The sequence below is a fragment of the Collinsella aerofaciens genome (assembly GCF_002736145.1).
Taxonomy (GTDB): Bacteria; Actinomycetota; Coriobacteriia; order Coriobacteriales; family Coriobacteriaceae; genus Collinsella; species Collinsella aerofaciens_A.
In genome coordinates, this window is the sequence record NZ_CP024160.1 from 287,505 (window position 1) to 345,175 (window position 57,671).

The window sequence follows — 57,671 nt, forward strand, 5'->3', positions numbered from 1 at the left end:
GTGTCTGCGCCCTGCGCTATGATGGAGGCTATGGATACTCAGACCCCAACATATTCCGATGACGAGCTGACCACAGCGCTTGCCGAGCACCTGGCGTCGCTCGATCGCGACGACAGCTATCGCGTGGAGCGTGTACTTAAGCGCTCGTCCGTTGAAACAACCGAGCTCGTGTACTTTGAAGGAACCGGCGGTGGTTCGCTCGGCCCCTTTGTCCGTAAACGCATCGATGCTTCGGCTCAAATCGGCGGGGCATACGAGCGTCTGTTTGCCGCCCAGCGGACAGGCAGGCGTTTTGAGCACCTGCCCAGAATCGTCGATTGTCGTCGTGTGGGCGACGAGCTCAACGTGGTTATGGAATACATCGAAGGGGAGACGCTCGGGGCGCTGGTGGACCGTCTGGGAGCCACCCCCGATTATGCGCACGAAATGTATCCTGCCCTATGCGATGCCGTGGGCGAGCTCCACGCCGGTTTTGCAATGGCGGGGGAGACGTCGGCGCCGGTGATCCATCGCGACCTCAAGCCGTCGAATATCATCGTGACGGGTGCCAACTATACGTCTGATGACGGCCTGACGTTTTCGTCGCTGGTGATTATCGACTTGGGGATTGCGCGCGTATGGCGCGATGGCGCCGATGCCGACACCGTCAAGTTTGGCACGCGACCCTATGCGCCGCCCGAGCAGTATGGGTTTGGGCAGACGAGTGTGCGCAGCGACGTCTACGCACTTGGCGCCCTGTTGTTCTTCTGCTTGACGGGAGTCGACCCTAAACCAGGGCTCGACATGCGCGAGCAATGCGAGGCGCGTGGCATTCCCACTCCACTTGCCGATGCCGTCTGCATGTCGATGGCGCTCGACCCGGCCAAGCGTTTTGCGAGTGCGGAGGCATTGGGACGGGCGACGCGCGCGGCATTCGATCTGAGCCGCCCCGTGCGGCCTCCTGCGCCTGCGCCTGTCCGTACTCCGGCCTCGGAGACGGTGTTGACGCCCCAAGGGCTCAAGAACCCCGCAGGGCATCCTAGGCCTGCCGCCTCCGCTGCATGCGGTCTGCTCTCTCGCGTTCCGGAGTCTCTGGGGCGCATTTGGAATACGCTCGTCTGCTTCTCGCTACTTGTGTTCTTTGCCGGAAGTCACTTTGCCGTCTTTCACCCCACGGGAGCAAACCAAAGCTACCCGACGTGGCTTCTTATAATCGAGTATTTTTTCTTTGTCGATGGCCTTATGGCGCTTATGCATTTTGCGCTGCTCGATAAGCGCCGTCTTCGTCGGCGATTCGCACTGCTCGACAGCTATCGCGGCAAGAAACTCGCGAAACTCTGGCTCAAGGCATTGGGTGTGCTGCTCCTATGCATGATCGTCATAGTCGCGGTTGCCAATGCGACCGGCGTCGTCGATACCTCCGCTACCTAAAAGAAAAGGGCCCCATTGGGGCCCTTTGCAGTTGCACCTAGATGCGGTTCATCTGAGCGGCGACTTTGTTGTACCAGTCCTGCCACGTGGGCGGGCAGTACTTTTTGGCCGCTGCCGGGGTAAGGGTGGAGCCGTAGTTGGCGCCCAGATAGGCAACGTGAGCGGAGATGCCCTCGCTCCAGCTGCCAAAGCTGCGCCAACCGCCGCCACGGGCACTCCAGCCCCAGGCGTTGTAAGAATTGGCGCAATAAGCACCCTTGGTGCTCTCGATGCAGGCGATGGCGGGGGACCAACGGGGGTCGACACCGGTATTCCAAGCGGCGACGGCAAAGTTATAGCCCTGGCCTGCCATGGGGGAGCCGGCGAGATAATTGTCGATGCGGCTCGTCCACTCATTAATGAACGAATCGTAATCGGAGCTACCGGTATTGGCGTTGTTCACCGTGGTGTCGATGGTGGTGTTGGTGTTGGTGGCCTGGCTGCTGGAATTGCTGCCGCTTACGCCCTCGCCCGAGAGCTTCTCGGCGGCAGCGGCCTTATCGGCCTCAAGCTTGGCAAGCTCGGCGGCATTTTCCTGCTCGGCTTTTGCCTGTGCCTCGCTGCGGAGCTGCTGGGCCTGAGCCAACGCATCCTCGGCGTTTTTCTGCTCTGCCTCAAGCTGAGACTTGGCCTGCTGGAGCTCAGCCTTGTTCTGCTCGAGTTCGGTTTGCATGTTATTGAGCTGTTCGATCTCGTCGACGCTCGAGCTCGTGATCTGGTTGGTGTATTTGCAGGTCGTGATGAACTCACCCAGGCTCTGCGCGTTGACCAGGAAGCTCACGATGGGGTTGGTGCCCTTCTGATACTTGTAAAGATCGCGCATGGCGGAGCTTGCCTTGGCCTGCTGCTCGGGAAGCTTAGCCTCGATTTCCTCGATGCTTGCCTCATTGGAGTCAATCTGCTTTTGCAGGTCATCGAGTTTGGTGCGGGCGTCGTTGTAGGCGCTCGTGGCGGCTTCGATCTTCTGCTGGGCTGCGGAAAGCTGGTCCTGCGTTGCCTGCGAGGCGGCATACGCCGCAACGGGGGAGAGCATCGGCGTGGCCGTCAGCGCAACGGCGAGCGCGGCGCTCGTGATGATACGAGCCGGCTTCGACGCAATGAGCGCTGCGGCGCGATGATTCGAATGCTGCATCCAGTCCCTCTGCAATCAATCGTAGGTTATGGTTCGAACGGTATTCTACTACTGCTTTCGACCTCAACTTGAACCTTAAAGGTTCCAAAGGGTCAAGTTGAACTTGAGGCTTTGGCTTTGACCTGCAGTTATGATGAATTGTTGAGAAACCATAGAGTTCAACTTTAACGTTACGGAGCCCTATTTGAGAGGTGTTTTGGGCTGTAAAAGCTATCTCAACGTGGGGTTTTACAACTACAGCGTGCCCTCCTGACGAGCCCGCTCAATCTCTTCGAGGGCCTCGGCAGGGGTGAACGAGCAGGTGCCGTCGCCGAGCTTGACCACCTGGATGTCGTCGCCGATATGGACCTCTCCGCCCTTTAGTACCACGCCAAAAACGCCCTCGTGGGGAAAGATGCAGTCGCCGGCGAGATAGTAGATGGCACAGCGTGTGTGGCAGACCTTGCCGATTTGGCTGATTTCGACAAGCACCTCGCTGCCAAGCTTGAGCTGCGTGCCCATGGGGAGCGAGAGTAGATTGATGCCTTGCGTGGTGAAGTTCTCCCCAAAGTCACCCTTGCGCACATCGAGTCCGCGGGCCTGCGCCGTCTGGATGGACTCTGCGGCCAAAAAGGAAACCTGACGGTGCCAATGCCCGGCGTGTGCGTCGGAGGCGAGGCCAAATTGTTCTATAACGGTGTCGTGTCCATCGGCGACGGGCGACTTGCGCGTGCCCTTGTGTGCCGACGTGTTGATCGAGACGATGCGGGCGGGCCTGTCGTAGGCATCGTTTGCCGTGCGTAGGGGAACGACCGTTTGTGCGCGTTCCGCCAGCTCGCGTTTCGCGGCATTGAGGATGGGGTTATCGGTCGGATGGTCTTGGGGCACGTGCGCGCCTTTCGTTTGAGGATGTCAATACGCTGAATCCTACAACAATGGTAGGTTCATTGCCCATTGTCATACAACGGTGAGCGCCGTCTTCGTGCTGGCCTTCGTGCCGGACGATTGCGTCGATTGCCATAGATACGGTGGAGCTTTGGGCGCCGGCGGTTTGGCACGCTAGAATAAATCAGTTGCGCAAAGACCGCCCGTTGTGTGGGCAGTTCGTGATAGGAAGTTTCCATGGCATTGCAGTTTACAGAGCGCGAGTTCATTCCCGTGCTGCTCGGTGGCGACATCAACGCCTATTCGGTGGCGCGCGCCTTCTACGAGGAGTACCAGGTCAAGAGCCTGGTCTTTGGCAAGTACCAGACGGGTCCCGCGTACCGCAGCCAGATTATCGACTACACGCCCAACGTGGATATCGATACCATGCCCGTGATGCTCAGGACCGTCAACGGCATTGCCCAAGCGCATGCCGATAAGACGATTGTCCTTGTGGGCTGTGGCGATAACTATGTTGCCCTCGTGGCTCAGGCCAAGGATGCCCATGAGTTGGCGGATAACATCGTCGCGCCTTACGCTCCCTATAGCATGCTTGAGCAGTGCCAGAAGAAGGAGATCTTCTACGAGCTGTGCGAGAAGCATGGCGTGCCCTATCCGCATACCTTTACCTTCACCATGGCGATGCTGAACGCCCAAGGCGAGGCACCTGCCGAAGTGCTCGACCAGATCGATTTTCCCTACCCGATGATTCTGAAGCCTTCCGATGGCATCATGTGGTGGCAGCACGAGTTCGAGGGCCAGAAAAAGGCCTATGAGATTGCCGACCGTGCCGAGCTGGAACAGGTCATTCGCGACTCGTATGCCAGCGGCTACACCGACGACCTGATCTTGCAGGATCGCGTGCCCGGCAACGACGAGTACATGCGCGTGCTCACCAGTTATTCCGACCGCAACGGCAAGGTGCGCATGATGTGCCTGGGTCACGTGCTGCTCGAGGAGCATCAGCCTCACGGTGTCGGCAACCACGCCTGTATCATCACCGAGCCCAATGACGAGCTCATGGGCGGCGTGCGCAAGTTGCTCGAGGACCTTCACTTTGTGGGCTATTCCAACTTTGACGTTAAGTACGACGAGCGCGACGGCTCGTTTAAGTTCTTCGATTTCAACACGCGCCAAGGTCGCAGCAACTACTACGTCACTAACAGCGGCTTTAACGTTGCCAAGTATGTGGTGGACGAGTATGTGTTCAACCGCCCGTTTGAGCCGGAGTTTGTGACGGCGCAGGACGAGGCGCTGTGGATGGTCGTCCCCATGGGCGTCGTCGACAAGTACGTCAAGGATCCCGAGCTGCGCGCTAAGGTGCATCGCCTGGACAAGGAAGGCAAGGGCGCCGACCCTTCGTTTATGAAGGGCGACTTTGTCTTTAACCGCTGGCTGCGCATGTGGCACACCAAGCTGCGCCACTTTAAGCTGTTCAAGACGTATTACAAGTAGATGAGTGCGGCGCCCGTCCGGTTTACATCGGGCGGGCGCGGGTATGATACGCGCAATTGCGCAAGCGTCACCAAGGAGGCGGCGATGGAAAAGCTGGGAGTTATCGGCGGCATGGGCGCCGAGGCCACGTCGTATTACTACGACCAGGTGGTGCGTCATACGGCTGCTGCCTGCGATCAGGAACATATCGACATGGTGGTGCTCTCCAAGTCGACCATGCCCGACCGCACGCTGGCCATTAAGACCGGCGAGCACGCCAAGTTGCTGGCGACCATGAAAGAGTGTGCTCAGGCACTCGAGTCGCTGGGCTGTGCGCACATTGCCATTCCCTGCAACACGTCGCACTACTTCTACGACCAGATCCAGTCGTTTACGAAGGTGCCGATTATTCACATGCCGCGTGAGTCGGTGCGCTATGCCCTTGCGGGTGCGGTGATGGGGGAGTGCGAGTTCGACCCCAACCTGAGTATGCCGGCCGAGCCGGTGCACAAGATTGGCATTATGGGCACCGACGGAACCGTGGGCGCGGGCGTCTACGGCCGCGAATGCGAGGCTGCGGGTGTTGAGGTCGTCTATCCCAGCGAGAAACGTCAGAACGATGTGATGTCGCTTATCTACGATGATGTGAAGGCCGGACGTGAGCCCGATATGGATAAGTTCGACCGCGTGATGTGGGAGTTCGCCCGTAGCGGCTGCGACCGTGTCATTCTGGCCTGCACCGAGCTATCGGTGTTGCAGAAGTATCGAGAGATGCCCGAGATCACCCTCGATGCCATGGATGTCCTGGTGCGCGAATCCATCATCCGCAGCGGCGCCCCCTACCGCCTCTAGCTTCCGACCTGTCAATAAGGGACAGGTTAATTTTGGTAGGTTTTATCTGGTGAAACAGTAAAGGCCTCGGCTCGTTTGGTGCGAGCCGAGGCCTTTTGCGTTGGGCGGTTGCTGTCGGTGGCGAACTAGAACAGGAAGCCGATGGCGATGAGGGCGATGCTGACGATGAGCACGGCGATGTCCAGGCCCTTGATGGGGTAGCGCTTGTACGAGCTGACGCGTGTGCGCAGATAGAAGCCGCGCTGTTCTGCCGCCAAGGCTGTGGCATCGGTCTTGCCCACGCTCGAGATGAGCAGTGGCACGCACAGTGGCAGCATGAGCTTAAGCTTCTTGATGGGGTTCTTGGTGTCGTACTCGACGCCGCGTGCGGTCTGCGCTTCCATGATGGCGTTCATCTCCTGACCAAACACCGGAACAAAGCGCAGCGCCGTGGTAAAGGTGAAGGCATAGCGATACGGAACGTGCAGCACCTCGACGCAGGCGTTGGCAAGGTCGTTGAGCTTGGTCACCATGAGCATGAGGATGAGTGGCAGCGCCACGCCCAGCAGGCGCAGACAGGCCTTCGATCCTGTGATGAGGCCCGTGTCGGTGATAAAGCCCCACACCACGTTGCCATCGCGCATAAAGGCTAGCTGGAGTACCAGCATGATAAGCGCGAGCGGAATCAGCAACTTGAGCAACGAGAACAGACGGTCGACGACGCCGGCATAGGCACCCAGCGCAAGGGTGAGTACCAAAAAGCCCAGCAGCGCCACGTAGGTGTCGGACAAGAAGATGCCGACGATGATGGCGGCGGCGAGGCCCAATTTGACGACGGGGTTCAGGCGATGCAGTAGCGTATCGCCTGGCATGTAGTCGATGACGTTAACCACGGCGGACCATCTCCTTGGTAATGCGAACGACATCGGTGACCTCGCTCACCTGCGCAAAAGCGGGCGAGACGGAAGATGCCAGACGGCGCGAGAGTTCAATAACCTGGGGCGGCTCAACATAGGCACGCTGCATGAGATCGATGTTCGAGAATAGCTCGTGCGTGCGGCCGCGGTCGAGGATGCGACCGTCGGCCATTACCACAATGCGCTCGGCAAAATCCGAGACGACTTCCATATCGTGGCAGACCATGATAACGGCGCAGCCGCGCTCGGCCATGGTGCGCACCGTTTCCATGACGGTCATGCACTCGCGGTAATCAAGGCCGCTCGTGGGCTCGTCGAGCACGACGATCTTGGGCTCAACCACTACGACGGAGGCAAGCGCCACCATTTGTCGCTGGCCGCGCGAAAGTGAGAAAGGTGCCTCATCGGCAGGCAGGCCAAAGCGGTCGATAACAAGTTGAGCACGGCGCAGAGCCTCGGCACGGTCGATGCCAGCAAGCTCCAGGCCAAAAGCGACCTCGTCGAGTACGGTATCCTTGCAGATCTGGCGGTCGGGGTTTTGGAAGAGCGTTGCGACCTCGCGGGCAATGCGGCTCGTGGGAACGGCTGCGGTATCCAACCCCGTGACGCGCACGCTGCCCGAGGCGGGCTTAAGCAGGCCTGTGAGCAGCTTGGTGAGCGTGGTCTTGCCGGCACCGTTCTGGCCGACGATGCCCACGAGTTCGCCGGGATAGAGGGTCAGGTTGAGGTCGTGTACGGCGGCGCCGCCATTGGGATAGGCAAACTCAACATGGTCGAAGGTGAGCACGGGCTCGGCGTCCTTGGCGTGCGGGCGCAACGACGGTGCGTGCGGTGAGCCGGCGGGTGCCTGGGCTTCGCTGGCCGCGCGTGCGGGGTCGACGATGCCCGAAATCAGGCGCTCGGCCTCATCGACATCCAAGCATGGGGTACCGCTTACCAGGCCATCGGCCTCGAGGCTATTGAAGATACGCGTGACGCGAGGGCAGTCGACGCCGATGGCACGGAGCTCGTCGGTATGCGCGAAAACCTCGTGTGGCTCGCCCTGCAGCGCGATTTCGCCATGGTTGAGCACGAGCACGCGGTTGCAGTACTCCGAGAGCAGGGCGACCTTTTGCTCAACGACGACGATGGTGATTCCAAGTGCGCGGTTTGCCTCACGCAGCGTCTCGAAGACCAACGTGGAGCTGGCGGGGTCGAGTGCCGCGGTGGGCTCGTCGAGAACCAAGACGCGCGGACGCATGGCGAGGATGGCGGCGATGGCTACCTTTTGCTTCTGTCCGCCCGAGAGGGTGGCGATCTCGCGGTCGCGCAGGTCGCTGATGCCGACGGTCTCGAGCGTTTCGCTCACGCGCTGCTCGATCTGGTCGTGGGGAACGCCAAAGTTCTCGAGGCCAAAGAGCATCTCGTCCTCGACGACCGAGGCGACCATCTGCGTGTCGATATCCTGCAGCACGCTGCCGACGATTTGCGACACGTCGGTGAGCGAGGCTTCGCAGGTGTCGTGGCCGTCAACCATGACGGACCCAAAGAACGTGCCGGTGTAGTGGTGGGGCACGGCACCTGACAGGCAGGCGGCAAGCGTGGACTTGCCGGCGCCCGAGGGTCCGATGATGCCGATGAAATCTCCCTTGTTCACGCTGAGCGAGATGTGGCTGAGCGCCCGCTCGGTTTGCGTGCCATAGGAGAACGAGACATCGTCGACGTTGATGATCGTTTCCATGGATACCTTTCATAGTCATTGGGGACGTTCTTACATGACTAGTCGTTTAAGAACGTCCCCAAGAGCTAGTTGTCTGGGACAGTCTTTGATGACGGGGCCGTGGAGTTGCGGCCCCGTCCATCATATCAGGCTATTTGTTGAGCACCTTGCGGAGGGGGAAGAAGAGGGCCTGGACCACGACGGCGTTGAAGACGGCAGTGCCGAGCACGATGGGCACCTTGGCGAGCGCCGTGGGCAGCGCGGCACCCATGATGACGGTGCCCAGGGCGGCGAAGAGGGCACCCGAAACCAGGGTGGTGAGCAGGCCGGCGATGAAGGGGTTGACCTTGCTGCCGCCGATGTTTGACTTGACGAGCGCTGCCATCGTCAGCGCGCCGGCAAGCTCGGTGACAAAGTTGAGGCCAGGGAGTGACGTGGTGATTTGGATAACGGCGGCCGACAGGATGCCAAAGATGGCGGCCTGGGCAAAGCTCGCCTGCGTGAGCGCGATGGCTAGGGCATAGGCGGCGATGATGAACTGAGGTTTAATTCCCGTAACCGCCAGAGCGTTGCCTACGGTCATGTTGAGGATAAAGCCGGCGGCAAGCAGGATGGCGAGCAGGACGAGCGAGGTGATATCGAGGATGCCCATGTTTGAGGTGGCGTTGGCTGAGATGGTGCGGGCTTGGGTGTTGGCGGCCATGATGTTCTCCTTAAGGTGAGATTTGAGATAAGAGTGTCCTGGACCCCCACGAAAGGGGCTAAATCGGAAAGGGGATCAATTTTGAATAATGGAGCACGGAGACGGCTTTACGAGGGGCCCAGGTTGGCGCGAAAGAGGAGCGAAGCGTACTTGGGTGCGCGAGCGACGAATGAACGCCAAGATGGGGTGGCTCGTAAAGCCGAGCGGGTTAGTTGAGCTTCAGGGCCTTCTGGATGGGCAGGTAGAGGGCACCGACCAGAATGGCGTTAAAGACGGCGGTCATGGCGACGACGGGCAGCATGGCGGCGGCGAGCTCGCCTACCACGCCGAGCATGGCCATCTTGATGACCATGAAGATGACACCTGAGACAAAGGTGGTCAGGAAGGTTGCGACAATGGCGATGGCGGGCTTGACCTGACCGTTCTTGCCGGCGGCGTTGACGATGCCGGCCATGAGCATGGCGGCGATGCCCTCGGCGGCAAAATCGACGAACGGCGAAGTGGAGGTGATCTGGATCACGGCAGCCGAGATGAGGCCAATGACGAGCGCCTGGCCGATGTTGGGGCGAACGACCAGGATGGTGAGGCAGAAGGCCGAGATGATGAACTCGGGGCTGATCATGCCGCCCGAGATGCCCGAGATTGCCTTGCCGACGGTGAAGTTGAGGATGAAGCCGGCGGCGAGCAGGATGGCGAGCAGGACGAGGGCGCGGACATCGAGTTTGCCGCGATCGGCGGTCTGGACGGTGCGGGGCTGGGTGGCGGTGGTGTTCTGAGACATGGTGAAAATCCTTTCGGAAGGGGATTGCAAGAGAAAAGCGGAGGCGCGTGATGCGAATGCGATCGGGCTCGAGATAGAAAAAGGCCCCCGGTCGAAACCGGAGGCCTTCCAATCACCTAGAGCGCAAAAACAGGCGTGAGGGACTCACTGTCGACCGATCGTATTCGCATCACGCCACCACCAGTTGTTGAGAGACTTCATCGTGTTCTTCATGTTGGTGGCTCCTTTCGTGATGCCGTGGCGCGGTCGCACCTTGTTGCTGTTGCGCTGCACTATAGCACAGCGAAGTGTGTGCGGGGAAATCTTTTTTAAAAAGATTTCAGGCGGGTTTCCCGTCGGTCAAAAAGGCGGGTTAAGTGGGCGTGGTGACTCATGTGCCCCGCCCGCTCAGCTAAGACGTTACTCCTTATTGCGACGGTAGAGGAAGTAACCGCCCGCGGAGATGACGGCAACGCCAGCGATGGCGAATGCAGCCACCATGCGGCCATCAAAACGATCGCCAGTGGTGGGCAGGCCGCCCTTGGTGTTCGTCTTGTTGGTGGTTACCGTGGTCGTGGTGTCCGACTTGCCAGGCTTCTCGGGCTTGGTGGTGGGCTGCTCGGGCTTAGCGGGCTGTTCGGGCTTAGCGGGCTGCTCGGGGGTACCGGGCTGTTCGGGAGTTCCGGGCTGATCCGGGGTCACCGGGTCGGTGGCAAGAGTGTCCTTGGCATAGGTGATGGACACCTTGAGGCCGTTGGTCTCGGTGTTCAGGTCGCTCGGGGTGAAGGGCTGGTCGAAGTTTTCGGCCTTCTGATAGGCGCGCATCTCCTGGAGCAGGGCCTTGCACTTGACGTAGGTGTTCTCGGTAGCAGCCTTGCCGGCCTTGTTGGCCAGGGCAGTGCGGCCCTCGGTGGTCGTCTCGGCCAGCATGGCGGCGTCAACTTCCTTGTTCTGCTCGATGAGCTCGTTCTGGAGCGCATCGAGGTAGGCACGGACGCTGATACCAAGGGTGTCAGGGTTCTCAAAGCAGAGCGAGCTGATGTCCATGAGGACGTAGTTGATGGAGTTTTCGGGCTCCTCGTTGTACACGACGTCAGTCTGTTTGCAGTGATCGAAGGAGACAGTCTGATCGCTGAAGTAGGGGCTAACTTCGGTTATCAGGGCAGAGTACAGCGGGATGGCAACAGAGTATGCGGCGCGGGAGAGCATTTCCCACTGGATGGTAGCGACCTGGGGGTCAAGGCCACGACGAATCTGGAAGAGGTTGATCTCGGTGTTGCGCTCGGTGCCGATGGCGTAGACACCATCGGTGACCGCGTTGAGTCCGGGAACGTTCTCGCCGCGGTTGCCAAAGGCACGAATCAGCTCAAAGGTGCTCCAGCCAGACTTGCCAGGCTTGAAGAACAGGGGCTGAATTTCGCTGACGGCTGCGCCGGTACCATCCTCGTCTTTAACGATGGTGTAGTCCTTGTCCTTGATTAGCGGGTTCATGAAGTAGTCTCGGCCTTGGACATAGCGAGTCCACTGATGCCTGCCGCTTTCAGTGATTCTCTCGCCATAGGTCTTGGCAACGTCGAACTTGCCGTCGGTGTACTCGGCGAAGCCATTTTCCTCGGGCATGGTCTGGATGCCCTCGGAGTGGAGGCAGTTCTCGGCGTCATCAAGGTCGACATCGTAATTGAGTCCGCCGATGTTGGGGTTGAGCGAGGCGACGTCATCGGTCAACTTCATGGCGATCCACTGATGGGCAGAAAGTGTGGCGAACAGCCAGGTCTCGTTGTTGTCGGAGATGATGATCTGGTCGTTGGTGCAGGTGCCCTTCTCGTCAATCAGGCTGCCGAGGAGCTTGACGCCCTCGCGGGCCGTGGCGCTCTCGCCCAGGATGATGCTGCCGTAGCTGTACTCGCCCAGACCTACTTTCTCATCGATGGGGTCTGCGGCTTCTGCCTTTTCGTTATAGGAGGTGCTCAACGTGGCGGAGCAGGAGACGCCCTTCTCGTTGATGCCGGCCTCGGAGTAGGCATCGGTGCGGCCCTCCCAGTTGGAGGGGTGGTCGCGTACATAGCTGTAGCGATAGGTGGGCTTGTTCGAAGTGTATTCAAAAGCAGATTCAATCGAGCTGTACGTAAAGCCAGGTTCGTGGGCAGGTTCGATGCCGTAGTGCTTAAGATAGCGCTTGCCAAAGTCCTCGGCGCGGCCGTAGTACGTGTTGCCGTCGGCTGTTAGGTCTTTGCCCATGTACATCTGCGTGCAGGCGAGCGCAGAGGTCGGCATGGACATGATGGTTGCAGCTCCAAAGGCGAGGCCTATGCCTAGCTTCTTGAGCGCGTTGACGGGGTGAGTTTTCCTCATTTTCCCTCCCAGCGTGCGAAAGCCCTCTGTCGCCAGAGGGCTTCAGCCAATAAAGACACCCCATTAGCGTAACGAATTGGAAACAATATTCATCTATGAAAGAAACCTACTCGATAAGCGTGATGAAATATGCGATGAGCGGTTAATTGTACTCAGTTTGTAGCTTTACTTTAATAAAGACGCCCTGCAATTACTGTAGACGAATAAAGTAGCTGGGAATGCCCGAAATGAAAATCCCCCGCTGTTTGGCAAATGCATAAACAGCAGGGGAGACGATAATTGGATGAATATCATACCAATGTGGAATTACTTCTTCCGGCGGTGAATCACGTTGATGGCGTAACCGACGAGCATGGCCAAGACGATGACAATAAAGCCGATCAGGGGATTGTCGTTCATAGGGTCCTCCTATTTTCCGAGCGGGGAGAATTCGTCGACGATGAGGTCGAGGCATTGCGGAAGCGCGCGGGCTCCAAAGACGCCCGAATTGCTGGAGATAATCTCGCCATCGAACTGCATGCCCAGTGACGGGGTGCAGGTGATCTTGGCTTCCTTGGTCTGGATGATCTTGAACTGTGGGCGCCCGAGTACCTTACCGGCGGGGTCAAGCGCAGCAGTGATCACAGTAGGCAGCAGCTGAACGGTGCGCACGGGTTCGATGACCGCGATGTCGACCATGCCGTCGTTCATGCGGCAATCGGGGAACAGGTTGATGTCGTTTTGGATGACCGAGGTGTTGCCGGCCATGCAGCAGATGCCATCGAGCTCCTCGACAATGCCGTCATGCTCAATCGTAAAGTGCGCCACCGTGGGGTTGGGCGTGGCGAGCGCGGAGAGGAAGTAGGCGATCTCGCCGATGTCGTTTTTGGTGGGGGCGGCCTTCATCATGATCTCGGCGTCGAAGCCCGAGCCGGCGATGATGATAAAGCCGTGGCGCTTCTCGTTGCCGTTCTCGTCGAGCCAAAAGAGCTCGCCCATGTCCACTTTGACCGTGCGACCGGCGCGGCAGGCCTTGGCAAGTGCCGCTGCCTCGGGGGCATTACCGATGTTATTGAAGAACAGGCAGGCCGTACCGGAGGGGAAGACGAGCGTGGGGACGCCGCATCCGCGCATCTGGTCGAGCACGTTGGAGACGGTGCCGTCACCGCCCGAAACGACCACGCGATCAAACTCGCGCACGTCCGCCACGGCGTCCTTGGGTTCCATGCCATCGCCGATAAAACGCATCACGACCTCGTCGCCGCCCTGCGCGAGGGCGTGCGTGAACGCGTAGATTTCATCTGAGCTGGGGCCCGATGCCGGGTTGTGGATGATAAGGCAGCGCATACTTACGTTCCCGTTCTGTGACTAACCGAGTATAGTTGTAAGGCAATGCCGATATCCTACCCGTGTTTTCGGGCCTAACCTTATTCGATGGGTTGATATGTACATTTCCACACATCAGGCTCTACTCGACTTTTGCCAGCGCGCCCGTGAGTTCGACGCGATTGCCGTCGATACCGAGTTTTTGCGCGAGCGCACGTTCCATCCGCGTCTGTGCCTGGTCCAGATTGCCACCCCTGCCGAGAGCGTAGCGGTCGATCCCCTGGTGATCGACGACCTGTCGCCGCTCGCCGAGCTTATGGGCGATGAGAGCGTGACCAAGGTCTTCCACGCTTGCTCGCAGGATATGGAGGTCATGCTTCATACCGTGGGCGCGCTGCCGCGTCCGATTTTTGACACGCAGGTCGCCGCCGCCTTTTTGGGCGAGCGCCAGCAGATTTCCTACGGTGCGCTCGTGCAGACGTTCTGCGGCGTTTCGTTGCCTAAGACCGAGTCGCTGACCGACTGGTCGCGCCGCCCGCTGACCGATAAGCAGATTGAGTACGCGATCGATGACGTCAAGTATCTGATCGTCGCCTATACCGAGATGATGAGCCGCCTGCGCGAGCTGGGCCGCGTGGACTGGGTGCTCGACGAGCTGCGCCCGCTGGCTGACGAGTCGCACTATCGCGCCGATCGCCACGAGGCGTTCCGTAAGGTCAAACGCATCAATTCGTGCAGCCGTCACCAGCTGGGTATCGCGCGCGAGCTCGCCGCCTGGCGCGAGGACCGCGCCGAGCGCCGTAACATTCCGCGCAAGTGGGTCATGTCCGACGATACGCTGCTGGCGCTCGTCAAGCGCAACCCCGTGCGTGTTGAGGAGTTCCGCAGCATTCGCGGTACCGACCAGCTGGGGGAGCGCGACGTGGACGGCGCGCTCATGGCCATTAAGCGCGGTGCGAGCTGCCCACACGATCGCCTGCCGCTCATGGTGCGCGGGCACCGTCAGATTTCGCCGGAGTTGGAGAGCGTGACGGACCTTATGTATGCGCTTATTCGTCTGGTTGCCGAGCGTTCGGGCGTGGCGACCTCGGTCATTGCCTCGCGCGATGACCTGGCCGACTATATTGAGCATCCCGAGCAGAGCCCCCTGCGCGAAGGCTGGCGCTTTGAGCTCGTGGGCTCGCGCCTGGACGATTTGCTCTCGGGCAACATGGGGCTCACCGTGAAGGACGGCAAAATCGAGCTCCTGTAAGGAAGCCTAGCCGCTTGAGTGGGTAGAATGCCTCCAACGTGTAACTCGATTCGGAGGAATTCGCATGCCCTATTACTATGGATACGGCTTTGGCATCGACCCGCTGTACCTGCTGGTTGTTCTCGTCTGCACGGTGCTTGGCCTTGCCGCGCAGAGCTATATCAACTCGACGTACAAGACGTGGTCTAAGGTGCGCTCGGACGGCGATACGGGTGCCACGGTCGCTCGCCGCATGCTCGACGCCAACGGTTGTAGCGCCGTGGGCATCAAGGGCGTTGCCGGCGAGCTCACCGATCATTACAACCCGCAGGACAACAACCTGTATCTGTCGGATGCCAACCGTTCGGGCGGGTCGGTCGCAAGTGTTGCCGTCGCCTGCCACGAGGCGGGCCATGCCGCGCAGCGTCAAAGCGGCTATGCCATGATGAAGGTGCGCACCGCCCTCGTGCCGGTCGTCAACTTTACCCAGAACACTTGGACCATCGTGCTGCTCATGGGCCTGTTCATGAACATCGCGGGGCTCACGACTCTCGCACTGATCTTCTTCTCGTTTAGCGTGCTGTTCCAGCTGGTTACGCTGCCGGTCGAGATCGATGCCAGTCGCCGCGCCGTGGCGTATATCGAGCAGTCGGGCATGAGTTCCAAGCAGGTCAACGGTGCCAAGAAGGTGCTGACGGCAGCCGCGCTCACCTACGTGGCGGCGGCGCTCACCTCGATTATTCAGCTGCTCTATCTTATGGCTCGTTACAACAGAAACTCCAACCGATAACAAATGGGACCGACGGGCGCCGCGGGGATTTGTGTCCCCGCGGCGCTGTACTATGTGTTGGACTTGAATTAGCGCAGGGCCGGAGCCCATGTGCACGATGACGAAAGGGGGCTGCGTGGCAGGCTGGAATCTAACCGGCAATGCCGTTTCCGCCGAGTTCGACGGTTCGGACGAGCAAGAGCGTAAAGAGCTCAGCGTGAGCCAGGCGGTAGAGATTGCCGCCGGCGCGCTTGATGCCATTCCGCAGCTGAGCGTTTTGGGTGAGGTCACGGGTTTCCGCGGCCCCAATGCCCGAAGCGGCCACTGCTACTTTCAGATCAAGGACGACTCGGCGGCCGTCGACTGCATCATCTGGAAGGGCGCCTACCTTAAGCGCACCTTCGACTTGCGCGACGGCATGCAGGTGAGCTTTAAGGGCAGCTTCAATCTCTACAAGCCCACGGGCCGCATGAGCTTCGTCGCCCGCTCGTTTTCGCTGGCGGGGGAGGGCCTGCTGCGTCAGCAGGTGGCTCAGTTGGCCGAAAAGCTGCGTCGCGAGGGTCTGATGGACGAGGCACGCAAACGTCGCATCCCGGTGTTTTGCTCGCGTGTGGCGGTCGTCACCTCGCTTTCGGGCGCCGTAATCGACGACGTCAAACGCACATTGCGTCGTCGCAACCCGCTCGTCGAGCTCGTCTGCGTGGGCGCCAAGGTGCAAGGCGAGGGCGCGCCGGCGGAGCTTATTGAAGGCTTGCGCCGCGCCGCTGCCATTACGCCGGCGCCCGACTGTATTTTGCTGGTGCGCGGCGGCGGCTCCTTTGAGGACCTCATGACCTTTAATGACGAGGAGCTTGCCCGCGCGGTGGCGGCTTGTCCTGTGCCCGTGGTGACCGGCATTGGCCATGAGCCCGATACCTCGATTTGCGACATGGTGAGCGACCGCCGCGCTTCCACGCCCACGGCGGCGGCAGAATCGGTGGCGCCGGCCATGACGGAGCTGGCAGATGTGCTCGAGGCGCGCCATCAGCGTCTGGGTGCCGCGATGGCATCGATGATTGGGTCGGCCCAGGTCGACTTGGAGATGCTCGATCAGCGCGGTCGCCGTGCCTGGGATACCTATACGGCTCGCTTGGGCGATGCACTCGATGCCGCCGCATGCCGCCCGTGCCTCAACGACCCCACATTTATGGTTGAGCGTCGCGAATCGGAGCTTGCGCTGACTGCCGATCGCCTGTCGGGCGCCATAGCACGCTCGGTCGAGACATTCCGCTCCAACTTTGAGCGCCTGCCCGAGCGGCTGGTTGCAAGCACCTCGGGGCTCGATGGCAAGCGCCATGCGCTCACGCTTGCGAGTTCCCGTCTGGAGCATCAGGGGCGCACGATGCTCAACAAACCCGCGTCTGACCTGGGCCGTGCGGCAGCCTCGCTCGATGCCCTGTCGCCGCTCAAGGTGCTTGCTCGCGGCTATTCCATCGCGTACAGCGATGATGGTGTGGCTACGAGTGCCAAGACCTTTAAGCCTGGCGACGCCATTCGCGTGCGCATGGCAGACGGCAACGTGGCGGCAACGGTCGATACGGTCGAGTAGACCGCGTTTCGTAGTGATAGACCCTTAGGAAAGGAAACAGATATGGCAGAGAAGACCCCGGTCGAGCAGCTTACGTACAAGCAGGCCTCGCAGGAGCTGGAGCTCATCATCCGCAGCCTGGAGTCGGGCGATATGGAGCTCGAGGAGTCGCTCGAGAGCTACACCCGCGGCGTCGAGCTCCTCAAGAGCCTGCGCACCCGCCTGTCCGATGCCGAGCAGAAGGTCTCGGTGCTCCTTAAGGACGTCGACGGCAACGACGTACTCGCCGACGGCGAAGCCGCCAGCACCGACGACAACCTCTCGTTCTAAGCATCTCGACCAAATATAATTACCTTGGTCTGTAAGAAAGGAACCAACCATGTGCGATTGCATCTTCTGCAAAATTGCCAACCACGAGATCCCCTCGACCGTTGTCTATGAGGACGACCAGGTCATCGCCTTCGACGACCTCAACCCACAGGCGCCGGTCCACACGCTCGTGATCCCCAAGAAGCACTACAGCGACATCGCCGACAACGTACCTGCCGAGACCATGGGCGCCATGGCTCACGCCATCCAGGAGGTCGCTAAGGCCAAGGGCCTGGAGGACGGTTTCCGTGTCATCTCCAACAAGGGCGCCAACGCCGGCCAGACCGTCATGCACTTCCACATGCACGTCCTCGGCGGCAAAAACCTGGGCGAGAACCTCATCTGAGGACGCGTAGCCCGTCGACTTGGCTGCCTTTGGAGTAATCTATGCAGCTTTCTCAACTCGAATACCTTCAAGCGGTAGCGAACTATGGCGGCGTGCGCAAAGCAGCTCGCGCCGTTCATGTGAGTCCGCAGGCCGTTTCGTCGGCAATCAAAAAGTTGGAATCTGAGTATCAGATTGTTTTGCTCGACCGATCGGCGGGGGAGGCTGTTTTGTCTCCGGCGGGCAGAGAGTTCGCACGTCGCGCACGTATGATCCTGGCACAAGTCGACGATCTCAAAAAGTACGCTCAATCGAGGGGCGGCGGCGTTTCGCCCGACGGCCACTTCCGTCTTTACGCCCCCTGCCTTCATGGGCGGGGGCGCCTTTTTGCCGAAAACTGGTATGACTCGTTTGAGCGCTCGCACCCTCAGATTCATCTTGATGTGTGGCATCAGCCAACGGCAACATGCTTTGAATCACTTATACTTGGAATTTCGGACGCGGCTATCTCGTTTGAGGAACCACGGGACAGCGTCCTTTCTTCAAAATATTTAGGTGAAAAGGAGCTCAAGGTTCTTTCATGCCCAGCGGGTCATCAATCTGTGGGCGCCATGACCATTCGCGAGTTACTGGGCGGCAGGCTCGCTGTTCCCATTAATTTGTCACCCTGTCTCAATGCAATCAATCAATGTCCCGAAGCCCAGCTCGTCAATTTTCGCTTCCGTGATGTTGAATACGGAAGCAGGGCTCAGACCGAGTTTCTTCAAGCCGGGGGATTGATATTGAGTTTGTCTGGGTCCTCTCTCGCATCGGATGGATCAGAAGCGAGCGAGTGCTCCATCGAAGGCTCACATGACGTAGCCTTGCCCATCTACTTTTGCTATCGACAAAATGCCTGGACCGATCGACACCAGACGGTTTTTCTGCACCTATTGCGTCATCTTGTTTCGTGAGATTAATTGGCTGCGAGGCGTCAAGTGATTATTGACGCCTTGCAACACATAGCTGACAGCTTTGCCCTCATGCTTTTCCAAGATTCCGATTTAGATTGCTGACTCTTGGAGGGTGGAGCATGAAAAACCGTACGGTTTTGCTTTATATGACGTTCGTTTTTCTGTCGAACTTCAGCACCATTTTGTATTTTCTGACGGTTTACCTTGAATTCGTCGGATTCTCGATGGTGGCGATTTCTAGCATGATGATTGCATGCCAAGTGAGCAAGTTCATTCTTGAGGTTCCTACTGGTTATATTGCTGACAGGTTTGGACGAAAGGTGAGCGGCCTCGTTGGCATTGTGGGAATGCTTGGGTACTACGTCGCCCTGCTTCTCGTCCGATCTCCTCTGCTTTTAATCGGTGCGTTCGCTCTCAAGGGTTTTGCCGTTGCATGTGTGAGTGGATCCATCGAAGCGATTTACATTGACAGCGTCTCTCAGGACCAGCTCGTAAGACTTAATGTCGTTGAGCGATTTGCTTTCTATGCCTCTTATGCCATCTCCGCTTGCGTGGGCGGTTTCATTTCGTCCGTCGGTGCATATCTCATTGGTCTTTCGGCAGATATCATCGCAATGGTGTTGACGTTGGTTGTCGTTGTCTGCATTCCTGAGATGCGAAGAGGGGGCACTGCGGCGACACCTGAGCGTGGGATTAGCCCGAAGATGATCGGTGCCGCTATTGCCTGTAATGGCATTCTTCGTTCAGCGTTCATCATGGACTGTTCTCAGGCATTTGCTTTTGTCGCCCTGGAAGACTTTTTCTCACTGCTGCTTGCGGGTCGCGGAATGAATGCCGTCGCTTCGGGTGTGACCATTGCGGTCCAGCTTCTTACCTCCGCCTCCATAGGGTTTATTGTGCCCAGTGTGATTGCTCGTGTCGACAAGGGCCGCTTTGCACGTATTTGCGGCATCGTGCGTCTTTTCCTGACAGCTCTGTTTTTGATTCCTTTAACTCCGGTTTATTTGCTGCCCGTGTTCTATGTGCTGCAGACGGTTGCGTACTCGTTATTTGCTCCAATTAAATACTCAATTTTTCAAAAAGCAGCCGATTCTTCGATGCGCTGTTCACTGATTTCGGTTCAAAGCCAGATGGTGGCGGTGGGTGCCATCCTTTTCTATCTGTTCAATGCTGCGTTGAACAGCATCGCGGGCACTCGAGTCATATTGCTTGTCGCGCTCGGGATTTCTTCTTTGGTGTATATCCCCGCGTTATTTCGTCTTACAAGCCAAAGGACATGAGTATTTAGGCACCGATAACTTATATATCAACGCAATAAACCCGAGCGCGAGGGCGTTTGGGTTTATTATTGAAACGTATGTAACCTGGCGGCGCCACACCGCCTGTTAGTAGGGAGACACATGAACGTTCTGGTCGTCAACGCAGGATCTTCGACCCTTAAGTATCAGGTCATCGATACCAAGTCCCACAAGGTGTCCGCAAAGGGCTCCTGCGAGCGCGTCTGCTTTACCGGCGGCACCTTCACCCACGCTGCCAACGGTTCCAAGAAGGTGACCGAGAACATCGAGTTCCCCGACCACAAGGTCGCCATCGAGGTCGTTCTGAAGGACCTCGAGGCCAACGGCGTCAAGATCGAGGGCATCGGCCATCGCATCGTTCAGGGCGGTTGGTACTTCGGCGATTCCTCCCTCGTCGACGAGGACGTTCTCGCCAAAATTCGCGAGGTCGCCCCGCTGGCGCCGCTGCACAACAACCCCGAGGCCAACGTTATCGAGTACTGCCTCGAGCAGTATCCCGACCTGCCCAACGTCACGGTCTACGACACCGCTTTCCACTTCAACATGCCCGAGGTCGCCAAGACTTACGCCCTGCCCAAGGACGTCTGCGACAAGCTGCACATCCGTAAGTACGGCGCCCACGGCACCAGCTACCGTTATATCTCCAAGAAGGTCGCTGAGATGACCAACGGCGAGGCCCGCAAGGTCGTCGTGTGCCATATCGGCTCCGGCGCTTCCCTGTGCGCCATCGAGGACGGCAAGTGCATGGACACCACCATGGGCTTGACCCCGCTCGACGGCGTCATGATGGGCACCCGCTGCGGCTCCATCGACCCGGCTACCGTGTGTTACCTGCAGCGCGAGGGCGGCTACACCTTCGACGAGGTCGATGAGATGATGAACAAGAAGTCCGGCCTTTTGGCTGTGACCGGCGGCAAGACCAACGACTGCCGCAACGTCGAGGAGCTCGCCGCCGCTGGTGACCCCGAGGCTCAGCTCGCCTTCGACATGTTTGTCTACAAGATTGCCGCCAAGGCTGCCGAGATGGCAACTTCCATGTGCGGCATGGACACCCTGGTCTTTACCGCCGGTATCGGCGAGCACGCTCCGGCTGTCCGCGCTGGCGTGGCCGACCGTCTGGCCTTTATGGGCGTCAAGATGGATCATGCCCGCAACGCCCTGCGTGGTGACGGCGCTTGGTGCCTGTCTGCCAAGGATTCCAAGGTCAAGATCTTCGTCATCCCCACGGACGAGGAGTTCATGATCGCTTCCGACGTCGAGCGCATCGTCAACGGCAAGTAATTGCAAGAGGGGAGGGGCTGGACGACCGAGCGCCGTTCGGCCCCTCTTTTGTGCTCGTTGGGCGATATGCTTGATAGCTATTTATCAAGTTGTGATAACTTCTTATTAAAATGCGGCCGCCTTAAGGGGTCTGCGTCGACCGTATTGCACTGCAAAGGAGTCTCATGAACGTACTTGTTGTCAACGCCGGCAGCTCAAGCCTTAAATATCAGCTTTTGGATACCGATACCCGCGAGGTTTTCGCCAAGGGCAACTGCGAACGTATCGGTTCGGACATGGGCATCTTTGGCCACTCCGAGAACGGTGGCGCCAAGCAGACCGAGGAGGTCCCTTTCCCGGATCACCGTTCGGCTATCGCTCGTGTGCTCGAGGAGCTCGAGAAGACCGACTTTACGATTGATGGCATTGGTCATCGTATCGTTCAGGGCGGCTGGCACTTCGATGATTCCGCAGTTGTTGACGACGAAGTTATGGCCAAGATTCTCGAGGTGGCCCCGCTCGCCCCGCTGCACAACTACGGCGAGGCCGCGGCGATTGAGTATTGCCGCGAGAAGTATCCGGAGCTGCCCAACGTGGCGGTCTTCGACACCTCGTTCCACATGACCATGCCCGAGGTCGCCTATACCTACGCGCTGCCCAAGGACGTGTGCGACAAGTACCACGTGCGCAAGTACGGCGCCCACGGCACGAGCCACCGCTATGAGTGGATGATGGCCAAGGAGATCCTGGGTTCGCGCTGCCACCGTCTGCTTTCGTGCCATTTGGGTAACGGTGCTTCGCTTGCTGCTATCGAGGACGGCGTGTGCCGCGACACCACGATGGGCCTCACGCCGCTTGACGGTCTGATGATGGGTACCCGCTGCGGTTCCATTGACCCGGCTACCGTATGCTACCTGCAGCGCGAGGGCGGTTACAGCTACCAGGAAGTCGACGACATGATGAACAAGCAGTCCGGCCTGCTTGCCATTTCGGGTATCTCCAACGACGCCCGCGACATCCGCACGCGCGCCTCCGAGGGCGACGAGCGCTGCCTGCTTGCCTTCGATATGTTCGCCTACAAGGCCATGCAGCAGGCCGGCTCCATGATTGCTTCCATGGCGGGCGTGGACACCATCACCTTTACCGCCGGCATCGGCGAGAACGACTGGTCGATCCGCAAGGCCTTCTGCGACTGCTTCGAGTGGCTGGGCGTGCGCATCGACAACAACAAGAACCGCGAGGCCGTGGGTAACGGCCCGCAGGTCATCAGCGCCGCCGGCTCTTCCGTCACGGTCATGGTCATTCCCACCGACGAGGAATACATGATCGCCCACGACGTCGAGCGCCTGACCGCGAATAACTAACGCACTCGTCAGCATTTGAACAAAAGGCCTCCAGAGCAACAGCTCCGGAGGCCTTTTTACTAGCAGGCGGAAATTCCAGTCCCAAAGTGATCATCACCAGTAACGCCTGTGCTCCCAGCAACGACACCCATCCATTCAGATCCTCAGCTCCAGCTCGTAGCCAAGCCGCCGTCCACTCCAGATGCCCTGATTGCTACGTGGCGGCAGGGGCCCTACAGGGTAAAGCTCTGAAAACATTCCGCAGGACGGAGGAAGCCCCCGCCGCACGTAGTGCGCAGCGGGGGCTTCCGACATGTCCGAGGACGTTTTCAGAGCTTTACCCTGTAGGGCCCCGAGGGGCTATGTCCGCTACTCAGCCATCTGAGCCTGGACGGCGGTGATGGCTACGACACCCACGATGTCGTCGGCAGAACAGCCGCGCGACAGGTCGTTGACCGGCTTGGCGATGCCCTGCAGGATGGGGCCGTAGGCATCGGCGCCGGCGAAGCGCTGGACCAGCTTGTAGCCGATGTTGCCGGCCTCGAGGTCGGGGAACACGAGCACGTTGGCCTTGCCGGCGACAGAGGAGCCGGGAGCCTTGAGCTGGGCGACGGTGGGGACGATAGCGGCGTCGAGCTGCAGGTCGCCATCGATGGCGAGCTCAGGAGCCTTCTCCTTGCAGAACTTCACGGCCTCCTGGACCTTCTTGGCGACCTCGCCGCCAGCGGAGCCCATAGTGGAGTAGGAGAGCATGGCCACGTGCGGCTCAACGTTGCCCATGAAGGTGGACCAGGAGTGGGCGGAGGCGATGGCGATCTCGGAGAGCTCGTCGGAGGACGGGTTGATGTTGAGACCGCAGTCGGCGAAGATCAGCGTGCCGTCGGTGCCGAACTGCGGGGTGTCGGTGCACATCACGAAGAAGGCCGAGACCAGCTTGGTACCCGGGGCGGTCTTGAGGATCTGCAGCGCGGGGCGCAGGGTATCGGCGGTGGAGTGGCAGGCGCCGGAGACCAGGCCGTCGGCGTCGCCCATCTTGACCATCATGGTGCCAAAGTAGGTGGCATCCATCACCTGGGCGCGAGCCTGCTCGATGGTAACGCCCTTCTTGGCGCGGAGCTTGGCAAACTTCTGTGCGTACTCCTCGTGCTTCTCGGCATTGCGCGGGTCGATGACGGTGGCGCCGGGAACGTTGATCTCGTTGGGATCGCCCAGGATGACGATGTTGGCCAGGCCTTCCTCGATGATCTTGTTGGCCGCGACGATGGTGCGCGGATCCTCGCCCTCGGGCAGGACGATGGTCTTAAGGTCGGCCTTGGCGGCAGACTTCATACGGTTTAGGAAATCGCTCATGTTACTCCTTGCAAGCGTTTCGCTAAGCTCCAGGCGCCCGGCTGTTCACGAATAAACCCGCTGCTAGCGGGTTTACCTTTCAAATATGTACGCCGCGGTGCTTGAGCTTTCCTTGTGTGGCAAGCTCATTATAGGACGCATTAGCGCTATAATCGCTCTGATAAATGTGTCTCGAAGAATGTTCGAGAAAAGCCCAGCTAACGAGCCCGTGGCTTTTGACAAGGAGTATCGATGCAGATTACCTCAGGCCTGCCTGAAGGCTTTAATGCCGGCGCGTACGACATGATTGTCGTCGGTGCTGGATATGCCGGTGCCGTTTGCGCCCGCCGTCTTGCCGAGACCATCGGCTATCGTGTTGCCGTTTTGGAGCGCCGTAGCCACATTGCGGGCAATGCCTATGACTGCACTGACGAGGCCGGAATCCTGATCCACGAGTACGGTCCGCATATCTATCACACCTTTAACGAGCGCGTGCACAATTTCCTGTCGCGCTTTACCAAGTGGACGGATTATCAGCACAAGGTGCTCGCCAACATCAACGGCACCCTTATGCCCGTGCCCTTCAACCATGCGAGTCTCAAGCTCGCCTTTGGTGATGAGCGCGGCGAGGAGCTGTATCAGAAGCTCGTGGAGACCTTTGGCAAGGATGTCAAGGTGCCCATTATGGAGCTGCGTAAGAAGAACGACCCCGACTTGGCCGAGGTCGCCGATTACGTCTACGAGAACGTCTTTTTGCATTACACCATGAAGCAGTGGGGCCAGACGCCCGACCAGATCGATCCCTCGATCACCGGTCGCGTTCCCGTCTTTGTGGGCGACGATGACCGCTATTTCCCGCAGGCTCCCTTCCAGGGTATGCCGCAGGACGGCTACACGGCGCTGTTCGAGCATATGCTCGACCACGACCTGATCGACGTGTTCTGCGACGTGGACGCCCGCGATCTCTTTGAGATCGACGAGACCACCGTCAAGATCGGTGGCAAGGTCTACGGCGGCGAGATTGTCTATACCGGTCCGCTCGATGAGCTGTTCAACCTCGACCTGGGCGCGCTGCCGTACCGCACGCTCGACATGAAGTTCGAGTCGCTCGATATGGACCAGTTCCAGCCCGTGGGCACCGTCAACTACACCACGAGCGAGGATTACACGCGCATCACCGAGTTCAAGAACATGACCGGTCAGGTTTTGCCCGGCAAGACCACCATCATGAAGGAGTACTCCAAGGCCTATACGCCCGGCTCGGGCGAGACGCCGTATTACGCCATTCTTGAGCCCGAGAACCGTGAGCTCTATGAGCGCTATCTTGAGCGCGTCCAGAACCTGACAAACTTCCACCCGGTGGGTCGTCTGGCCGAGTATCGTTACTACGATATGGATGCCGTGACCAATTCCGCCCTCGATCTTTCGGATGAGATTATCGCCTGCCATGCATAAAGTCATAACATTCGGAATTCCCTCGTATAACGCCGCTAAGGACATGGACCATTGCATCACCTCCATCTTGGAGGGGAGCAATTACGCCACCGATATCGAGATTATCGTGGTGGACGACGGCTCCAAGGACGAGACGGTCGCCAAGGCCGACGAGTGGGAGGCGCGTTATCCCGGTATCATCCGCGCGGTACACCAGGAGAACGGCGGCCACGGTATTGCCGTCCTTTCGGGTCTGCGCGAGGCGCAGGGCACTTACTACAAGGTTGTCGACTCGGACGACTGGCTTGACGGCGCTGCCCTTTCGACCATGCTGTCGATTCTGCGCGGCTTTGAGGAGCGCGACCAGCGCGTCGACCTCTTTATCTCGAACTATGTGTACGAGAAGGTTTACGAGGGTACGCATACGGCCATTGGTTACAAGTTTGCCCTGCCTCGAAAAAAGATCTTTACCTGGGACCAGATCGGCCATTTCCGCCTGGACCAGAATCTGCTCATGCACAGCCTGTGCTATCGCACGGATGTGCTGCGTGAGTCCAACCTTCCCATGCCGCCGCACACGTTCTATGTGGACAACATCTACGCCTACGTGCCACTGCCGCGTTGCAAGACCATGTACTACGCCGACATCGACCTCTATCGCTACTTTATCGGTCGCGAGGGTCAGAGCGTCAACGAGGCCACGATGGTCAAGCGTCTGGACCAGCAGTTCCGTGTTACGCGTATCATGATGGAGTCGTACCACCTGTACAGCGATGTTGAGTCGTCGCGTCTGCGCTCGTACATGATGGGTTATTTCACCATGATGATGGCGATCTGCTCGGTGTTGACCAAGCTTTCCGAGGAAGATTGCGCCGACGAGCGCCTAAAGACGCTGTGGAATGATTTGAAGGCCTATGACGAGCGTATGTATCGTCGTGCACGTTACGGTGTGGTCGGCTTCTTCACCAACCTCTGCGGTCGTGCCGGAGACAAAACCACACTCGGCCTATACCGTCTTGCCTCAAAGATCTTCAAATTCAACTAGCACAGAAGCGCTCGGGTAACGGGGACCTCTGGTCCTTAACTTGCTACTTCGAACAGTCCTGCGCAAGACGGAGGCGCCACTGGCGCCTCCTTTGCGTGCGGAACTCGTATCAAGTTAAGGACCAGGGGTCCTCTGCTATGTCTCGCTTTATGTTAGCAAGTTGAATTTGAAGATCTTGGACGCGCGGTACACAGGGGCCTAGGCTGAAAAAGATCTGGTTGAGCAGGTTGCCCGGTGGGTCTTGGTTATGTTTGTCGCGAGTTCCGCACGAGCCGAAGAGCACTTAATGTGCTCTTCGTGCGAGCCAGGACTGTAGAGCAGCAAACATAACCAAGGCCCACCGGGCAACCGGACGAGCTAGTTTACTTCGCGGCGCCGGGGATGCCGTGGGAGGTTTTGGCGGTTTTGGCTCCGTTTACGATGGCGGTTTGCAAAGCCCTTACGGCGAGCATGCCCAGCAGGTCTAGGGGAACGGCGGCGCTTGCCTGGGCGCCCAGTTTGCCGCTGGCAAGGGTGTAGATGGTGTCGCCGTCGTTGGTGGTGTGCGTGGGACGGATGGCGTGTGTGTAGGCGTCTGCGGCCATTTGGGAGACCTTGGTGGCCTGGGCCTTAGTGAGCTCCATGTTGGTGACGATGCAGCTGATGGTGGTGTTGGTGCGGTCGAGCGGCATCTGCATGGATCCGGCGGCGGCAAAGGCTGCGAGTTCCATGTCGACGATCTGGTCGCTATCGGCTGCGGCACGCATACCGGCGACCCACTCGCCGGTGAAGGGGTCGACAACGTTGCCGCAGGCGTTGACCGAGACCACGGCGCCCACCTTGACGGGGCCGAGTGCCACGGCGGCGGCTCCAAGGCCAGCCTTCATGCAGGTGGCAGGTCCCATGAGCTTACCTACGGTGGCGCCGGTGCCGGCGCCCACGTTGCCCTGCTCGAGCGAGGCAGGGGTGTGGTCGAGCGCCTCGCGCACGGCGGCGATGCCGGCCTCAATGTCGGGGCGAACGGTGGGGTTACCAAAGGCGAGGTCGAAGATACAGCTGGAGCACACGATAGGCACCTGCGTGGGGCCGACGGGAAGGCCGATGCCGCGGCTCTCAAGCTCGCGAGCGACGCCGCTTGCAGCCTCGAGGCCAAAGGCCGATCCACCCGAAAGGCAGACGGCGTGGACCTTGTCCACGGTGTTCTCGGGTCGCAGCAGGTCAGTTTCGCGCGAAGCGGGAGCACCGCCGCGAACGTCAACGCCGCCGGTGGCGCCCTCGGGCGCCACGATTACGGTGCAGCCGGTGCCAGCCTCCTCGTCCGTATAGTTGCCAAAGCAAAAGCCATCGACATTGCAAACATCGATGGCTTCGAGCGGTGTGTCCATGTTTTCTCCTATCGGTTTTCCGCCGGGCCTTATGCCCGGTCGGGATCCGTACGGTACGGCAAAATTGTAGGCGCTGGGGGATACCCAGCGCCAGATGCAATTACGAGAGTTTTTGAATCGCGCGTGCGACGCGAGCGATGGGCAAGCCCACCACGTTGTAGAAGTCACCCGAAATATCGTGCACAAGCATGCGGCCGCCTGTGCCTTGGATACCGTAGGCCCCGGCCTTGTCCATGGGTTCGCCGGAGGTAACATAGCGCTCGATCTGCTCTTCGGTAAGCTCATAGAACGTCACGTCGGTCACATCGACAAACGACAGGCTCTCGGCGGCATGCGGAGCGGCCGTGTCGCCTGCCTTAACGATGCAGACGCCGGTTGCGACCTGGTGCGTGCGGCCCGAAAGCTCGCGGAGCATGGTGCACGCCTCGTCCTCGGTTGCCGGCTTGCCCAGAATCTTGCCATCGAAGGTGACAATAGTATCGGCCGCGACGGTCAGTTCGTTGGGCTCGGCATGCTCGGCGGCAACGGCGGCGGCTTTGGCGCGTGCTAAGCGTTCAACGAGCGTAAGCGGGGCCTCGCCATCAAAAGGCGTTTCGTCGATATCTGCGGGAATCACGCGAATGTCATAGCCCGCCTCGCGCATCAACTCGATGCGGCGCGGTGATTGCGAAGCCAAAATCATAGCTGAATGCCCTCGGCGACCTTCTCGACGGCCTTGTCGCCGGCGAGCGTGCGCAGCAGCTCAAGCGCAAAGGGGAGCGACTGGGCCATGCCGCTGGCGGTGATGATGTTGCCGTCTTGCGTAACCTTCTCGCCGGTATAGGCGCCTTCGGGGAAGCTTTTCTCAAAGCCAGGGAAGCACGTGGCGTGGCGCCCCTCGAGTAGGTCGAGCTCGCCCAGGATAAACGGGGCAGCGCAGATGGCGGCAACGTGCTTGGTCGCGGCGAACTCGCAGACCACGTCGCAGACGCGCTGATCGGCGCGCAGGTTGGTGGCACCGGGCAGGCCGCCGGGCAGCACGACGCAGTCGTACTCGTCAAAGTTGATCTCATCAAAGAGCGCATCGCAGGTCACGGGGATCTGCAGCGAGCTTACGACCTCACGCGTGGGCATGATCGAGACGAGCGTGGCACGCACGCCGCCGCGACGCATGACATCGACCATGGTCAAGCATTCAATAGTTTCAAAGCCATCGGCGGCGAGAACGGCAACGCTGGGCATGAGGGTTCCTTTCATAGGCGGCATACAATTAGCCGTCTTATACCCCGAAGACCTCCGCTTGCCACGCTCGATTTCCCAATGATTTTTCTGAGCAATGATTAAGTGGCTAGTTGCGCCTAAGGTGGACGACGGTCTCGCAGTGGAAGGTTTGCGGGAACAGGTCGACTGGCGTGATCTTTACGGGGGAGAAGGTGCCCTCTTCGACAAAGCGTTTGAGATCGCGCGCCAGGGTGGCCGGGTCGCAGCTCACGTAGGCTACATCGCGAGCACTCGTGCTGGCGATAAGGTCGATCGCCTCGGGGGCGAGGCCTGCGCGCGGCGGGTCGACCACCAAGACGTCGGCATCCTGGTCGGGGAACTCGCGCACCGCGTCGCCGCCGATGACGTCGACGTTATCGAGCTTGTTGATCTCCAGGTTACGGCGTAGATCGCGCACGGCCGGGCCATAGGCTTCGACGGCGGCGACAAAATCGCAGCGGCGGGCGAGCGGCAGGGTAAAGGTGCCGGCGCCGCAGTACAGGTCCACGGCCAGCTCGTCTTCCTGCGGGTCGAGGGCGTCCATAACGAGATCAATCAAAATCTCGGCGCCCTTGGTGTTGACCTGGAAAAACGACGGGGCAGACAAGCGCATCTGGCCCTCGGCGATGTTCTCGGTCCACGAGCCCTCGCCGGCGAGCATCTCGACTTTGGAGACGCGGCGGGCCTTCTTCTCGCCCTTGCTCATGACGCGCACTACGCTCGTGGGGTGCGCGGCGTCTGCCAGCACGCGCGAGATCTGCGAGCGCGGGAAGGAACCCGTGGGCGTCCAGAGCGCGACCTCGAGCGCCTTGGTGCGGCGCGATGCGCGAATGCCCACGCGTTCGAGCCCCAAGTCATGGCTGCCGCTTAGATAGTTGAGTGCGCCGACGACCGATTTAAGCGCCTTGGGAAAACGCTTATCGAACAGCGGGCACGCATCGACGGTCACGATTTTGCTGGGGTCGACACCGTGCATGCCAAGGCGCACGCGACCGTTGACGACGGTCGGTTCGAGCTCGATTTTATTGCGGTAGCCCCAGTCGTCCTTGGTGTGGCAGATGGGCTGTACCAACTTATCGACCTGCTCAGGAGCGAACTTGCCGATGCGCTCGAGCGTGGAGCGCAGGTTTTGCTCTTTGGCGGCAAGCTGTGCCGTGCGTGAGAGATTGCCCCACGAACAACCGCCGCAGATGCCAACGAAGGGGCAGGGGGGCTGAATGCGATCGGGGCTCGGCTCCAGAATCTCGGTCGTGCGGGCGCGCATGAACGACTTGCCGTCCTGTACGACCTCGGCTTCGACGGTGTCGCCTGCCACGGCGCCCTGCACAAAGACGGCCTTGCCGTTGTCGGCGTGCGCCAGCCCGTCTGCGCCGTAGGTCATCGATTCTATAGTGAGCTTCATATCCCTGCCTGTCATTCGTGTTGTTGTTCGCACCATGGTAGCAGGGAAAAGCGCCCCGCATCCGAGGCTTTCCTCAAATGCGGGGCGCTTCTACAAACTGCTTCTACAAACGACTATTTCGTCTTGCCGGTAATGAGCGTCTTAAGACCCAGGCCGATCAGGCCCAGGCCCATGCGCACACGACCGGGGCGATGGCGCTCGATGGCCTTGGTCTTGCCGGCGGGCTTATCGCGACGGGCGCTCGTCTCGGGTGCGGGCTTGGTGATCTGCGGCTCGGGCTGAGGTACAGGTGCGGGCTCGGGCTCAATGACGGTCGCCTGGACCTTTTGGACCTTGGGTGCTACCGGCTGCGGCTCGGGCTCGGGGGCGGGTTTCGCCTCAATGACGGGCTCGGGCGCGGCCTCGGCGTTGCGATAGGCACGCTCCAGCAGGGCTTCCTGCGAGTTGAAGGGTTTCTCACCCCCTGTACGCTCCACGGGGACCCAGGTGCCGTCGCTCGTGAGGCTGCGGGCCTTCACGTTGTCGCGCAGCTGCATGCCCATGTACTCGTGTACCAGGGCGCGGCAGGTGGGGTCGAGCACGGGGAAGGCGATCTCCACGCGGTGCTCGGTGTTGCGTGTCATCATGTCTGCCGAGCTCAGGTAAATCATGTCCGAGTCCACGCCAAAAGCGTAAACACGGGCGTGCTCCAAAAAGCGTCCGACGATGGAGCGGACATGCACGTTCTCGGTCTTGCCCGGAACACCGGGCTTGAGGCACGAGATGCCGCGGATGATCATGTCCACGCGGACTCCAGCGCACGATGCCTCGGCGATCTTGTCGATGACCTCGCGGTCGGTGAGCGAGTTGAGCTTAAAGAACACGCGGGCGGGCTCGCCAGCGAGAGCGCGCTGAATCTCTCGATCCAGACCGCGCATGATGAGCGGCTTGAGGCCTACGGGCGCCACGCCCAGGAAGCGGTAATCGCCGCGCAGATTGCCCAGCGACAGGTTGCGGAAGAACAGGTTGGCGTCCTCGCCGATGCCGGGGTGGGCGGTCATGAGCATAAAGTCGCTGTAGAGTTTGGCCGTCTTCTCGTTAAAGTTGCCGGTGCCCAGCAGCGTCAGGCGCGTTAGCGCCATGCCCTCGCGATAGGTGAGCTGGCAGATCTTGGAGTGGCACTTAAAGCCCTCGGAGCCGTAGATGACGGTGCAGCCGGCCTCTTCCAGGCGCTCGGCCCACTCGATGTTGTTCTGCTCGTCAAAGCGCGCGCGGAGCTCCATGAGCACCGTGACCTCTTTGCCGTTCTCGGCGGCATCGATCAGCGACTCGCACAGACGGCTCTGCTTGGCCACGCGGTAGAGCGTGATGCGCAGTGAGATGCACTCGGGGTCGTAGGCGGCCTCGTGCACCAGATCCAGGAAGGGGTTCATGGCCTCATAAGGATAAAAGAGCAGCTTGTCGTGCTGAAGTACCTGCTCGCGGATGGAGCGGGTCATATCGATGGTGGGGTTGGGCTGCGGCTTAAACGGCGTAAAGAGCAGCTCGTTGCGCAGGTGCTCGGGAATCTTACCCTCAATGCCGAAGACGTAGCCCAGGTCGAGCGGGATATCGCAGGTAAAGACAGAGCGGCGCGAAAGCTCGAGCGCCTTGCGGATGGTCTTGAGCGTCGCCTTCTCGAGCGACCCCGAGACCGCGAGCACTACCGGCTGCAGACGCAGGCGCTTCTTGAGGATGCGCTTCATGTGCTGGCGGTAGTCCTCTTCCTCCTCGACGCCCTCGCCGTCCGGATCGATGTCGGCGTTGCGGGTGACGCGGATGAGCGCGCGGTCGAGCGGCTTATAGGAGCCAAAGCAGCTGTCCAGGCAGGCGAGGATGACGTCCTCGAGCAGAATGTAGGAGTAGGTGCCGGTGGGCGAGGGGATCTCGACCACGCGGTTCATCGAGGCGGGGATCTCGATAAGGCCCAGCAGGCTCTCCTCGTCGGTGACGCCGTCCAGGCCACAAGCCAGATAGAGTGCACCGTTGCGCAGGTTGGGGAAGGGATGGCGCGGGTCAATGACCAACGGCGAGATGACCGGCGACACGTAGGCCTGGAAGTAGCGGGTTACAAAGGTGCGCTCCTCGGGCGTAAGCGAATCGATGCGGGCGCGGTGAACGCCCAGGGTGTCGAGCTTGCCCTCGATGCTCTTAAAGATGGACTCCCATCGGGTAAGGAGCCCGGGCATTTCGGCCATGACAGCATCGACCTGTTCGGAGGCGGTCATATTGCTCTTGTTGTCGACAGGCTGTTTTTTGAGCTCTGCCAGATCGGACAGGCCGCCCACGCGCACCATGAGAAACTCGTCGAGGTTAGACTCGAAAATCGACACGAACTTTAGACGCTCGAACAGCGGAACGGTCTCGTCGAAGGCTTCGTCAAGCACACGGTTGTCAAAGCGCAGCCAGCTGAGCTCTCGGTTCTGCGTGTACGAGAAGTCGCGCGGCGGTTTGCGCAGCTTTGCGGCGGCTTGCTTTTTTTCGATTTTGCTCGGCATATGCATCTGTCCGTTCAGTCCCCGCAGGGGACGGTTGCCTGACACTATTCACTATTGTCTCAATTTAGTCGACCTATGGCACGGACGTATCGCGTGAACGGTATCTTTACCTACTTCTTACGCTGACAAGCCATAGAGCTGACGCCCGTCGCGTTGTGAAAAACGGTCTATATCCTCACTCAACTGGTGAGTATGTGTGAATAAGAATGATAGGCAGCTGAATATCATCGAATACAGACAGAAACACGAACAAGCGTCATTTATATACATAAAACAGTTATAGATATGCAATTCTTAAGCGAAAGATTGGAGTTGTAATTGCGAATGATTTTTGAGAAAAAAGAGCGTTTACCTTAGAAAAGTTACTTTAGAACGCCGAAGTACATCATGGGGGAATCACATGTGATATACCGTTCATCGCACTTTGTTGACCGTTCGGGGGCGAGGTGGAATTGCGGGTGGTTTTTGGATATAACTAGAGCTGTCAGCAAGCAGCGTCCCATATGGAGGGGCGCTGATACATTCGGCCAGTAAGGCCCGAAAGAAAGGTAGGAGGCCATGACGAAAGGTCTGCACGTGCCTTCCGAGATCGGCAAGCTCAGGAAGGTCTGCCTGCACCGTCCCGGCGACGAGCTCCTCAACCTGCCGCCCGACGAGCTCGAGCGACTCCTGTTCGACGACGTCCCGTTCCTGGAGGTCGCACAGCAGGAGCACGACACCTTCGCCCAGATCCTGAGGGACCAGGGCGTGGAGGTCCTCTACCTCGAGAACCTCGTCGCGGAGGTGTTCGACCAGGTCCCCGGCGCCCGCGCCGAGTTCACCGACCAGTACATCGCCGAGGCCGGCATCCGCGGCCAGCACATGCCGCAGATCGTCCGCGAGAAGCTGGACTCCATCGAGGACAACCTCGAGTTCGTCAAGAAGACCATGGCCGGCATGACCAAGGCCGAGATCGACATGCCCCTCACGGCGTCCACGACCCTCGACTCCCTGGTCAACTCCGAGTCCGAGTCCGACCTGATCATCGACCCGATGCCCAACCTCTACTTCACCCGCGACCCGTTCGCGGTCGTCGGCGAGGGCGTCAACCTCAACCGCATGTACTCGGTCACCCGCAACCGCGAGACCCTGTACGGCAAGTACGTCTTCAAGTACCACCCCGACTACAAGGACGTCTCCCTGTACTTCCGCCGCGACTGCCAGTTCCACACCGAGGGCGGCGACGTGCTGAACATCAACGAGAAGACCCTCGCCGTCGGCATCTCCCAGCGCACCCAGGCCGCGGCCATCGACGTCATGGCCCAGAACATCTTCTGGAACTCCGACTCCAAGGTCGAGCGCATCCTGGCCTTCGACATCCCGGTCTCGCGCGCCTTCATGCACCTCGACACGGTCTTCACCCAGATCGACGTCGATAAGTTCACGATCCACCCCGCCATCATGGGCACCCTGCGCGTCTACGAGCTGACCGCCGGCAAGAACCCGGGCGACGTGAACATCCGCCTGATCGAGGACACCCTCGAGCACGTCCTGGAGGACGCCACCGGCGTCGACCAGGTCAAGCTGATCCCCTGCGGCGGCGGCGACCCGATCGCGGCCTCCCGCGAGCAGTGGAACGACGGCTCCAACACCCTGTGCGTCGAGCCCGGCAAGATCTGCGTCTACGCCCGCAACACCGTCACCAACGACGTGCTGTACAAGGAGGGCCTGGACCTTCTCGTCGTGCCCTCCGCCGAGCTCTCCCGCGGCCGCGGCGGCCCGCGCTGCATGAGCATGCCCTTCTGGCGCGAGGACCTCTAAGGTCTTCAAGGACCCGTACAGGTCATAATACATACATCTAGCTGCCATTAGATGTCTCTCATTGGGGCGGTGCGGGTTTTCGCACCGCCCCAATCTTGTATGAGGAACGTTAACACGATTGGATGACTGCTTTTGTAAGGAGCTTGGCCATGGACATCAAGACGATTGGCGTTGAGGAATGGCTCAACGTTTGGGAGAAGAGCGCCACGTGGGACATCGCCCAGTCGACGATCTCGTCGCTCACCATGGGCGAGCTACGTGCGCTTGACGAGCAGGACGGTGCCACGTTCTACGAGCGCCTGGACCGCGAGAAGATGAACTACGGCTGGATCGAGGGTTCGCCGGAGTTTAAGGCCGAGGTCGCCAAACTCTATCGTCGTGAGGTCAATCCCGACCATATCCTGCAGACCAACGGCTGCACGGGCGCTAACCTCAACGCCATCATGGCTGTTGTCGAGCCCGGCGACCATGTTATCGCCGAGTGGCCCACCTACGCGCCGCTCTACGAGATCCCGCGCACGCTGGGCGCCGAGGTCGAGTATTGGGAGCTTCGCGAGGAACTCGGCTGGAAGCCCGATATCGAGCAGCTCAAGCGCCTGGTGCGCCCCAACACCAAGCTCATCTGCATCAACAACGCATCGAACCCCATCGGTACGGTGCTCGATGCCGATATGCTCGGCCAGATTGCCGAGATCGCCCGTTCGGTGGGCGCCTACGTGTTGTGCGATGAGGTGTATCTGCCGCTCGAAAACACTGACTCCTTTATGTCGATGGTCGACGTGTACGAAAAGGTCATCGTCACCAACTCGGTGTCCAAGACCTATTCGACGCCTGCGGCCCGCGTGGGCTGGGTCGTGGCCGACGAAGAGGTGTCCAACAGCATCCGCACGTATCGCGACTACACCATGATCTGCGGCGGCGTGTTCAACGACGCCCTGGCGACCTACGTGCTCGAGCACAAGGACAAGATTCTCGAGCGCAACCGCAAGATCGTGTTTGGCAACCGCGATATCGCGCAGGCTTGGATCGATACGCAGCATCGCGTGTCCTGGACGGCCCCGCAGGGCGTGTCCACCTCGTTTATCCAGCTGGATATTCCCGAGGACGACGAGGAGTTCTGCAAGCGCCTGTTGGCTGAGAGGGGAGTGCTGCTGGTTCCCGGCAGCCGCTTTGAGCTCCCCTGCGGCGCACGCCTGGGCTACTGCGCGAGCGAGGACGTTCTTCGCGAGGGCCTGAGGCTTTTGGGCGAGGCGCTGGCGGAGTTCGATCGCTAGGATTCCGATGATCTTCGAGGGCCTTATCCAAATAGGACGAAGATAATCGAAAACGAACCCGTTTCCCTAGGGGAAGCGGGTTCGTTTTTCTATACCGAGAAGTCAAGTTGTTACAAATGGGGCCGTAAAGCGATCCGGTATCCGCTGGGCCTTATACTGAGCTTCCGGTGAACGGTATCAAGCGTCTGGTAAACGGTAATTTGTTTACCAGAAATGAATAGGACAAACTTTTTTCTGAATAAAAATGAAAATGGTTGAGACGCGGCATGAATCGCTAATTCTATTCATAGCTTTATTAGAAATATGCAATTTGAGGGTGGTTTAATAAAGTTAAGTTCCATTTGCTATTTAGATTGAAAACGCGTTTTAGCACGTAAATACACTTTATTAAATCAAAGTGTGCCATGCGTGAAGTATATGTGTATGCCGTTCACCCCTCATATAAAACCGTTCGCGGGCGAGGTGGAAGTATGGACTGATTTTGGATATAAATATGTCGTCAGCAATAACGCCTCACACGGAGGGGCGCTAACGAATCGGCCCTGACAGGGGCCCGAAAGAAAGGTAGGAGGCCATGACGAAAGGTCTGCACGTGCCTTCCGAGATCGGCAAGCTCAGGAAGGTCTGCCTGCACCGTCCCGGCGACGAGCTCCTCAACCTGCCGCCCGACGAGCTCGAGCGACTCCTGTTCGACGACGTCCCGTTCCTGGAGGTCGCACAGCAGGAGCACGACACCTTCGCCCAGATCCTGAGGGACCAGGGCGTGGAGGTCCTCTACCTCGAGAACCTCGTCGCGGAGGTGTTCGACCAGGTCCCCGGCGCCCGCGCCGAGTTCACCGACCAGTACATCGCCGAGGCCGGCATCCGCGGCCAGCACATGCCGCAGATCGTCCGCGAGAAGCTGGACTCCATCGAGGACAACCTCGAGTTCGTCAAGAAGACCATGGCCGGCATGACCAAGGCCGAGATCGACATGCCCCTCACGGCGTCCACGACCCTCGACTCCCTGGTCAACTCCGAGTCCGAGTCCGACCTGATCATCGACCCGATGCCCAACCTCTACTTCACCCGCGACCCGTTCGCGGTCGTCGGCGAGGGCGTCAACCTCAACCGCATGTACTCGGTCACCCGCAACCGCGAGACCCTGTACGGCAAGTACGTCTTCAAGTACCACCCCGACTACAAGGACGTCTCCCTGTACTTCCGCCGCGACTGCCAGTTCCACACCGAGGGCGGCGACGTGCTGAACATCAACGAGAAGACCCTCGCCGTCGGCATCTCCCAGCGCACCCAGGCCGCGGCCATCGACGTCATGGCCCAGAACATCTTCTGGAACTCCGACTCCAAGGTCGAGCGCATCCTGGCCTTCGACATCCCGGTCTCGCGCGCCTTCATGCACCTCGACACGGTCTTCACCCAGATCGACGTCGATAAGTTCACGATCCACCCCGCCATCATGGGCACCCTGCGCGTCTACGAGCTGACCGCCGGCAAGAACCCGGGCGACGTGAACATCCGCCTGATCGAGGACACCCTCGAGCACGTCCTGGAGGACGCCACCGGCGTCGACCAGGTCAAGCTGATCCCCTGCGGCGGCGGCGACCCGATCGCGGCCTCCCGCGAGCAGTGGAACGACGGCTCCAACACCCTGTGCGTCGAGCCCGGCAAGATCTGCGTCTACGCCCGCAACACCGTCACCAACGACGTGCTGTACAAGGAGGGCCTGGACCTTCTCGTCGTGCCCTCCGCCGAGCTCTCCCGCGGCCGCGGCGGCCCGCGCTGCATGAGCATGCCCTTCTGGCGCGAGGACCTCTAAGTCTTTCCGTTTCCGGTGCGGTCCCCCTACAACCGCACCGGTTTCGCCCGTCAAACGGGCACCGCTACTATTTACGTAATTCATTTTTTCGAAAGGATTTGAACCATGGGTGTTAACCTCTCCGGCCGTAGCTTCCTCAAGCTCCTCGACCTCTCCACCGAGGAGATCGAGTACCTGCTCAAGCTCTCCAAGAACTTCAAGGACATGAAGCGCGCTGGCGTTCCGCACCGTTATCTCGAGGGCAAGAACATCGTTCTGCTCTTCCAGAAGACCTCCACTCGTACCCGCTGCGCCTTCGAGGTCGGCGGCATGGATCTTGGCATGGGCGTCACCTACCTCGATCCCGGTTCGTCCCAGATGGGCAAGAAGGAGTCCATCGAGGACACCGCCCGCGTTCTCGGCCGCATGTATGACGGCATCGAGTTCCGTGGCTTTGCCCAGGACGACGTCGAGGAGCTCGCTGCTAAGTCTGGCGTGCCCGTATGGAATGGCCTGACCACTGAGTGGCATCCCACTCAGATGCTCGCCGACATCCTGACCGTCCAGGAGAACTTCAATTACGACATCAAGGGCAAGACCCTCGTCTTCATGGGCGACTGCAAGAACAACGTTGCTCGCTCCCTCATGGTCGTCTGCTCCAAGCTCGGCATGAACTTCGTGGCCTGCGGCCCCGAGGAGTGCATGCCCGCTGACGACGTCATCGAGGCCTGCAAGCCCATCGCCGAGGCCAACGGCTGCACCATCAAGCTGACCACCGACGTCAAGGACGGCGTCACCGGTGCCGACGTTATCTACACCGACGTGTGGGTCTCCATGGGCGAGCCTGACGAGGTCTGGGCCGAGCGCATCGCTCAGCTCACCCCGTATCGTGTTACCTCCGAGGTCATGGCTATGGCCAACCCGGGCGCCATCTTCCTGCACTGCCTGCCCAGCTTCCACGACACCAACACCACGATTGGCGCCGAGAAGTGCGAGCAGTTCGGCATCACCGAGCAGGAGGTCACTGACGAGGTCTTCGAGAGCCCCGCTTCCAAGGTCTTCGACGAGGCCGAGAACCGCATGCACACCATCAAGGCTGTCATGTACGCCACGCTCAAGTAAGAGCGTCTAGCATCTCGCTCGGGGTGTATTGCTGCACACCCCGAGCGGTTTTATCTGGTAATAATCTCGCATCAAGCGGCAGGCACGGCACGGAAGAGCCGCTTCGGGCGAGATCAGTAAATGATTTATGAAGGGGGGATGAGAACTATGACTGAGACCGCTAAGAAAAAGCGCGGTATGCCTTCATCGTTCACCATTCTTCTTGCTCTGCTGGCAATTGTCGCAGTGATTACCGTTATCGTCTCCGGCACGTCCGGCGGCGCGGTTACTGCCGCCCGTCTGAGCGATTTCTGCACCGCCCCGATCCTGGGCTTCGCTGACGCTCTGCCCGTCTGCCTCTTCGTTATGATCCTGGGCGGCTTCCTCGGCATGATGACCGAGACCGGCGCCCTGGACAACGGCATCGCCGTTCTGGTGCAGAAGCTTAAGGGCAACGAGATTATGCTCATTCCCGTGCTGATGCTCATCTTCTCCCTCGGTGGTACCACCTATGGTATGTGCGAGGAGACCGTTCCCTTCTACGCCCTGCTCGCTGCTACCATGATGGCCGCTGGCTTCGACCCTATGGTCGGCGCCGCTACCGTCCTGCTCGGCGCTGGCTGCGGCTGCCTCGGCTCCACGGTTAACCCGTTCGCCGTCGGCGCTGCCGTCGACGCTCTGACCGGCGTTGACATTGCCGTGAATCAGTCCATCATCATCGGCCTCGGTGCCGTCCTGTGGATTGTCACTACTGCCATGTCCATCGTCTTCGTGATGAACTATGCCAAGAAGGTCAAGGCTGATAAGGGTTCCACCATCCTGTCGATGCAGGAGCTCAAGGACGCCGAAGAGGCTCACGGCAAGGCTGCTTCCGAGGTTCACAAGGAGGTCAAGCTCACCGGTCGTCAGAAGGGTGTTCTGATCGCCTTCGCCTTCACCTTCGTCGTCATGATCGTCGGCTTCATCCCGCTGGCAGACCTCAACGAGGGCGTCGCCAACTTCTTTGACGCTGGCGCTGTCTACGATGCCGACGGTAACACCGTCGTCCAGGGCTGGTCTGCCCTGATCACCGGCCTGCCCATTGGTCAGTGGTACTTCGACGAGGCTTCCACCTGGTTCTTCCTTATGGCCGTCCTGATCGGTATCATCGGTGGCCTGTCCGAGAAGCAGATCGTCAACACCTTCATCACCGGTGCTGCCGACATGATGTCCGTTGTTCTCGTTATCGCTCTCGCCCGTGGTATCTCCGTCCTCATGGCTAACACCGGCCTCGACGTCTACGTCCTCGACGCTGCCGCCAATGCTCTGGCTGGCCTGTCCGGCGTGATCTTCGCTCCCATGAGCTTCCTGGTCTACTTCGGCCTGTCCTTCCTGATCCCCTCGACCTCTGGTATGGCTACCGTCTCCATGCCCATCATGGGACCGCTGGCTGTTAAGCTCGGCTTCTCGCCTGAGGTCATGGTCATGATCTTCTCCGCCGCCATCGGTGTCGTGAACCTGTTCACCCCGACCTCCGGCGCCATCATGGGCGGCCTCGCCCTGGCCAAGATCGAGTGGACGACCTGGCTCAAGTTTGCCCTTAAGCTCATCGTCGCGCTCTCCGTCGTCTGCGCCATCATCCTGACCGTCGCCTGCGTGTTGATCTAAGTACCCCACGGGTACCCCACGGAAACCTTGACGATCCTGTAAAGGATCACCTGGTCATCGTCTGTCCGGTGGGGTCAACCCACCGGTAGACTCCTACCTTTAGCCCCCTCCCGTTCCGTGCGCGGGAGGGGGCGCTCTTGTGTTCCGGCGTTTTACCAAACGCCGGAACCGGTCGACGCTGCGCGCCGCCCAGAACGACAATTTGTCATTCAAAAGGCAAGGCATGACCAAAAGGTCTATGCCTTGCCTTTTTCATGCCAACTTGTACGTTCTGGGCGGCGCTCGCTGACTTATGCTCAACCTGCGGCGCTGCCATTGTTGGTGCAGGGGGCAGCTTGCTCGCCCTGGTGCCCGTTCGTTGACTTTGGCTCTGCCTGTGACGTTTCCATTGTTGGTGCGGAGCGACTTGGTTCCTGCTTCAAATTAGCTATCCTGGATCCCCGGTGGTTGCGGCGGGCGTGTTTGGTTGGTGCCTGTTGATGGCCTGGGCATCGGGGAGGGTCTGCTCCGTTATAATCGCGTAGGAACTTAATTTACGAAACGGGACGGGAGCCATATATGCGCCAGGGTTTCGACAACGCGAAATATATCGAGCTGCAGGCCGCTCATATTAAAGAGCGCATCTCGCAGTTTGGCGGCAAGCTGTATTTGGAGTTTGGCGGCAAGCTGTTCGATGACTATCATGCGAGTCGTGTACTGCCGGGTTTTGAGCCGGACAGCAAGTTCCGCATGCTCAAGAGCATCGCCGACGATGTCGAGGTTATCATCGCGATCAACGCGAACCACATCGAGAAAAACAAGGCTCGTGGTGACCTTGGCATTACCTATGACGAGGATGTGCTGCGCCTGGTTGACCTGTTCCGCGGCAACGGCTTTGCCGTCGCGGCTGTGGTCATCACCCAGTACGCCGGCCAGCCCGCTGCCGATGTGTTCCGCAACCGCCTGAACGCGCTCGGTATTCCCGCCAAACTGCACTATCCCATCGAGGGGTATCCGCACGATGTCGATCTGATCGTGTCCGACGACGGCTATGGCAAGAACGAGTTTGTCGAGACCACCCGACCGCTCGTTGTGGTCACTGCCCCCGGTCCTGGCTCGGGCAAGCTCGCCACCTGCCTGTCTCAGCTCTATCACGAGCACAAGCATGGCACGGCCGCCGGCTATGCCAAATTCGAGACCTTTCCGGTTTGGAATCTGCCCCTTACGCATCCGGTCAATATTGCCTACGAGGCCGCCACGGCAGACCTCGATGACGCCAACATCATCGACTCCTTCCACCTGGAGGCCTATAACAAGACCACGGTCAACTACAACCGCGACGTCGAGGCCTTCCCGGTAGTCCGTGCCCTGATGGAAAAGATCCTGGGCAAGAGCCCCTACCAGAGCCCTACGGACATGGGCGTCAATATGGTCGGCTTTGCCATCACCGATGACGATGCCTGCCGCGACGCTTCCAAGATGGAGATCGTCCGCCGCTACTTTACCGCGGTCGAAAATGTGCGCCGTACCGGCGTGGGCGATGAGCAAGTCGACCGTCTCAAGATTATTATGAAGAAAGCCGGCATCGATAAGAACTACTCACCGGCGCGCTCGGCGGCCCTCACCAGGGAGCAGCTGACGGGTGGTCCCGTGGGTGCCATGGTCATGCCCGATGGCTCCGTGGTGACCGGTAAGACCTCCACGCGCCTGGGTGCCGCAAGTTCGCTCATTATGAACGCCCTCAAGCATGTCTCGGGCGTCGACCTTGAGCTCGAGGTCATTAGCGATGAGGCGATCGAGCCCATCAGCAAGCTCAAGACGCATTTCCTGGGCAGCAAAAACCCGCGCCTCCACACCGACGAGACGCTTATGGCGCTGTCGATCACCTCGGCCACGAGTGAGACGGCCGCTCGTGTCCTTTCGGGCCTGGAGCAGCTGCGCGGTTGCGACGCCTTCTTTAGCGTGATTATCTCGCCGACGGACGAGACGGTACTGCGCAAACTGGGTATCAACGTGTGCTGCGAGCCCAAGTTTGAGCGCCGCGGTTTCTTCCATCGCTAAGTTTGAAGCACCGCGGTAATTGCATTGCATTTTGGCCGTATCGGGTTAGCGCCCGGTACGGCTTTTTGATCAATAAAGCGTCTATTTCGGCGAAAAATAGCTGTTTACCTGCCTAGAAACAATTTGAGCGGTATACAATAACCGTAACTGTTTCATCCTTAGCGGGATGCCGCATGATGGATATTACCTGCCATCGTGAGGTGTGTCGGTCGCGCACGGCGCGTTAGATGCTCGTGCTCGGTTTGAGGAGGCTGCTATGGCGGGCAAGGGTCGTGCGAGTGTTAACGATATGAAGCGTGTCGAGGTGCTGGTGTTGATGGAGATCGACCAGCAAACCGAAGATAATGGCGGGCCGTATGGTTTCTCGCGCAAAACGCTTGCCGAGCGCGTGGGGGTTTCGCCGTATCGTGCCCGCGCCGCAATCGATCGCTTGGATTCCGAAGGTATGATTGATGTCGTCTCGCGTTATAGCGACGACGGCGGTCAGCTTGCAAATGGCATTTGCCTCACCGAACGTGGTGAGTGGTATCTTGAGGGCGTCCGTACCGGCATGCTCGTTCAAGAAATGCTTGAGGACGAGGTTGCTGATCGATAGCAGCATGTATCCCTTGCCATAGCGACGCCGCCTGGGAAACCGGGCGGCGTTTTGTTTCAAGATTGAGAAATGCAATCGCACGCGAGAAAAATTGCGGACGGTCCGCGGCGCGAGTATTACAATGAAGACCCGTAAGATGTGGATAAACAACTTCTACGGGAAGCGCAGGTAACTCAATATGACCAAGCATGTGTTCGTAACCGGTGGCGTGGTTTCGTCCCTGGGCAAGGGTATCACCGCGGCCTCGCTGGGCCGTCTGCTCAAGTCGCGTGGCTACAAAGTAACGATGCAGAAGGCCGACCCGTATCTGAACGTCGACCCCGGTACCATGAGCCCGTTCCAGCATGGTGAGGTCTTTGTAACCGAGGATGGTTACGAGTCCGACCTGGACCTGGGTCATTACGAGCGCTTTATTGATGAGAACCTGACCCGCGATTCCAACTTTACGACCGGTGCCATCTACAAAAGCCTCATCGCCCGCGAGCGTCGCGGCGACTTTTTGGGCGGTACCGTGCAGGTGATTCCTCACGTCACCAATGCCATTAAGGATAAGTTCCGCCGCATCGAGGAGCAGACCGGCTCCGATGTAGTCATCACCGAGCTGGGCGGCACGATCGGCGACATCGAGTCCCAACCGTTTGTCGAGGCCATTCGTCAGTACCGCAAGGAGGCCGGCCCCGAGAACGTCTGCTACATCCACGTGTCGCTCGTTCCCTATATCGCCGCCGCCCACGAGGTCAAGACCAAGCCCACGCAGCATTCCGTCAAGGAGCTCCGCAGCTTTGGCATCCAGCCCGATATTATCGTGTTGCGCTCCGACCACCATATCGATGACGCTATCCGCGGAAAGATCGCAAGCTTCTGCGACGTCGACACCGATTGCGTCTTTACCAACGAGGACTGCGCGAGCATTTACGATGTTCCGCAGCTGCTTGCCGAGCAGGACTTTGACCTGCGCATTTGCGAGCGCCTGGGTCTGGACCCGCGTGAGCGCGACATGAGCGAGTGGAACGAGTTCCTGCGCAAACAGAATCACGCCAACCATCACGCCGACAAGGTGAAGATCGCCGTCGTTGGCAAGTACACGCAGCTGCCCGATGCGTACCTGTCGGTTATCGAGGCCCTGCACCATGCGGGCGTCTTCTACGATCGCCATGTGGACGTCCAGCTGGTCGACGGCGAGAGCCTCGACGAGCAGAATGTCTCCGAAGTTCTGGGCGACGCTTCGGGCATCCTGGTCCCCGGCGGCTTTGGCAAGCGCGCCCTGGAGGGCAAGATCCTCGCGGCCGAGTTTGCCCGCGAGCACAAGATTCCGTATCTGGGCATTTGCCTGGGTATGCAGGTGGCCGTGTGCGAGTTCGCCCGCAACGTCGTCGGCCTTGCCGGCGCCAGCTCCTCCGAGTTCGACCCGGACGGTCCGTTTAGCGTCATCGATCTGATGAGCTCGCAGGAGGATGTGACCGAGAAGGGCGGCACCATGCGTCTGGGCGCCTATCCGTGCAAGCTCGCCGCCGATACCCTCGCTCGCGAGGCATATGGCGAGGATCTCGTCTACGAGCGTCACCGTCACCGCTTTGAGTTTAACAACGCCTTCCGCGACCAGCTCGAGGACGCCGGCTTGGTTATCTCTGGCCTCTCGCCCGACGAGCGCCTGGTCGAGATGGTCGAGCTGCCGCGCGACGTGCATCCGTGGTATGTGGCAACCCAGGCTCACCCCGAGTTCAAGAGCCGTCCGACCAACCCGCAGCCGCTGTTCCGAGAGTTCGTGCGTGCCTCGATCGGTCAGCACGAGGGCGTCGATCGCCTGCAGGTGACGCCCATGAACCTCGCTACGGACTAAGGGTGCCGGCGAACAAAGAACATACCGAAGCTACTCCCTCGTCGCTCGCCGTGGCGGCGGGGGAGTATCTCGATTACCTCGCGGTCGAGCGGGGTTTGGCGCGCAACACGATTGCGGCCTATCGTCGTGACCTGACGACGTACTGCGCCTATCTGGAGCGGGCGGGCATCATGTCTTTTGATGAGGTGACTCGTCAGGTCGTGGAGGGCTTTGTCGCCGACCGTCGCGATGGGGGCTATTCCGATGCCTCGGTGGAGCGTGCGCTTGCTGCCGTGAAGGGCCTGCATGCCTTTTTGGTGCGCGATGGGATTGTGGCCCAAAATCCAACGGCGGCGTTGCGTCTGCCTAAAAAGGCTGAGCGTTTGCCGGAGTATCTATCGGTGGAGGATGTCTCGGCGCTGCTCGATCAAGACTTCCCCGAGGGCGAGATGGGCTTGCGCGACCATGCCATCTTGGAAGTGCTCTACGGATGCGGCTTGCGTGTGAGCGAGTTGGTGGGGCTCGATGTGGGCGATATCCATACCGACGATGGCTTTGTGCTCGTTCGCGGTAAGGGCTCAAAGGAACGCCTGTCCCCGCTGGTGGGAAGCGCGGCGCGAGCTCTGACGCTCTATGTAACTGAGGGGCGTTCTCGCTTGGCGGCCCATGCCCACGGAACCGAGACCCCGGCGGTCTTTTTAAATAAGAACGGCCGCCGTCTGTCGCGCCAGGGCATCCATGCCATCTGTGAGCGCTACGGGCGCCAGGTAGGGCTGGTGGGACTCCATCCCCATACGCTGCGCCACTCCTTTGCCACCCATATGCTTGCGGGCGGCGCAGACCTCCGTGTGCTACAGGAGATCTTGGGACATGCCGATATATCGACCACGCAGGTCTACACGCATGTCGATCGTACGCAACTGACCGAGGTCTATCTGGCGGCGCACCCGCTGGCACATCGTTAACACATCGCTGGCCTGCATATCTATAGGTATTTGGGGACGGGCCCCAGATTGCCGCTGCGTGCTTTTGCGCTCGCATGGGCAATCTGGGGCCCGTTCCATTTTTCGCCACTTGTCGTCGCGGTGGTGGGCCGCACGTGCCTTGGGTGGGGGAATTTGGGGGCGATGTGAACGCCATGTAAAGGGACGCAAAAATCGCCTCAAGGTCAACTTGAAGGTTGAGGTTGAAAGGCGGGGTGCCACAGGTGGCATCCCGCCGTTGCTGCAAACACAACATATTGTGTTTTCGAACATATGATTGGGGGTGTTTTGCAATATATGGTGGGTGGAGTGGTGGGGCGGGGTGGGGGAAGGGGTGGGGAAAGGTGTTGAAAAATGGGGCGGTTCCCCATATTATTAATGACGTCGACAGGCGGGGTGGTTCCCCGCGTACGTGCCATCTGAGTAACCGAGGGGAGGGCGCACATGGGAATGACTGGTGCATACGAGCGCAATCTCGATGCAAAAGGTCGTCTGTCCCTGCCTGCACCCCTTCGCGAGGAGCTTGGAGAGCACGTTCGCGTGTTCAAAGCCCTGGATGTCGATGCTCTGTACGTGTTCTCTGCCGAGGCCTTCGACAAGTGGGTCGAAGGACTCTTCGCGGGTCGTGAGGGCCACGAGGGTTTTAACCCGCGTGACATTAACGACCAGAAGCTCATGAGGGCGATCAACAAGCGCACTACGTCGATGGACGTGGATAGCGCCGGTCGTATCGGTCTTTCCGAGTCTCTCCGCAAGCAGGCGAACCTCGACCGCGAGGTCACGGTTGTGGGCAACTACGACCACCTTGAGGTTTGGGATCGCGCCGCGGCCGATGAGGACGATGACGATGAGGCCCTGCTGGACCTCTTCTTCTCGTAAGGGCAAGGCACGGGTAACGGATGGAGCGTGGGATCTTGACACAAGAATATCGGCATGAACCTGTCATGCTCGGCGAAGTGCTTGAGTCGCTGCGGCTAAAGAGAGGCTCCGTTGTCTGCGATTGCACCCTTGGCGGTGCCGGCCATTCGGTAAAGATGGCCGCGCAGGTGGGGGAGACGGGCCTTTTGCTCGGCGTCGATCAGGACGACATGGCCCTCGAGGCCGCTGGCGCCCGTCTGGACCGCGAGGTTCCCGGCGTTCCGCACCAGCTGCTGAAGGGCAACTTCGGCGACTTGGACGAGCTGCTTTGCTCGGCCGAGGTGCCCGGGGTCGATGGCTTCCTGTTCGATTTGGGCGTTTCGTCACCGCAACTCGATATCCCTGGCAGGGGCTTTTCGTATAACGAGGACGCCCCATTGGACATGCGGATGGATCCGGGTAATAACACCTTAAACGCAGCTGAGGTCATCAACACCTATAACGAACACGACCTCGCCCGGATTCTACGCGTCTACGGCGAAGAGAAGTTCGCCTCGCAGATCGCGCGCGAGATCGTGCGCCGCCGCGAGCAAGAACCGATCGAAACCACCGGCCAATTTGTCGAGATCATCAAGGCGGGTATCCCGGCTGCCGCTCGTCGGCATGGCGGACACCCGGCCAAGAAAAGTTTCCAGGCCATTCGCATCGAGGTCAATCACGAGCTCGATGTGCTCGAACGAGGGCTTGATGCCGCCACCAGGTGGCTCAACCCGGGCGGACGTATCTGCGTCATCTCGTATCACTCGCTCGAGGACCGTATCGTAAAGAATCACTTTAAGGAGATGAGCCAGGGGTGCACGTGTCCGCCGGAGATTCCGGTGTGCGTGTGCGGCAACGTGCCGATACTCAAGGTCATCACTCGCAAACCCTTGGTTGCCCAGCCTGATGAGGTTGAGCGCAACCCTCGGGCGAGATCAGCCAAAATCCGCGTGGCGCAGCGTATGTAGGCGCGACCGCGCGATATTGGACCTCCCGCTCGCACCATAAACGAAGCTTAAACATACTACCAACGTACTCGGGATGGGAGGCGGCATATCATGGGCTACAACACTTCAAGCGCAGCACTCGCCTATGATATGAACGCCATGCCCGCCTATCGTGAGACGCCGCAGGCCCCCGTTGCTCCCCGTGAGCAGCGCACGCCGCGCTTTGATGTCTACACGGGCGCGGGCCGTCAGGCAAACCAGGCGGTAAGCCCGGTTTTCATGAGCGTTCTTAAAACGTTTTGCATCATTGCGGCTATCTTCATGACGATCGGCGTCGCCCGCGTGGCGCTCGCCGGCGTTACGGCCCAGGTGCTCAACAGCAACGCCGAGCTTACCAACACGCTCGAAAAGGCGACCGATGAGAGCTCCGACCTGGAGGTCATGCATTCGGTCTATGGCGCCGACACGCGCATTCGCGACCTTGCGGGCGCTTATGGCATGGTGGAGCCCAGCGAGAGCGTTACACTTGACTTTTCGCAGGATGCAGCCGCGGGCGCCAACGCGACCGCGACCGCTCAGTAGCAAGACGGTAGCTGAGTATGACAAATGACTATCGCCGCGGTTCCGATGGGGGCCGCGGTTCTGGACGTCCCTCGTCGCGGGGACGTTCTGGTTATCAAGGAACGGGTCGGCAATCTTACAACGCCGGGCAGTCCCGTGGCAACGACCCGGCGTCGCGACTTCGCGGCTCGGGCGGCCCTCAAGTGCATAACACCAGGTCGCGCAAGAGTTCGTCGACCGAATGGCTCACAGGCACGCCTCTGCCTCGCCGCAAAGCCGTCATGGGCTTCATTGGGCTTGGCTTGGGCTTGGGCGTCTTTCGCCTTGCCGACTATCAAATTGTCGAAGCCGATAAACTGCGCGAGCGTGCCGATGCGCGCCGCCTGCTTGCGCAGACCCTCTATGCCAAGCGTGGCACCATCTACGACCGCAACGGTAACGTGCTGGCGTCGTCGGTCGAATGTCGCAACATCGCCGTGAACCCCCAGCTTGTCGAGGATGTTGACAAGACGGTGTCGGCGCTGGTCAAGGCAACTGGAATCGATAAAAAGACCTGCCGCAAGCTCGTTGAGTCCGATGGAACCTGGGTGTATATCAAGCGCCAGGTGGACGAAGACGACGCTGCGGCGCTGGAGAAGAAGAACCTGCCCGGCGTGCTTTTTGAGCAGGCCATGAAGCGCGTATATCCATACGGCAATCTGGCATCGCAGGTGCTGGGTGTAGTGAATGTAGACAACGACGGCTTGACGGGTCTCGAAAAGCAATACAACAAGCTTCTGACCGGCACGAACGGTTCTCTCGTACGCGAGCGCGCGAGGGACGGCAGCTATATCGCGGGCGGTGCCTATAAAAAGGTGGCTGCGGTCGACGGCGTTGACATCGTGACGACGCTCGACGTCAATATCCAGCGTGCGGCCGAGGATGCCCTGGCAGAGGCTGTCGAGAAGACAAAGGCCAAGAACGGCTCGGCGCTGGTCACCGATCCTACGACAGGCGAGATCTTGGCAGCCTGCTCGTATCCGACCTACGACCAGACCAATTTGGAAAACGCCAAGACCGAGGATATGAACCTGCGCCTGGTCACCGACGCCTACGAGCCCGGCTCGGTCTTTAAGACGCTCGTGGCGGGCGCCGGCTTCGACTTGGGTGTCGTGCGGTCGAGTACGTCGTTTGAGGTGCCGGCGAGCATCAAGGTGGGTGACGATACCGTCACCGATGCCGACAAGCGCGACTACGCCATGACCATGGATGTGCGCGAGATGATGCGCCGTTCGTCCAACGTGGGATTTGTCCTGGTGGGGCGCAAGATCGGTGCCGACGACTTTGCCGCCTATGTGGACAAGTGGGGCATCGGTCACAGCTCTGGTGTCGATTTTCCGGGCGAGAGCCTGGGCATCGTCAAGGAGCGTGACCAGTATGACGGTGCCACGCTGGGATCGATGAGCTTTGGACAGGCGCTGTCTGTCTCGCCGATTGAGATCGCACGTGCCGTGGGCGGCATCGCCAACGGCGGCGTGATGATGACCCCGCACTTCTATAAGTCCAGCAAAGGCGACGAGAAGGACTGGGGCGAAGGCGAGCGCGCGATTTCGGAGGACGCCGCATCCCAGGTGACATCGTGCATGCAGACGGTCGTGTCGGAGGGAACGGGCGTTGGCGGCGCGGTTGACGGCTATGACGTGGCGGGTAAGACCGGTACGGCCGAACGTGCCGACGAGAACGGCGGCTACCTCAAGGAGAACTACATGTCGTCTTTTATGGGCTTTGCACCGGCACAATCGCCCAAGGTGCTGTGCTATATCACGCTCGACGGAACGCCGAGCGGCTCAGATGCCGCTGCGGTACCGTTCCAGTCCATTATGGCCAACGCGCTCGACGTGCTGGGTATCCCGCACACGAAGTAGGGGGTTACAATCTTTGGGGCGTGGTTTGTTGTCCCATATGAGGGGTGTTCACATGCCCTGCACCACGCATGCGCGGCGCTGGGATACAATACGCCGATAGCATTATTTAGGTTTACAGGGGAGCTGCAATGATAGAGATCGCCGTCAACAACCTCGCGGCCGCAACAGGGGCCCGAACCGTGACGGGAGAAGTCGATCGGGTATGCCGCGGGTGCGTTATCGACTCGCGCCAGGTCGAGGAAGGGACGATTTTCGTCGCCTTTCCCGGTGAAAACGTCGACGGCAATGATTTTGCTTCCCGTGCCGTCCAGTCGGGTGCCGGCGCCGTCGTGATGACGCGTGAGCCCGAGGCCGAGCTGGTCTCGCTGGCGCAGGACAAGGGCTGTGCCATCTTGCTGACCGATGATCCCGAGGAGTTTCTGCTGCGTTTGGCGCACACGTACCGTCTGGAGCTTGGCTGCCTGGTCGTTGGTATTACCGGTTCCATCGGCAAGACGACGACCAAGGACGTGCTCGCCGCTGTGCTCGCCAAGCGCTATCGTGTCTGGGCCACCAAGGGCAATTTCAATAACCTGATCGGCATGCCGCTCACGGTGCTTTCCGCTCCGGCCGATACCGAGGTCCTGGTGCTCGAGATGGGCATGAACCATTTCCACGAGATCGAGCGCCTGTCCCAGTCCGCCAATCCCAACCTTGCCATCGTGAGCAAGATTGGTACCTCTCATATCGGCATTTTGGGTAGCCGCGAGAACATCGCCCGCGCTAAGGCCGAGATTGTCCAGGGTATGTGCGCCGCTGGCGACTTCTTGCCGCTGCTGGTTTTGGGCGGCGAGGACGACTTTACGCCGTTCATTCGCGATACGTTCGCCCAGCCTGTTGGTATCGACGTGATGCTGGCCGGCGTCTCGGACGATGATGAGGTCCGTGCCCGCGACGTTCGAGTTGATGACGAGGGCCGTCCGGTCTTTACTCTCGATTTTGGTCAGGGCGAGACAATCGATACCATGCTTGCCATCCCCGGCGTGCAGTCCGTCCCAAATGCCGTTAAGGCCGCCGCGGTTGCCTATCGCCTGGGCGTGACGCCCGAGCAGATCGATGCTGCCTTTAGAGGCCTCACGATCACCGGTCACCGCCAGGAGATCAAACGCGCCAAGAGCGGTGCCCGCGTCATTGACGATTCCTATAACGCCAGCGCCGAATCTATGGCTGCTGGCCTCGATCTACTGTGTTCGCTTTCCTGCACGGGGTCTCGCATGGCGATCTTGGGCGAGATGGGCGAGATGGGCGATGAGGCTCCTCGCATGCATGAACTCGTGGGCGCCTATGCTGCCGCCAAGAAGCTCGACATGCTGGCGTGCGTGGGTGGTGAGCTGGCCCAGCTTATGGCCGATGCCGCGCGCATGATGGGCATGGACGAGGACCGCATCCAGGTGTTCTCCGATTATCAGCAGGTGCTCGACCGCATGGGCGGCGCGCTTGAAAAACATGATGTTGTGCTGGTCAAGGGTTCCCGCTTTGTTGAGCTCGACCGCTTTGTGGAAGGTGTGTGCTAGCCCATGTTCGGCAATCCCTCGTATCCAACGTATCAGGCTTTTTTGGGGCTTGGCATCGCCGCTGCCATTGCGCTGCTGCTCATGCCGTGGTGGATCAAACTACTCAAGGTCGAGGGTATCGGCCAGCAGGTTCGTGCCGACGGCCCCAAGCGTCATTTGGTTAAGCAGGGAACGCCCACCATGGGTGGCGTTGTCATCCTCGTCGCGATCTCGCTGACCTGCCTGCTGATGGGCAAGCTCACCACCGAGCTCGTACTCGTGCTGCTCGCCACGCTGGCGACCGGCGTGCTGGGCCTGATCGACGACCTGACCTCCGTTACACATGGGCGCTCGCTCGGTCTGACGCCTCATGCCAAGATGATCGGCCTAACCATTATCTGTGTCACCTTTACGGTACTTGCCGTCAACTGGTGCGGCGTCGCCCCCGAGATTCGTTTTCCCGGCGGCCTGACGATCGACCTTGGCGTGCTTTCGACCACCATCTGCGGCCTTTCGTTCCCGTGGCTCTACATCGTATTTTGCTGGCTGATGATCGCTGGTCTTTCCAATGCCGTGAACCTGACCGATGGCCTTGACGGTCTTGCTGGCGGCACCTCCATGATCGCCATGCTCGCCATGGCTGCCATGGCGTTTTTGCATGGAGACGTGAACCTGTCCATCTTCTGCACCGCGTGTGCCGGTGCCTGCTTGGGCTTTCTGTGGTTCAACTGCTATCCGGCGAGCATCTTTATGGGCGATACCGGCTCGCTTGCCCTGGGCGCCGCGTTTGCCTGCACGTCCATCATGACCAACACCGAGGTCGTCTCCCTCATCATCGGCGGCCTATTTATCGTTGAGACCCTGTCGGTCATGATCCAGGTTGTCTACTTCCACTTTACGCACAAGCGCGTCTTCCTTATGGCGCCCATCCATCATCATTTCGAAAAGAAGGGCTGGGCCGAGACCAAGGTCGTCATCCGTTTTTGGATTATCGCTGCGGCATTTGGTGCCGTTGGCCTTGCTCTGTTCTTCCAGTTGGGATAGTGGTCTTTCATGCCTCTTGCTGATGTCTTTAGCCTGCTCGTTTTGGGTCAGGGCAAATCCGGTCTCGATGTCGCCCGCTGGGCGCTGGCACATCCCGAGCGCGTAAGCGCCGTTACCGTGTATGGCGGCGGCACCTCTGAGCCCAATGACGCCACGCGTGCGCTCGAGGCTGCTGGTGCGTCGTTTGTCTATGGGACCGAACAGGTCGAGGGCGCCTATGACGTATGCGTGACGTGCCCGGGCATCTCGGAGTTCTCGGGCTTCTTTAAGGCCGGGCGCGAGCATGCCGCCCAGATTATGGGTGAGCCAGAGTTTGCCTATCGCCTGTCGCCCGATAACTGGATTGCCATCACGGGCACCAACGGCAAGACGACTACCACGTCGCTGACTGATTATCTGCTCAAGGCTGCCGGCGAGGCCAGCGTAGCTGTCGGCAACATCGGCGAGCCGCCGGTCAACGAGATTGACGGCCGAGCCCACAACGAGTGGTTTGTGGCTGAGCTCTCGAGCTATCAGATTGCTACGACCACCGAGCTCCACCCTCGTGTGGCAGTGCTGCTCAACATCACTCCCGACCACTTGGGCTGGCATAAGAGCCATAAGAACTATGCGCTTGCCAAGATCAAACTGTTTGACAATATGGTCGATGACGATCTGGTGGTTGTCGATGTCGAAGACGCCGGCATTCACGAGTTCGATGAGTACATCTACACGCCGGGTCGTCGCATCTGCAAGGTTGCCTTTGACGAGCCAAAGGGTGAGGATGTCGCCTTTGTGCGCGATGGCAAGATGATCGTGCGCCTGAAGGGCGTCGAGACCCCGCTCATCGCTACATCCGAACTCAAGATCTCGGGCCATCACAATGTTATCAATGCCCTGTGCGCTGCCACGGTTGCCCTGGCAGTCGGTGCCGATGTCGATGGTGTCCGCCGCGGTCTGGCCTCGTTCCAGCCGCTCGAGCACCGCGTGGAGCCGTGCGGCGAGATTGACGGAGTGCGCTACGTCAACGATTCCAAGGCGACCAACACCGACGCGGTCGAGAAGGCACTGACGGCGTTTCCCGATGACGACGTGATTTTGCTGCTCGGCGGCCACGATAAGGGCACGCCGCTCACGGACTTCGCGCGCGTTGTTATGGATAACGTACGCTCGGTCGTCTGCTTTGGCGATGCGCGCGAACGCTTCACCGCCGCTATGGACGAGGCCGATGTCGATGGCGATGTGGATATCGCCCAGGCGGATGACCTACGCGATGCCGTGGACGTTGCCCGTTCGCTGTCGAGCCGTGGCGACGTGATCTTACTTTCTCCTGCCTGCTCTTCGTTCGATGAGTTCTCGGGCTATGAGGAGCGCGGCCGCGTGTTTAAGGACTATGTGGCCCAGCTTGCCGCTGCAGCGAAATCTCAAATGGAATAGGGGTTGCCGGTGAGAGAGGAGAGCCCCCGACAAGGTATGAGGAGGCCCGACTCGGACCGTGCTTCCTCGCGGCGTAGCACACCGCGTTCCGGACGCGGCGGGCAGTCGTTTAGCGAACGCTATATTGCCGGCGTTCCCGCCCGCATCATGCGCCCCCGTCTGATATTCATGGCCTGTCTGTTTATCTTGGTGTGTTTTGGCCTGCTGATGGTGTACTCGGCGTCTTCGGTCGAGGCGCTGCACGAGAATGGCTCGGCGACGTTTTTCCTGGGTCGACAGGCCGCGTTTGCCGTGGTTGGTGTTCTGGCGCTGATTGCCATCGTGCGCGTTTTGCCGGACAGCTGGTTTGGGGAGGATGTGCTTAGGATCTTCCTTATCGGCATGATGTTCTTGCTTCTGCTGGTGTTCTTGGTGGGCAGCGGCAGCCGTGGCGCCACGCGCTGGCTCAACATCGCCGGCATTCAGTTCCAGCCTTCCGAGTTTTTAAAGCCATTTGCCATTGCGTATTTGGCCATCATGCTCGACCGCTTCTTTTCGCCCGGTGGCAACATCAACGAATTCCTTCGCAAGATGGGCATCTACCTGGGCATTTCGCTCTTTCTGATCTTTATCCAGCCCGATTTCGGTACTGTCCTGATCATCCTGTTGACCCTCATGTGCATGGCGTTGTTTGCGGGTCTCGACCCCAGATTTATCATCGGCGTGCTAATCTTCGGCATTCTCGTGATCGTGATTGCGCTTGTCGCAGAGCCATACCGTATGGTGCGTATTCAGGTTGCCTTGAACCCTTGGGCCGACGAATATGGTGACGGCTATCAGGCCACGCTTGCCATCATGGCGTTTGCCTCGGGCGGTCTGTTCGGCCGTGGCATCGGCAACTCAACCATGAAGTACTCGTATCTGCCCGAGGCGCACAACGACTACATCCTGGCCATCATTGGCGAGGAAGTCGGTTTTGTCGGAACTGTGCTGTTCTTCTTGGTGTTTGCGATGCTGATCTACTCGGCGTTTCGCATTGCCGAGCAGGCGACCGATCGTCGGGGCGCGCTCATGGCGTCTGGCTCCGCAGTTATTCTCGCGGTGCAGTTTTTGATTAACGCGCTGGGCATCCTCAACGTATTTCCCATGACGGGCAAACCGTTGCCGTTTATTAGCTACGGCGGCTCTTCGATTATTGTGTCGCTTATGCTCGCCGGTCTGATCCTGCGCGTTTCGTATGAGAGCGCCCGTCGCGATGAGTACGACCGTCGCCGCGAGAGCTTTGCCGTTATGGATGAGAGTACCGCCGGCGTGCCCCACGTGCGCGGCGAGCGATCTTCGCGTAACGGCTTTACCGTTCTGGATGGCTCTGCGACCGAGCCGGCAGCCCGTCCACGTCCGCGAACGGCGCCGCAAGGTCGTCCGCAGCGCCCCAGCCCTCGCAACGCGGGCGGCGGATATAATCGAATCGATTTGAACTCGGACCCGTCGGCGCGTTTGCGCACCGACGACCAGGGACCGCGTGTACGAAGGGACTACCATGACCGATAAGATGACCGTTGCTATTGCAGCCGGCGGTACGGCAGGGCACATCAACCCCGCGCTTGCCTTGGCCGAAGAGCTGCGTGACCGTGGCCACCACGTTGTGTTCGTGGGCCAGTCGCGCAAGCTCGAGGGTCGTCTGGTCCCCGAGGCCGGGTTTGATTTTGTGCCCATTACGGTCACGGGCTTCGACCGCTCCCGTCCTTGGACGGCGCTGACCTCGCTGTGGCGTGTCAACAAGGCCAAGCGTGCGCTCGCCAGTCATTTCTCAAAGGTCGGCAAGCCCGATGCCGCCATCGGTTTTGGTGCCTATGTCGAGGTTCCGCTGCTGGGGTGGTGCAAGAGCGCGGGCGTTCCGTATCTGCTGCATGAACAGAACTCTGTTCCGGGCCTGGCCAACAAGATGATGAACTCCCACGCTGCCCGCGTGTGCATCTCGGTGCCGGCAGCGCGCGCGGTCTTTGAGCGCGAAGGTAACCCTGGCCACGTGCTCATGACCGGCAACCCCGTACGTCGCTCGGTGATCGAGGGCGATCGCGCTCGCGGCCGCAAGGCACTTGGCGTTCCCGAGGACGCTACGCTGCTGCTCGTCTTTGGCGGTTCACTTGGCGCTCAGCACCTCAACGAGCGCGTGGCTTCGCTCAAAAACGAGCTGCTTTCGCGCAAGAGCCTCTATGTGTTGCATTCGACGGGTGCCGACGGCTTTGAGGAGACCGAGCGCGCTTTGGCGCTGACGCCCGAGGAGGCGAAGCGTTATCGCGTCCAGCCTTACATCGACAACATGGGCGATATGCTGGCTGCTGCCGATTTGGTGCTCTCGCGTTCGGGCGCATCGAGCGTGGCCGAGATCGCTGCGCTCGCCGTGCCCTCGGTGCTCGTGCCGTATCCGCATGCGACGGCCGACCACCAAACCACCAATGCCCGTTATCTGGTCGACGCCGGGGCCGGTGTGCTCTGCGCCGATGCCGATATCGACGGTTCTGCCTTTGCCGATGAGCTGCTGCACTTGGTCGATGACGCGGCGGCGCGCGACGCCATGCGTCAGGCGGCACGTGGTCTGGCTCAGGATAGGGCCGCCGCTCTTCTGGCGGATGCGGTAGAGGGTTTGCGTTAGTTAGACGGGATATCGTCGGTCGCCCTCGCGCTGATGCGGTAGGTGCGGTACAGTTAACGGGTTACAGGCAGTGTTTACGCAAGGAGTACACGAGCACATGGCTGATTCCCAGACTGCAACCTCCGCGCCCGAGTTTAAGAGCGCCCACTTTATCGGTATCGGCGGCGCCGGCATGAGCGGCATCGCCCTCGTTCTGCACGAGCGCGGTTATGCCGTTACCGGCTCCGACCTTAAGACGTCACGTTATATCCGCCAGCTTACCCGCGCTGGTGTGAAGGTGCATGTGGGCCATGAGGCCGCCACGATCGACGAGGTCAAGCCCGACGTGGTTGTTGTCTCCACCGCTATTCCGGAGTCCAACCCTGAGCTCGTGCGCGCTCGCGAGCTGGGCATTCCTGTGTGGCCCCGTGCCAAGATGCTCTCTGCATTGGGCCACGGGTACACCACCGTCGCTGTTGCCGGCACGCATGGCAAGACCACCACGTCTTCGATGTGCGCCACCATGCTCGACCGCATGGGTCTGGATCCGAGCTTCTTGATCGGTGGCATCGTCGAGGGCTATGACACGAACGGCAAGAACGGCTCGGGCGACTACTTTGTCGCCGAGGCCGACGAGTCCGACAGCTCCTTCCTGTTCCTGAACCCCAACGTAGTCATTGTGACCAACGTCGAGGCCGACCACCTCGATCACTACTCGGGTATCGAGGAGATCGAGGCAACTTTCGCCAAATTCATGAGCCTGGTGGGCGAGG

Annotated in this window: 47 protein-coding genes (1 of these 47 only partly in view); 33 read left to right on the forward strand and 14 right to left on the reverse strand. The window is 59.8% G+C overall.

Annotated elements, in window-relative coordinates; all coding sequences use genetic code 11:
• The first annotated feature begins 30 nt into the window (after positions 1-30).
• Positions 31-1,410 carry a serine/threonine protein kinase gene (locus tag CSV91_RS01320; protein WP_157757967.1) on the forward strand — a complete coding sequence of 460 codons (1,380 nt, stop codon included), beginning with the start codon at positions 31-33 and terminating at the stop codon, positions 1,408-1,410.
• Between the two features lie 37 nt (positions 1,411-1,447).
• Here the strand turns inward: CSV91_RS01320 and CSV91_RS01325 are convergent, their stop codons facing one another.
• A complete protein-coding gene (locus CSV91_RS01325) occupies positions 1,448-2,581 on the reverse strand; it encodes a coiled-coil domain-containing protein (protein WP_099431497.1) in 1,134 nt (377 codons plus the stop codon).
• Positions 2,582-2,815: 234 nt separating this feature from the next.
• A complete protein-coding gene (locus CSV91_RS01330; protein ID WP_197736833.1) occupies positions 2,816-3,448 on the reverse strand; it encodes an MOSC domain-containing protein in 633 nt (210 codons plus the stop codon).
• Between the two features lie 234 nt (positions 3,449-3,682).
• Between CSV91_RS01330 and CSV91_RS01335 the strand changes: the two genes are divergently transcribed.
• Both CSV91_RS01335 and CSV91_RS01340 read left to right on the forward strand, forming a co-directional pair.
• Complete coding sequence (locus CSV91_RS01335; protein WP_099431498.1) at positions 3,683-4,939, forward strand: carboxylate--amine ligase; 1,257 nt, start codon at positions 3,683-3,685, stop codon at positions 4,937-4,939.
• An 84-nt stretch (positions 4,940-5,023) separates the two neighbouring features.
• Positions 5,024-5,770, forward strand: a complete 747-nt coding sequence (locus tag CSV91_RS01340; RefSeq protein ID WP_055287235.1) for an aspartate/glutamate racemase family protein — start codon at positions 5,024-5,026, stop codon at positions 5,768-5,770.
• Positions 5,771-5,895: 125 nt separating this feature from the next.
• On the opposite strand, the gene CSV91_RS01345 is transcribed toward CSV91_RS01340, so the two are convergent.
• From CSV91_RS01345 to CSV91_RS01370, 6 genes are all read right to left on the reverse strand, one after another.
• A complete protein-coding gene (locus tag CSV91_RS01345; protein ID WP_099431499.1) occupies positions 5,896-6,642 on the reverse strand; it encodes an energy-coupling factor transporter transmembrane component T family protein in 747 nt (248 codons plus the stop codon).
• Entirely contained in the window at positions 6,635-8,386 is a 1,752-nt protein-coding gene (locus CSV91_RS01350; RefSeq protein WP_099431500.1) for an ABC transporter ATP-binding protein, read from the reverse strand. Before CSV91_RS01350 ends, CSV91_RS01345 begins: the two co-directional genes overlap by 8 nt.
• Positions 8,387-8,516: 130 nt before the next feature.
• Positions 8,517-9,068 (reverse strand): hypothetical protein, encoded by a 552-nt coding sequence (locus tag CSV91_RS01355; RefSeq protein WP_099431501.1) that lies wholly within the window; start codon positions 9,066-9,068, stop codon positions 8,517-8,519.
• A 208-nt stretch (positions 9,069-9,276) separates the two neighbouring features.
• Entirely contained in the window at positions 9,277-9,849 is a 573-nt protein-coding gene (locus CSV91_RS01360) for a hypothetical protein (protein ID WP_099431502.1), read from the reverse strand.
• A 399-nt stretch (positions 9,850-10,248) separates the two neighbouring features.
• The gene (locus tag CSV91_RS01365; RefSeq protein WP_099431503.1) at positions 10,249-12,180 is read right to left on the reverse strand and encodes a C69 family dipeptidase; all 1,932 of its coding nucleotides are present in this window, start codon (positions 12,178-12,180) and stop codon (positions 10,249-10,251) included.
• 408 nt (positions 12,181-12,588) lie between these two features.
• Positions 12,589-13,506, reverse strand: coding sequence for a diacylglycerol/lipid kinase family protein (locus tag CSV91_RS01370; protein WP_099431504.1), 918 nt, complete (start codon positions 13,504-13,506; stop codon positions 12,589-12,591).
• Positions 13,507-13,603: 97 nt separating this feature from the next.
• Here CSV91_RS01370 and rnd point away from each other — a divergent pair, with 97 nt between their 5' ends.
• From rnd to CSV91_RS01415, 9 genes are all read left to right on the forward strand, one after another.
• Positions 13,604-14,737: a ribonuclease D gene (gene rnd / locus CSV91_RS01375; protein ID WP_099431505.1), complete on the forward strand. Its 1,134-nt coding sequence runs from the start codon at positions 13,604-13,606 to the stop codon at positions 14,735-14,737.
• A 64-nt stretch (positions 14,738-14,801) separates the two neighbouring features.
• Entirely contained in the window at positions 14,802-15,506 is a 705-nt protein-coding gene (locus tag CSV91_RS01380; protein WP_099431506.1) for a zinc metallopeptidase, read from the forward strand.
• 115 nt (positions 15,507-15,621) lie between these two features.
• A complete protein-coding gene (gene xseA / locus CSV91_RS01385; protein WP_331219281.1) occupies positions 15,622-17,073 on the forward strand; it encodes an exodeoxyribonuclease VII large subunit in 1,452 nt (483 codons plus the stop codon).
• Positions 17,074-17,115: 42 nt separating this feature from the next.
• Positions 17,116-17,382, forward strand: coding sequence for an exodeoxyribonuclease VII small subunit (xseB, locus tag CSV91_RS01390; protein ID WP_099431507.1), 267 nt, complete (start codon positions 17,116-17,118; stop codon positions 17,380-17,382).
• A 49-nt stretch (positions 17,383-17,431) separates the two neighbouring features.
• On the forward strand, positions 17,432-17,767 hold the full coding sequence (locus tag CSV91_RS01395) for a histidine triad nucleotide-binding protein (RefSeq protein WP_099431508.1): 336 nt from the start codon (positions 17,432-17,434) through the stop codon (positions 17,765-17,767).
• A 41-nt stretch (positions 17,768-17,808) separates the two neighbouring features.
• Complete coding sequence (locus tag CSV91_RS01400; protein WP_099431509.1) at positions 17,809-18,699, forward strand: LysR family transcriptional regulator; 891 nt, start codon at positions 17,809-17,811, stop codon at positions 18,697-18,699.
• A gap of 119 nt (positions 18,700-18,818) precedes the next feature.
• Positions 18,819-19,979: an MFS transporter gene (locus CSV91_RS01405; protein WP_099431510.1), complete on the forward strand. Its 1,161-nt coding sequence runs from the start codon at positions 18,819-18,821 to the stop codon at positions 19,977-19,979.
• A 120-nt stretch (positions 19,980-20,099) separates the two neighbouring features.
• Positions 20,100-21,278, forward strand: coding sequence for an acetate/propionate family kinase (locus tag CSV91_RS01410; RefSeq protein ID WP_006234305.1), 1,179 nt, complete (start codon positions 20,100-20,102; stop codon positions 21,276-21,278).
• 164 nt (positions 21,279-21,442) lie between these two features.
• A complete protein-coding gene (locus tag CSV91_RS01415) occupies positions 21,443-22,621 on the forward strand; it encodes an acetate/propionate family kinase (RefSeq protein ID WP_099431511.1) in 1,179 nt (392 codons plus the stop codon).
• Positions 22,622-22,969: 348 nt separating this feature from the next.
• On the opposite strand, the gene pta is transcribed toward CSV91_RS01415, so the two are convergent.
• Positions 22,970-23,950 carry a phosphate acetyltransferase gene (gene pta / locus CSV91_RS01420; RefSeq protein ID WP_099431512.1) on the reverse strand — a complete coding sequence of 327 codons (981 nt, stop codon included), beginning with the start codon at positions 23,948-23,950 and terminating at the stop codon, positions 22,970-22,972.
• A 231-nt stretch (positions 23,951-24,181) separates the two neighbouring features.
• On the opposite strand from pta, the gene glf reads away from it, so the two are divergent.
• Both glf and CSV91_RS01430 read left to right on the forward strand, forming a co-directional pair.
• Positions 24,182-25,384: a UDP-galactopyranose mutase gene (glf, locus tag CSV91_RS01425; RefSeq protein WP_099431513.1), complete on the forward strand. Its 1,203-nt coding sequence runs from the start codon at positions 24,182-24,184 to the stop codon at positions 25,382-25,384.
• Positions 25,377-26,408 carry a glycosyltransferase family 2 protein gene (locus CSV91_RS01430; protein WP_099431514.1) on the forward strand — a complete coding sequence of 344 codons (1,032 nt, stop codon included), beginning with the start codon at positions 25,377-25,379 and terminating at the stop codon, positions 26,406-26,408. The genes glf and CSV91_RS01430 overlap by 8 nt, the downstream gene beginning before the upstream one ends.
• 362 nt (positions 26,409-26,770) lie before the next feature.
• On the opposite strand, the gene CSV91_RS01435 is transcribed toward CSV91_RS01430, so the two are convergent.
• The 5 genes from CSV91_RS01435 to ppk1 all read right to left on the reverse strand — a co-directional run bounded on the left by CSV91_RS01435 (position 26,771) and on the right by ppk1 (position 32,935).
• Positions 26,771-27,772: a P1 family peptidase gene (locus CSV91_RS01435; protein ID WP_099431515.1), complete on the reverse strand. Its 1,002-nt coding sequence runs from the start codon at positions 27,770-27,772 to the stop codon at positions 26,771-26,773.
• Positions 27,773-27,872: 100 nt separating this feature from the next.
• The gene (locus CSV91_RS01440; RefSeq protein WP_099431516.1) at positions 27,873-28,454 is read right to left on the reverse strand and encodes a Maf family protein; all 582 of its coding nucleotides are present in this window, start codon (positions 28,452-28,454) and stop codon (positions 27,873-27,875) included.
• On the reverse strand, positions 28,451-28,993 hold the full coding sequence (locus CSV91_RS01445; RefSeq protein WP_055287259.1) for a DJ-1 family glyoxalase III: 543 nt from the start codon (positions 28,991-28,993) through the stop codon (positions 28,451-28,453). Before CSV91_RS01445 ends, CSV91_RS01440 begins: the two co-directional genes overlap by 4 nt.
• Before the next feature lie 106 nt (positions 28,994-29,099).
• Positions 29,100-30,428 carry a 23S rRNA (uracil(1939)-C(5))-methyltransferase RlmD gene (gene rlmD, locus CSV91_RS01450; protein ID WP_099431517.1) on the reverse strand — a complete coding sequence of 443 codons (1,329 nt, stop codon included), beginning with the start codon at positions 30,426-30,428 and terminating at the stop codon, positions 29,100-29,102.
• 98 nt (positions 30,429-30,526) lie between these two features.
• Positions 30,527-32,935, reverse strand: a complete 2,409-nt coding sequence (gene ppk1 / locus CSV91_RS01455) for a polyphosphate kinase 1 (protein WP_099431518.1) — start codon at positions 32,933-32,935, stop codon at positions 30,527-30,529.
• A gap of 552 nt (positions 32,936-33,487) precedes the next feature.
• Between ppk1 and arcA (CSV91_RS01460) the strand changes: the two genes are divergently transcribed.
• The 19 genes from arcA (CSV91_RS01460) to murC form a co-directional block, all read left to right on the forward strand.
• Complete coding sequence (gene arcA / locus CSV91_RS01460) at positions 33,488-34,729, forward strand: arginine deiminase (RefSeq protein ID WP_099431519.1); 1,242 nt, start codon at positions 33,488-33,490, stop codon at positions 34,727-34,729.
• Positions 34,730-34,878: 149 nt separating this feature from the next.
• Complete coding sequence (locus CSV91_RS01465; protein WP_099431520.1) at positions 34,879-36,003, forward strand: aminotransferase; 1,125 nt, start codon at positions 34,879-34,881, stop codon at positions 36,001-36,003.
• Between the two features lie 574 nt (positions 36,004-36,577).
• The gene (gene arcA / locus CSV91_RS01470; RefSeq protein ID WP_099431519.1) at positions 36,578-37,819 is read left to right on the forward strand and encodes an arginine deiminase; all 1,242 of its coding nucleotides are present in this window, start codon (positions 36,578-36,580) and stop codon (positions 37,817-37,819) included.
• 105 nt (positions 37,820-37,924) lie between these two features.
• A complete protein-coding gene (gene argF, locus CSV91_RS01475) occupies positions 37,925-38,920 on the forward strand; it encodes an ornithine carbamoyltransferase (protein ID WP_099431521.1) in 996 nt (331 codons plus the stop codon).
• Positions 38,921-39,058: 138 nt separating this feature from the next.
• Complete coding sequence (locus CSV91_RS01480; protein WP_372541154.1) at positions 39,059-40,546, forward strand: YfcC family protein; 1,488 nt, start codon at positions 39,059-39,061, stop codon at positions 40,544-40,546.
• Between the two features lie 558 nt (positions 40,547-41,104).
• Positions 41,105-42,586: a DUF1846 domain-containing protein gene (locus CSV91_RS01485; protein ID WP_006234276.1), complete on the forward strand. Its 1,482-nt coding sequence runs from the start codon at positions 41,105-41,107 to the stop codon at positions 42,584-42,586.
• A gap of 256 nt (positions 42,587-42,842) precedes the next feature.
• A complete protein-coding gene (locus tag CSV91_RS01490) occupies positions 42,843-43,181 on the forward strand; it encodes a helix-turn-helix domain-containing protein (RefSeq protein ID WP_040358312.1) in 339 nt (112 codons plus the stop codon).
• A 178-nt stretch (positions 43,182-43,359) separates the two neighbouring features.
• Positions 43,360-45,021, forward strand: coding sequence for a CTP synthase (locus tag CSV91_RS01495; RefSeq protein ID WP_055252564.1), 1,662 nt, complete (start codon positions 43,360-43,362; stop codon positions 45,019-45,021).
• A 2-nt stretch (positions 45,022-45,023) separates the two neighbouring features.
• The gene (gene xerD / locus CSV91_RS01500) at positions 45,024-45,965 is read left to right on the forward strand and encodes a site-specific tyrosine recombinase XerD (protein WP_172622421.1); all 942 of its coding nucleotides are present in this window, start codon (positions 45,024-45,026) and stop codon (positions 45,963-45,965) included.
• A gap of 462 nt (positions 45,966-46,427) precedes the next feature.
• On the forward strand, positions 46,428-46,862 hold the full coding sequence (locus CSV91_RS01505; protein WP_006234269.1) for a division/cell wall cluster transcriptional repressor MraZ: 435 nt from the start codon (positions 46,428-46,430) through the stop codon (positions 46,860-46,862).
• A gap of 20 nt (positions 46,863-46,882) precedes the next feature.
• Positions 46,883-47,848, forward strand: a complete 966-nt coding sequence (gene rsmH, locus CSV91_RS01510) for a 16S rRNA (cytosine(1402)-N(4))-methyltransferase RsmH (protein WP_099431523.1) — start codon at positions 46,883-46,885, stop codon at positions 47,846-47,848.
• Positions 47,849-47,938: 90 nt separating this feature from the next.
• Entirely contained in the window at positions 47,939-48,409 is a 471-nt protein-coding gene (locus CSV91_RS01515; RefSeq protein ID WP_022094483.1) for a hypothetical protein, read from the forward strand.
• Between the two features lie 260 nt (positions 48,410-48,669).
• Positions 48,670-50,292, forward strand: coding sequence for a peptidoglycan D,D-transpeptidase FtsI family protein (locus CSV91_RS01520; protein ID WP_099431524.1), 1,623 nt, complete (start codon positions 48,670-48,672; stop codon positions 50,290-50,292).
• A 128-nt stretch (positions 50,293-50,420) separates the two neighbouring features.
• Positions 50,421-51,845 carry a UDP-N-acetylmuramoyl-tripeptide--D-alanyl-D-alanine ligase gene (locus CSV91_RS01525; RefSeq protein ID WP_099431525.1) on the forward strand — a complete coding sequence of 475 codons (1,425 nt, stop codon included), beginning with the start codon at positions 50,421-50,423 and terminating at the stop codon, positions 51,843-51,845.
• A 3-nt stretch (positions 51,846-51,848) separates the two neighbouring features.
• Positions 51,849-52,868, forward strand: coding sequence for a phospho-N-acetylmuramoyl-pentapeptide-transferase (mraY, locus tag CSV91_RS01530; protein WP_006234262.1), 1,020 nt, complete (start codon positions 51,849-51,851; stop codon positions 52,866-52,868).
• A gap of 9 nt (positions 52,869-52,877) precedes the next feature.
• Positions 52,878-54,284 carry a UDP-N-acetylmuramoyl-L-alanine--D-glutamate ligase gene (murD, locus tag CSV91_RS01535; RefSeq protein WP_099431526.1) on the forward strand — a complete coding sequence of 469 codons (1,407 nt, stop codon included), beginning with the start codon at positions 52,878-52,880 and terminating at the stop codon, positions 54,282-54,284.
• A 36-nt stretch (positions 54,285-54,320) separates the two neighbouring features.
• On the forward strand, positions 54,321-55,814 hold the full coding sequence (gene ftsW / locus CSV91_RS01540) for a putative lipid II flippase FtsW (RefSeq protein ID WP_099431527.1): 1,494 nt from the start codon (positions 54,321-54,323) through the stop codon (positions 55,812-55,814).
• Positions 55,804-56,919 (forward strand): undecaprenyldiphospho-muramoylpentapeptide beta-N-acetylglucosaminyltransferase, encoded by a 1,116-nt coding sequence (gene murG, locus CSV91_RS01545; RefSeq protein WP_099431528.1) that lies wholly within the window; start codon positions 55,804-55,806, stop codon positions 56,917-56,919. The genes ftsW and murG overlap by 11 nt, the downstream gene beginning before the upstream one ends.
• Positions 56,920-57,016: 97 nt before the next feature.
• Positions 57,017-57,671: the 5' portion of a UDP-N-acetylmuramate--L-alanine ligase gene (murC, locus tag CSV91_RS01550; protein ID WP_099431529.1), read on the forward strand. The gene runs 764 nt beyond the window's last position; only the first 655 of its 1,419 coding nucleotides appear in the window; its start codon is at positions 57,017-57,019; the stop codon falls past the right edge of the window.

Coding starts and splice junctions, on each gene's coding strand:
- CSV91_RS01320 (WP_157757967.1), top strand. CDS start 31: ATGGATACTCAGACCCCAACATATTCCGATGACGAGCTGACCACAGCG.
- CSV91_RS01380 (WP_099431506.1), top strand. CDS start 14,802: ATGCCCTATTACTATGGATACGGCTTTGGCATCGACCCGCTGTACCTG.
- rlmD (WP_099431517.1), bottom strand. CDS start 30,428: ATGACAGGCAGGGATATGAAGCTCACTATAGAATCGATGACCTACGGC.
- CSV91_RS01360 (WP_099431502.1), bottom strand. CDS start 9,849: ATGTCTCAGAACACCACCGCCACCCAGCCCCGCACCGTCCAGACCGCC.
- xseB (WP_099431507.1), top strand. CDS start 17,116: ATGGCAGAGAAGACCCCGGTCGAGCAGCTTACGTACAAGCAGGCCTCG.
- CSV91_RS01410 (WP_006234305.1), top strand. CDS start 20,100: ATGAACGTTCTGGTCGTCAACGCAGGATCTTCGACCCTTAAGTATCAG.
- argF (WP_099431521.1), top strand. CDS start 37,925: ATGGGTGTTAACCTCTCCGGCCGTAGCTTCCTCAAGCTCCTCGACCTC.
- CSV91_RS01445 (WP_055287259.1), bottom strand. CDS start 28,993: ATGCCCAGCGTTGCCGTTCTCGCCGCCGATGGCTTTGAAACTATTGAA.
- murD (WP_099431526.1), top strand. CDS start 52,878: ATGCCTCTTGCTGATGTCTTTAGCCTGCTCGTTTTGGGTCAGGGCAAA.
- mraY (WP_006234262.1), top strand. CDS start 51,849: ATGTTCGGCAATCCCTCGTATCCAACGTATCAGGCTTTTTTGGGGCTT.
- CSV91_RS01495 (WP_055252564.1), top strand. CDS start 43,360: ATGACCAAGCATGTGTTCGTAACCGGTGGCGTGGTTTCGTCCCTGGGC.
- CSV91_RS01370 (WP_099431504.1), bottom strand. CDS start 13,506: ATGCGCTGCCTTATCATCCACAACCCGGCATCGGGCCCCAGCTCAGAT.
- murG (WP_099431528.1), top strand. CDS start 55,804: ATGACCGATAAGATGACCGTTGCTATTGCAGCCGGCGGTACGGCAGGG.
- pta (WP_099431512.1), bottom strand. CDS start 23,950: ATGAGCGATTTCCTAAACCGTATGAAGTCTGCCGCCAAGGCCGACCTT.
- arcA (WP_099431519.1), top strand. CDS start 36,578: ATGACGAAAGGTCTGCACGTGCCTTCCGAGATCGGCAAGCTCAGGAAG.
- glf (WP_099431513.1), top strand. CDS start 24,182: ATGCAGATTACCTCAGGCCTGCCTGAAGGCTTTAATGCCGGCGCGTAC.
- CSV91_RS01325 (WP_099431497.1), bottom strand. CDS start 2,581: ATGCAGCATTCGAATCATCGCGCCGCAGCGCTCATTGCGTCGAAGCCG.
- CSV91_RS01340 (WP_055287235.1), top strand. CDS start 5,024: ATGGAAAAGCTGGGAGTTATCGGCGGCATGGGCGCCGAGGCCACGTCG.
- arcA (WP_099431519.1), top strand. CDS start 33,488: ATGACGAAAGGTCTGCACGTGCCTTCCGAGATCGGCAAGCTCAGGAAG.
- ppk1 (WP_099431518.1), bottom strand. CDS start 32,935: ATGCATATGCCGAGCAAAATCGAAAAAAAGCAAGCCGCCGCAAAGCTG.
- CSV91_RS01505 (WP_006234269.1), top strand. CDS start 46,428: ATGGGAATGACTGGTGCATACGAGCGCAATCTCGATGCAAAAGGTCGT.
- CSV91_RS01525 (WP_099431525.1), top strand. CDS start 50,421: ATGATAGAGATCGCCGTCAACAACCTCGCGGCCGCAACAGGGGCCCGA.
- CSV91_RS01430 (WP_099431514.1), top strand. CDS start 25,377: ATGCATAAAGTCATAACATTCGGAATTCCCTCGTATAACGCCGCTAAG.
- CSV91_RS01435 (WP_099431515.1), bottom strand. CDS start 27,772: ATGGACACACCGCTCGAAGCCATCGATGTTTGCAATGTCGATGGCTTT.
- CSV91_RS01350 (WP_099431500.1), bottom strand. CDS start 8,386: ATGGAAACGATCATCAACGTCGACGATGTCTCGTTCTCCTATGGCACG.
- CSV91_RS01395 (WP_099431508.1), top strand. CDS start 17,432: ATGTGCGATTGCATCTTCTGCAAAATTGCCAACCACGAGATCCCCTCG.
- CSV91_RS01520 (WP_099431524.1), top strand. CDS start 48,670: ATGGGCTTCATTGGGCTTGGCTTGGGCTTGGGCGTCTTTCGCCTTGCC.
- CSV91_RS01355 (WP_099431501.1), bottom strand. CDS start 9,068: ATGGCCGCCAACACCCAAGCCCGCACCATCTCAGCCAACGCCACCTCA.
- CSV91_RS01515 (WP_022094483.1), top strand. CDS start 47,939: ATGGGCTACAACACTTCAAGCGCAGCACTCGCCTATGATATGAACGCC.
- rnd (WP_099431505.1), top strand. CDS start 13,604: ATGTACATTTCCACACATCAGGCTCTACTCGACTTTTGCCAGCGCGCC.
- CSV91_RS01485 (WP_006234276.1), top strand. CDS start 41,105: ATGCGCCAGGGTTTCGACAACGCGAAATATATCGAGCTGCAGGCCGCT.
- CSV91_RS01490 (WP_040358312.1), top strand. CDS start 42,843: ATGGCGGGCAAGGGTCGTGCGAGTGTTAACGATATGAAGCGTGTCGAG.
- CSV91_RS01405 (WP_099431510.1), top strand. CDS start 18,819: ATGAAAAACCGTACGGTTTTGCTTTATATGACGTTCGTTTTTCTGTCG.
- ftsW (WP_099431527.1), top strand. CDS start 54,321: ATGAGGAGGCCCGACTCGGACCGTGCTTCCTCGCGGCGTAGCACACCG.
- CSV91_RS01415 (WP_099431511.1), top strand. CDS start 21,443: ATGAACGTACTTGTTGTCAACGCCGGCAGCTCAAGCCTTAAATATCAG.
- rsmH (WP_099431523.1), top strand. CDS start 46,883: ATGGAGCGTGGGATCTTGACACAAGAATATCGGCATGAACCTGTCATG.
- CSV91_RS01465 (WP_099431520.1), top strand. CDS start 34,879: ATGGACATCAAGACGATTGGCGTTGAGGAATGGCTCAACGTTTGGGAG.
- CSV91_RS01400 (WP_099431509.1), top strand. CDS start 17,809: ATGCAGCTTTCTCAACTCGAATACCTTCAAGCGGTAGCGAACTATGGC.
- CSV91_RS01480 (WP_372541154.1), top strand. CDS start 39,059: ATGAGAACTATGACTGAGACCGCTAAGAAAAAGCGCGGTATGCCTTCA.
- CSV91_RS01335 (WP_099431498.1), top strand. CDS start 3,683: ATGGCATTGCAGTTTACAGAGCGCGAGTTCATTCCCGTGCTGCTCGGT.
- CSV91_RS01440 (WP_099431516.1), bottom strand. CDS start 28,454: ATGATTTTGGCTTCGCAATCACCGCGCCGCATCGAGTTGATGCGCGAG.
- CSV91_RS01365 (WP_099431503.1), bottom strand. CDS start 12,180: ATGAGGAAAACTCACCCCGTCAACGCGCTCAAGAAGCTAGGCATAGGC.